We start from the raw sequence: 46,524 nt of genomic DNA, 5'->3' as shown, positions 1-46,524 counted from the left end.
GCGTTCGTTTTCGTTTACAGCCCCTCTCCCCGACCCTCTCCCCGGAGGGGAGAGGGAGGAGTAAGAAATGCGCCCTACCGAAACCCCAGAAACCCGCTCCGTCCGCCTGCTCCGCGTGGGCGAGCAAGTGCGCCACACGCTGAGCGACATCCTCGCGCGCGGCGATGTGCATGACGAGACGCTGGCCAAGCATCCGGTGACGATCACCGAAGTCCGCATGTCCCCTGATTTGCGTCATGCAACCGTGTTCATGAAGCCCTTGCTCGGCAAGGATGAGGAAGCGGTGCTGAAAGCGCTGCGCACCAACACCGCCTATCTGCAGCGCGAGGTCGCCGCCCGCGTTCAGATGAAATACGCCGCCAAGCTCAAGTTTCTAGCGGACGAGAGCTTTGACGAAGGCAGCCATATCGACAAATTGCTGCGGGATCCCAAGGTTGCGCGGGATTTGGGCGGCGAGGATTGACAGCAGCGCCGGTAAGACGCATCTTACCGCTATGAACACGCAAACCACTCTTTCGGGAAAAGGCCAAGTCGTCATCCCAAAGGACATGCGGGATGCACTCGGGCTTGTTCCTGGGCAAAAGCTTGACGTGGTGAGGGCAGGCAACGGCGTATTGCTGCGCCCGGTATTGCAGAAAAGCGGTCGCACGACGGAAGAGATTTTCGCGCATCTCCGCGAAATCGCGCCCAAATGGGAGGGGCCTCCGGTCTCGATCGAGGAGATGGACTGCGCCATCGATGCGATGTTCGCGGCACGATCCAAGGAAGACATCTGACTGTCGCGGTCGATACGAACATCGTCGTGCGTATTCTCGTCGACGACGATGCACGTCAGGTCGCGATGGCAAAGGCCGTGCTATCGCGAGATTTCGCGTTATTGCCGAGCGTATTGCTCGAAACCGAATGGGTGCTGCGGTCGAGTTACAAATGGCCGCGCGCCCGAATCGGAGAGGCGCTGGCGACGCTTATCGACCTGCCAACGTTGCGCGAGGCACCACCGGGTATCGGTTGGGTGATCGAGCGCTTCGCCAGCGGCGCAGACTTGGCCGATATGCTGCACCTCGCCGCCGCAGGCTCCGCCGAAGGCTTCGTCACGTTCGACCGCCGACTTGCCAAGGCTGCTGGCCAAGACACGCCCGTTCCCATCGAAACGCTCCCCTAATGGCCAAGCTCTATTTCTACTACGCCTCGATGAACGCGGGCAAATCGACCAACCTGTTGCAGGCCGATTTCAACTATCGCGAACGCGGCATGCGCACCGTGCTGCTCACCGCCGCGATCGATGATCGCTTTGCGGCGGGGACGATCACCTCGCGCATCGGCCTTGCCGCCGATGCCATCGCGTTCGAGCGCGATACCGATCTGGTCGCGGTCGTCACCCGCGAAGGCGAAGCGCCTCCAGCCTGCGTATTGGTGGATGAAGCGCAATTCCTGACCGCAGCCCAGGTTGACCAACTCGCCACGCTGGCGGATTTCCACGGCATTCCCGTGCTGGCTTATGGCCTGCGCACCGATTTCCTCGGCACTCTGTTCGAAGGTTCGGCGCGCCTGCTGGCGATTGCGGATTCGCTGATCGAAATCAAATCGGTCTGTGCGTGCGGGCGCAAGGCGACGATGAACTTGCGCGTCGGGGCGGATGGCCGCGCGATTGCGGCGGGCGCGCAGACCGAGATTGGCGGCAACGACCTGTACATTGCGCTGTGCCGTCGCCATTTCAGCGAAGCGCTCGCCGCCGCCTGATTTCGAACGGACCCCCATGACCGACCCCAATCTGCCCTATACCATCGCGGTGTGGCTCATTCCCCTCGTCATCGCGATCGTGTTTCACGAAGTCGCGCATGGCTATGTCGCGCGCCTGTTCGGCGATCCCACCGCCGAGCGGCTCGGCCGCCTGACGCTCAACCCGCTGCGCCATGTCGACCCGATCGGCACCGTGGTGTTGCCGATGGTGCTGGCGATCGTGCACGCGCCGATCTTCGGCTGGGCCAAGCCGGTGCCCGTAGATGCACGGAAGATGCGCAACCCGCGCCGCGACATGATGCTGGTGGCGCTGGCAGGCCCCGCGACCAATTTCGTGCTGGCGACGCTGACCGCCTTCGCACTGGCGGGGCTGTTGCTCGTGCTGCACGGCGTTCCAGCCCCGGTGCCGCCCTTCACCCTGGCGCGCTTCGCGGTCGATAATCTCGGGAATTTCCTGCAGATCAATGTGTTTCTCGGCATCTTCAACCTGATCCCGCTGCCCCCCTTTGATGGCGGGCATGTCGTCCAGGGCCTGCTGCCGCGCGCCGCCGCGATCCACTATGCCAAACTGGCGCGCTACGGTTTTCCCTTGCTGATCGTGCTGCTGTTCGTCCTGCCGATGATCAGCCCGCAGGCGGACATCGTGCGCCGCTTCGTCGCTCCCATCGCCGGGGCCGCCACCGACTTCTTCTTCGGCATCGCCAATCTGGGCGCGGCATGACTGGCGTGCATGGCTGGCTGATCCTCGACAAGCCGTTGGGGCTTGGGTCGACCCAGGGCGTATCGGCGGTGAAGCGCGCGCTGCGCGCCGCTGGCTATGATGCGAGCAAGCGCGGCATCAAGGTCGGACATGGCGGCACGCTCGATCCGCTGGCGACCGGCGTGCTGCCGATCGCTTTGGGCGAAGCGACCAAGCTCGCCGGGCGGATGCTCGACAGCGACAAGGTGTATGATTTTACGATCGGGTTTGGGGTGGAGACCGACACGCTCGATCTGGAGGGCAAGGTCATTGCCGAGAGCGCGGTGCGCCCCACCCTCGGCCAGGTCGAAACGGTGCTGCCGCGTTTCACCGGCCCGATCGAGCAGGTGCCGCCGGCTTACTCAGCGCTCAAGGTGGATGGCGAGCGCGCTTATGATCTCGCGCGGGCTGGCGAAACCGTGCTGCTGGCAAGCCGGGCTGTGACGGTGCACGCCCTTTCCTGCCGTCACCCCGGCCTTGTGCCGGGGTCCACCATGCCCCAAACCGATGCCCGAGAGGATGGGTGGACCCCGGCACAAGGCCGGGGTGACGGAGAAGGCCGGCTGGACTCCATCACCCTCACCGCCCACGTCTCCAAAGGCACCTATATCCGCAGCCTCGCGCGCGACATCGCGCTCGCGCTTGGCACGGTCGGTCATGTCACCATGCTCCGCCGCACCAAGGCCGGGCCGTTCACGCTCGACCATGCAATATCGCTGGACAAACTGGCCGATTTCGGTAATGCGCGCACCCTTGAACACAATCTCCTGCCGTTGAGGGCGGGGCTGGACGACATCCCGGCTCTATCCCTCTCCCCCGATCAGGCAGGGCTGCTCCGACAGGGGCGGGTGTTGATCGGGATCGCCGCAGATGATGGCCAATACTTCGCGACGCTGGACGAAAGTCCGGTCGCCCTGGTGGAGGTTCAGGACCGCGAGGTCCGCGTCATTCGCGGTTTCAACCTGTGACGATGTCGAAGGAAAGAATATGACGATCACTGCAGAGCGCAAGAATGCGCTCGTCAAGGAACATGGCCGCGTCGAAGGCGACACCGGCAGCCCCGAAGTCCAGATTGCGATCCTTACCGAGCGTATTCGCAACCTGACCGAGCACTTCAAGGGCCACAAGAAGGACAATCACTCGCGGCGCGGCCTGCTGATGATGGTCAACAAGCGGCGCTCGCTGCTCGACTATCTCCGCCACAAGGACGGCGCGCGATATACCGACCTCATCGCTAAGCTGGGCCTGCGCAAGTAACGCGACCAGTACGGAAACGGCGCCCTCGCGGCGCCGTTTTCATATGTCCCTCTTTCGCCATTCCGCACTCCGGCGGCATGGCAGGGGAGCCACGAAAGGCTCCAAACCGCGCGGGTCGGCTTAACCCGCACAGTGGCCCCGTCGGCATCCGGCCGGCGGCGTTGAAGGAAAAAAGATGTTCGATACCAAGACCGTGACCACCCAATGGGGTGGCAAGACGCTGACGCTGGAAACCGGCCGCGTCGCGCGCCAGGCCAATGGCGCCGTTATGGCAACGCTCGGCGAAACCGTGGTGCTCTGCGCCGTGACCGCCGCCAAGTCGGTGAAGGAAGGCCAGGATTTCTTCCCGCTGACCGTTCACTATCAAGAAAAATATTCGGCTGCCGGCCGCATCCCCGGTGGCTTCTTCAAGCGTGAGCGCGGCGCGACCGAAAAGGAAACGCTGGTCAGCCGCCTGATCGACCGCCCGATCCGCCCGTTGTTCCCCGAAGGGTTTTACAACGAGATCAACGTGATCTGCCAGGTGCTCAGCTACGATGGCGAAAACGAGCCCGACGTGCTCGCAATGGTCGCCGCCTCGGCTGCGCTGACCATCTCGGGCGTGCCCTTCATGGGCCCGATCGGCGCAGCGCGCGTCGGCTATGTCGATGGCGAATATGTGCTCAACCCGACGCTCGACCAGGTCAAGGAAGGCGATCTCGATCTCGTCGTCGCCGCGACTGGTGAAGCCGTGATGATGGTCGAATCCGAAGCCAAGGAGCTTTCGGAAGAGGTCATGCTCGGTGCCGTGCAGTTCGCGCACAAGGCGTGCCGCGAAGCCGTCAACCTCATCATCGATCTGGCCGAGCAGGCTGCCAAGGATCCGTGGGAAATGGCCGCTCAGGCCGATCTCTCGGCCGCCAAGGACAAGCTCAAGAAGCTGATCGGCAAGGACATCGCCGCCGCCTATAAGGTGACCGACAAGTCCGAGCGGTCTAACCTGCTCAACGCCGCGCGCGCCAAGGCCAAGGAAGCCTTTGCCGATGCCGCTCCGCAGGACCAGATGGCCGCGCAGAAGCTCGTCAAGAAGCTCGAAGCCGAAATCGTCCGTGGCGCGATCCTGAAGGACGGCCAGCGTATCGATGGCCGCACCACCACGCAGATCCGCCCGATCGAGGCGATCGTCCACTTCCTGCCGCGCGCGCACGGCTCGGCGCTGTTCACGCGTGGTGAGACGCAGTCGATCTGCACCACCACGCTCGGCACCAAGGACGCCGAGCAGATGATCGACGGCCTGACCGGCCTGTCCTACGAAAACTTCATGCTGCACTACAACTTCCCGCCTTACTCGGTCGGTGAAGTCGGCCGCTTCGGCGCGCCGGGCCGTCGTGAAGTCGGCCATGGCAAACTCGCCTGGCGCGCGCTGCACCCGGTGCTGCCGTCGAAGGACGAGTTCCCCTACACGATCCGCGTTCTGTCGGACATCACCGAGTCGAACGGCTCGTCGTCGATGGCGACGGTGTGCGGCGGTTCGCTGTCGATGATGGATGCCGGTGTGCCGCTGAAGCGCCCGGTTTCGGGCATCGCCATGGGCCTGATCCTGGAAGGCAAGAAGTTCGCCGTTCTCTCCGACATTCTCGGCGACGAGGATCATCTGGGCGACATGGACTTCAAGGTCGCAGGCACCGAAGCCGGCATCACCACGATGCAGATGGACATCAAGATCGCCGGCATCACCGAAGAGATCATGCGCAAGGCGCTGGAGCAAGCCAAGGAAGGCCGCGCGCATATCCTGGGTGAGATGAACAAGGCGCTGTCGTCGACCCGCACCGAGCTTTCGGCGCACGCACCGCGCATTGAGACGCTGCAGATCGACAAGAGCAAGATCCGTGAAGTGATCGGCACCGGCGGCAAGGTGATCCGCGAGATCGTCGCGCAGACCGGCGCCAAGGTCGACATCGATGATGAGGGCCTGATCAAGATCAGCTCGTCCGACACCGCGCAGATCGAAGCCGCGATCAAGTGGATCAAGGGCATCGTCGAGGAAGCCGAAGTCGGCAAGGTCTATGACGGCAAGGTCGTCAACCTGGTGGACTTCGGGGCGTTCGTGAACTTCATGGGCGGCAAGGACGGTCTCGTCCACGTCTCCGAAATCAAGAACGAGCGCGTCGAGAAGGTCGCGGACGTCCTTAAGGAAGGCCAGGACGTCAAGGTCAAGGTCCTCGAGATCGATCCGCGCGGCAAGGTCCGCCTGTCGATGCGCGTCGTCGATCAGGAAACCGGTGCCGAGATCGAAGACACCCGCCCGGCGCGTGAGCCGCGCGAAGGTGGCGATCGCGGTCCCCGTGGTCCGCGTCGTGATGGTGACGGCGGCCGTGGCCCGCGTGGCGATGGCGGTGGCCGTGGCGAAGGCCGTGGCGATCGTGGTCCACGCCGTGATGGCGACGGTGGCCGTGGCCCGCGTCGCGATGGCGGCGGCGAGCGCGCACCCCGTGCAGAGCGTTCGGGCGGCAATGACGACGGCCCCGCGCCCGAGTTCGCACCGGCCTTCCTGACCGGTGACCGCGACTAAAACCTCCGCGTCTTACGGAGAAAGAAGGGGCCCGGAGCGATCCGGGCCCCTTTTTCGTAAATTGGCAGCCCGCAAAAGGCGGTTGGTTTATTACGTACGCTGCCCTATCCCCGAACCGCGCGATGCGGCCTTTCGAGGCCCCATCGCGCATTCGCGCCGGTAACGGGAATGCAGTGCGCACGATCCGTGCAAATCTGCAGCTGTCCCTGCAACTGTAAGCGGCGAGTATGACGCGCATGTGGAACCGACGGTTCCGCGGCCACTGGGGAAGCCCGCCACCTTGGCGGACCACCTGGGAAGGCGCGCATCGTGCGATGACCCGTGAGCCAGGAGACCGACCGGCGCGGGTCGCTCTTGCCCGGCTCATGGGATTGGCCAGGCGCGAAACGATTTTCGTCTGAGCGACGAACGTGCGGCTGGGGCCGCATCGGGGGGCGGTGCCGGGCGCTTATGCGTCCGTCCGGTGGCGTGTCCCGACCGTTCGCAGCGGACGCCCCGGTCCTTGTCGCTCGACGCCCAAGGGACTCGTTTACGCCATGAAGACTCTGCTTTCCTCGGCCGCGCTTGCCGCGCTGCTGCTCCCCGCCACCGCCTTCGCTCAGGTCGCCCCCGATCCGGCACTCGCGCAAACCACCGACGACGAGTCCGCCATCGTCGTCACTGGCATCCGCTCCACCGTCACCCCGCTGCGTGCGGATCAGATTGGCGGTTCGGTCACCGTGCTCGATACCGATGCGCTCGACCAACGCCAGACCCGCACCGTTTCCGACATCCTGCGCGATGTGCCCGGCGTTGCGGTCAGCCGCATCCCCGGCCAGACGCAGATCCGCCTGCGCGGGGCCGAGGCCAACCACACGCTGGTGCTGATCGACGGGATCGAAGTGTCCGACCCCTATGCCGGCGAATTCGATTTCGGCACGCTGATCGCGGATGATGTCGCGCGCGTGGAAGTGCTGCGCGGGCAGCAAAGTTCGATCTACGGCTCCGATGCGATCGGTGGCGTGATCCAATATATCACGCTGACCGGGCGTGAGGCCCCGGGTGTCAGCGCGCGGATCGAAGGCGGTTCGTCCGGCACGGTCAACTCGGCAGCTCGGATCGCGGGCGTATCCGGCACATTCGATTATGCGCTGTCGGGCACGCTCAACACCACCGACGGCACGCCCAATGCGCGCGGAGGAACGCGCAATCTTGGCAATGACTCGGGCGCGGTGTCGTTCAAATCGACGTGGTCGCCCGCATCCAATGCGCGCCTCACCGCCGTCGCGCGCTATGCCCGCACTCAAGCCGATTTTAACGACAGCGACAGCAACCCCGCCAGCAAGACCTTTGGCTATACGATCGACACGCCAGGCGCGCATTTCATCAACGAAGCGATATACGGCCTGCTGCGTGGCGAACTCGATTTGCTCGACGGCAAATGGACGCAAGCGCTGACCGGCCAAATCGCCGACACCACGCGCAATGGCTATGGCGCGACCGCGCGCACCTATGGCGACACGGGCCAGCGGCTGAAGGGCTCGTATGAATCAACGCTCAAGCTCAACCAGGGCGCACTGCATCACCAATTGACCGTCGCGGTCGATGTCGAGCGCGAGCGCTATCGCAATACCGATCCGACCGGCTTTGCCTTCACCGGGCGGCGGCAAGTCGACAATGTCGGCATCGTCGGACAATATGACCTGACGCTCGGCGAGCATGCCGCGTTCGGCGCCTCGCTGCGGCAGGACCTCAACAACCGCTTTCAGGACACCACCACCTATCGCGTGCAAGGCAGCTATTGCTTCGACAGCGGCACGCGGGTTCGCGCAGCGGCCGGATCGGGCGTGAAGAATCCGGGCTTTTACGAACTCTATGGCTATAGCGACGGGCGCTTCATCGGCAATCCGGGTCTGAAGCCGGAGCGCTCCGAAGGATGGGAAGCCGGGATCGAGCAGAGCTTCGACCAGGGCCATGTGCTGATCGGCGCGACCTATTTCGACAGCCGTCTGTCGGATGAAATCTACACCATTTACCCCGCGCCAACGTACGTGGCGACACCCGCCAACCGCACCACCAAATCGCGCCAACACGGGGTCGAGGCGTTCCTCAACGCCCGCATCGGCACCGCGTGGCGGATAGACGCGGCCTATACCTATCTCCACGCCCGCGAGAATGGTGTGGAGGAAGTGCGCCGCCCGAGCCATATCGCCAGCGTCGCGGTCGGCTGGCGCGCGCCGCACGATCGCTTCGGCTTCACCGCCGTGGCACGCTACAATGGCGACACCAGCGACGTGGCGTTCACCGATCCGTCTTATGTCCCGGTCACCGTGCGGCTGCACGATTATGTGCTGCTCAACCTCAATGGCGACGTGAAGCTGACCAAGCATTTCACGCTGTTCGGGCGGATCGAGAATCTCAACAACGCGCATTATGAGGACGTGTTCAGCTTCACCAATCCGGGTCGCACCGTTTACGGCGGTGTTCGCGCACGCTTCTGATCACCCGCTCCGTCATCCGGGCACTGCCCCGGATGACGGAGCGCCATAGCAGCACCCTTGCAGCACTCCATAATTCCACTATAGTGGAATTATGGAAATAGAGAACGCTGTCGCCGCTTTGTCCGCGCTCGCCCATGCCGGGCGGCTCAGCGTGTTCCGCATGCTGGTCCAGGCCAGTCCCGAAGGGCTTGCGGCGGGCGAAATCGCGCGTCGGCTGGACGTTCCGGCCAACAGCTTGTCGACCAATCTCCACATCCTGTCGCACGCGCAATTGGTATCGAGTCGCCGCGATGGGCGTTCGGTCATCTATTCCGCGCGGCACGACAGCATGGCGACCTTGCTCGAATATCTCATGGAGGATTGTTGCGGGGGCAGTCCGGAGATTTGCGGGCAGTTGGCCGACACCGTGCTGCGCAGCCGTTGCACTGAGGAAGGACACGCATGACCGCCCCGATCGCCATCGATATCATCGTCTATCACAATCCGGCCTGCGGCACGTCGCGCAACACGCTGGCGATGATCCGCAACGCAGGGATCGAGCCGCATGTCGTCGAATATCTCAAGACGCCGCCATCGCGCGCGCTGCTCGAGCAGTTGATCGCGCGCGCCGGAATGCGCCCGCGCGATTTGCTGCGCGAAAAAGGCACGCCCTATGCCGAGCTTGGCCTGGACGATGAGAGCCTGAGTGACGCCGCGCTGGTCGATGCGATGATGGCGCATCCGATCCTGATCAACCGCCCGCTGGTGGTGTCGCCGCTCGGCGTGACGCTTTGCCGCCCGTCCGAACGGGTGCTGGACTTGCTGCCGACACCGCAACACGGTGCGTTCACCAAGGAAGATGGCGAGCAAGTGATCGACGCGCACGGCCAGCGCGTCGGCTGATGCTTATCGCCGTTCTGATCTTTCTCGCGACGATTACCCTCGTCATCTGGCAACCCCGCGGACTCGGCATTGGCTGGAGCGCGACGGCGGGCGCGGTCGTCGCGCTTGCGACCGGAACCATCGGTCTCGCCGACATTCCGGTGGTGTGGAACATCGTATGGAATGCGACGGGCGCGTTTGTCGCGATCATCCTGATCAGCTTGATCCTCGATGCGGCGGGTTTCTTCGAATGGGCGGCGTTGCACGTCGCACGCTGGGGCGGTGGCAACGGCAAAAGGCTGTTCGCGCTGGTGGTGGTGTTGGGGGCGGCGGTGTCGGCGCTGTTCGCCAATGATGGGGCCGCGCTCATCCTGACCCCGATCGTCCTCGCGATGCTGCGGGCGCTGGGTTATGGCGTCAAGGCGGCGCTGGCGTTCGTGATGGCGGCGGGCTTCATCGCTGATACCGCCAGCGTGCCGCTCGTGGTGTCCAATCTCGTCAACATCGTCTCGGCCGATGTCTTCAAGCTGGGCTTTGCCGATTATGCGTGGGTGATGGTGCCGGTCGATCTGGCCGCGATCGCGGCGACGCTCGCGGTACTCCTGCTGTTCTTTCGGCGCGACATACCGTCCGATTACGATGTCGCGCTGCTCCGCACACCCGGCGAGGCGATCAGCGACCGCGCGACCTTTCGCGCCGGGTGGGGCGTGTTGGCGCTGCTACTGGTCGGGTTCTTCCTGCTGGAACCGCTCGGCGTTCCCGTCAGCGCGACAGCTGCCGTTGGCGCGGTGGTGTTGATCGGTATCGCGGCGCGGGGTGGCACCATTGACACCCGCCAGTTGATCCGTACCGCGCCGTGGCAAATCGTGGTCTTCTCGCTCGGCATGTATCTGGTCGTTTATGGGCTGAAAAACGCCGGGCTGACCAATGGGCTCGCGCTGCTGCTGGATCGCACGGCGCAGAGCGGGCTTTGGGGGGCCACCTTCGCCACCGGCATCCTTGCCGCGCTGCTCTCTTCGGTGATGAACAATTTGCCGACGGTGCTGATCGGTGCCCTGTCGATCGACGCCACGCACGCGACCGGCGCGGTCCGGCAAGCGATGATCTATGCCAACGTCATCGGCTGCGATCTGGGGCCCAAGATTACCCCGATCGGTTCTCTCGCCACCCTGTTGTGGCTGCACGTGCTTGGGCAGAAAGACGTGCGGATCGGCTGGGGCTATTATTTTCGGGTAGGCATCACGCTCACCACGCCGATCCTGCTGGTGACGCTTGCGGCGCTGGCGATACGGTTGGGGTGATCGATCGAAAGGGCGGAGGGAGCACCGCAGTGCTCCCTCCAAGGATCGTTCAGAAGTTCGCCGTGAAACCAACTGCGAGGTTGCGACCCAGGCTGTCATAGCGTGCCGGGATCGTGTTGTTGCGCGCCAGGCTGATATTGTACGAATTCGCCAGGATCGGCGGGGCCTTGTCGAGCAGGTTGTTCGCGATCAGGCGCAGGCTGTAGCGCTTGGCAATGTTGAACGTCAGCGCGAGATCGAAGTAGCTGACCGGGGCGATATAGCCGAAGGTCTTCTGCACCCGATCAGGCGTGCCGCCGATCGCCGGATCGCCCGAATTGTTGGCGCTGGTGAGCGACCCGACATAGCGCCAGTTGAACGAGGCGTTGAAGCCATCATCCGGCGTAACATAGGTCGCGCGCAGCCCATGGCTCCACTTCGGCAGCAATTGGCCACAGCCATTGCCGTAATAACCGGCGCAATTGCGCTCGGGCTGCAGCGGCGAATCCTGGCCACCGGCGAAGGTGGTCAGCGAGCCGTTGAAGCTCAGATCCATCCGGCCAACCTTGCCCAGACCCAGCGCATATTGCGACTGGAAGTCCCAACCGCGCGCGATCGAGAAATAATAGTTGGTCGTACCGGCGCGGATGAAGCCGCTGGTCGGGTTGGTGCCGGCCGCCGCATAGAGCGTGCCATTGGCGGCGCGCACGATGCCCGAGCAGAAGAACGGATCCCCGTTCGAACGCAGGCAGCCATCGGTATAATAGCTGTCGTCATTATAGCCGAGCGAGTTGTTGATCTTGATCCGATAGCGATCGACCGAGAACACCAACCCTTTGACGAAGCGCGGCTTCAGGATGATGCCATAGGTCTGGGTATAGGCCGTTTCCGGCGCAGCGGTGAAACCGCCCGAACGGACGGTGCACTGGTCGTTCGGGCACAGCAGCGTCGCGCTGCCATAGAGCGAATCGGACAGGCCGGTTGCGCGGCACACTTCCTTCGACGCGAGCGGCGCGGTGGTGGTGATGGTCTTGCCCGGATTGGCAGGGTCAGCAATCTGACGCGGCACGGGAGCGCAGAAGTCGTTCTGCGACCCGCCCTGACGCGAATAGCTGATGTTGCTGGCCTGATACGCTTCGACCACGGTCGGCGCGCGCTGCGCCTTGTTGAAGGAGGCGCGGAACACGATGTCGCGAACCGGCGCGTACAACCCTTCCAGCTTCCACGTCGTGAATTTGTCGGGGTTGGAGCTGTATTTGGACAGACGCCCGCCGGCATTCACCTGAAGCTCTTCGATAAAGGGCTTGTGCTGAACCAAAGGTGCCTGAAGCTCGATATTGCCTTCCCAGACATGCTGGCGGAGGTCGGCATCCGATCCGCCATTGTCGGCCCGGAATGCCGCATTCGCGGTCGAGAACTGACGATCCTCGCGATATTCCACACCCGCCGCAAAGGCGAGCCCCTGATCGGCAAAGGGTGACTTGATGCCATATTTGCCGAGGTCGCCGGTCACGTTGGCGAGCACATCGTACAGGATGCCAACGGTGGTCTGCTTCTCGGCCGCGAGACCACTATACAGATAGTTGACCAGCGCCTGGTTGCTGTTCCCCGCCTTGAACGCATCGAACGGGACGCAATTCTTGTCGGTCCCATCGACGACCGAGGCGCAGGTCGGCGTGCCATTGACGTTGACCACGTTGAGCGAGCGGTTGACGTTGGCAAATTGCGGCAGCGAGGCGGGCATATAGTCCTGCTGGTTGCGCGCATAGACGCCGCCAACGTCATAGGTCCATGCATCGCCGATCTTGCCGCGAACACCGCCCGTCGCGCGAATGGCGCTATTGACATAGGTATCGGTCAGATACGGCACATTGAAGCGATAGCGCACATCGAGCGGCGCGAGCGTCGCGGTTCCGGCCGCAGCCCCGCAAATCGCGGATGCTTGCGACGCCGACAGGAACGGATTGTTGCAGTTCACCTGATACGGGTCGGACCCATAATTGGCGGCAGCAAACACCCGGGTCGGGAAGCGGTTGGTCGACTTATCCCGGAACCAGATGCCCGACCCGTAGATTTCCGCCGCCGGCGAGAGCTTCAGCGTTGCGAAGCCCCCGGCGTTCACGCGGGTGAAGGCGCGCTGGTACGAATAGCCGTCATAGGGGTTGGCCGCATTGCCCGCACCCGCGCCATAGGGAACGAAGCTGCGCGTGCCGTCCGGATTGTTGACATAGGCCGTCCCGTTGTTGGCCCCCGAACGGGGCGAGATGTAACCGCTGACCGAATAGGACGACAACGAGCAGCTGAGCGGGCCATCGGTACCGGTCTGCACCAATTGGCAGGCCGAGGTCGATCGCGCGTCGTACGGCACCAGATCCTGGTGCTTATAATTGACGAAGCCGGACACTTTCAGCTTGTCGTCAAACAGCGAGGTCCCGGCGGTCAACGTCACATCGGCACGGCCACCGTCATTGACCATCCCGGTATTGGTCGGGAAGCTCGATGCCTGCGCCTGCTGGGTGACGATGTTCGCGCGGTTCTGGTGGTTGTAGAAATTGTAATTGCCGTCGATCCGGATGCCCTTGAAATCGGGCTTGAGGACGAAGTTGACGACGCCTGCAACCGCGTCCGAGCCATAGACCGACGAGGCACCGCCGGTCAGCACGTCGACGCGATCGATCAGCGAGACCGGAATGATCCCCGCATCCTCACCGTTTTGCGTGCCCAGGCGCTTGCCGTCGATCAGCACCAGCGTGCGTTCAAAACCCAGGCTGCGCAGCTTGATGCGCTGGCGACCGTCCGAATCCTGGTAATTTTGCTGGCTGTCGGGCGCGATCTGCGGGAGGCGGTTCAATACCTCTTCGATATTGGTCGGCGACTGCGCCCGGATGTCCTGCGCGGTCACCGTGGTGATCGGCGCGGCCGACGCGATGTTCGGACGCAAAATGCGCGTCCCGGTTACCAGAATATCGCCGTCTGCCGGTGTGGCATCGGCTGCATCCGGTTTCGAGACGTGATCGTCGGCGGCGGCCTGCTGCGCCATCGCAGGCGCGGCGAAAGCCAGCGCCGCGCCCAGCGCAGCAAAGGATACAGAGTGACGGAGCATCATGAAAATTTCCCCTAATTACACATGCCGCCCGCGTTTTGCGTTACGGCACCGTGACAAGAGGTTCTATTCAAATTGGCAAACCGTCAATACCTAATTGATACCACGCCAAACCGATTTTGACATTTTATGCGTCCATGTCATGATCGTACATAAAGAATGAACCGGGGTGACCATGACCAGTAGAAGATCCTTGCTCGCCATGATGGGCGTTGCCGCCGGCGCATTGCCCGCGGCCAAGGCCTTGGCCGACGTAACGTCCGGGCCTGCCGCGCAAATTGTCTCGACCTGGGACTTTGGCGCGGCCGCAAACGACGCTGCCTATGCGAAGCTGGTCAGCGGCGGATCGTTGCTCGATGCGGTCGAAGCAGGGGCGATGGTGCCTGAAGCGGACCCGAACAACCACTCGGTTGGCTATAGCGGCTATCCCGACCGCGACGGTCACGTCACGCTCGACGCCGTCATCATGGATGATGCCGGCCGGGTCGGCGCGGTCGCCGCGCTCGAAGATTCCATGCACGCCATTTCGGTCGCGCGCCGCGTGATGGAAAAGACCCCGCACACGCTGCTGGTCGGCGAAGGCGCGACGCGCTTCGCCAAGGATCAGGGCTTCCCTTATTGCAAATTGCTGACGCCCGACTCGGAAAAGGCGTGGCGCGAATGGCTCAAGACCGCAAATTATCGACCCGAAGCCAATAGCGAGAACCGCATCACCCGCACGCCCGGCGGCGCGCTCGACCATGATACGATCGGCCTGCTCGCGCGCGATGCCAGCGGACGGCTGGCGGGTGCGTGCACTACCTCCGGCATGGCGTTCAAGATGCGCGGCCGCGTCGGCGATTCGCCGCAGGTCGGCAGCGGGCTGTTCGTCGAAGCGGGCGTTGGCGGCGCAACCTCGACCGGACTGGGCGAGGAAGTGACACGCATTGCGGGCACCGCGCGCGTGATCGCGTCGATGCGCGCCGGACGTTCCCCGCAGGAGGCGTGCGAGGAAGTGGTGAAGCACATTGCCAAGCTGCGCGGTGACGCCATTCGTGGAGTCCAGGTCGGTTTTCTGGCGCTCGATCCGCATGGCAATGTCGGAGCGTTCTGCCTGTTGCCGGGCTTCACCTATGCCGTCACCGACATGGCCGGCCGCACCGTGGTGCATAAAGGAACGTCGCTATTCCAGGCGTGACACCCAAACGCGGCATGCTCGAAGTCTGCGTCGAAACGGTCGCGGGGCTGGAGGCGGCACTTCGTGGCGGGGCCGACCGGATCGAATTGTGCGCCGCCTTGTCGGTCGGTGGACTGACCCCGCCGGGCTCGCTGATCCGCGCGACCGCGTCCGGCCCCCTGCCGGTCCATTTGCTGGCCCGCCCCCGCGCGGGCGGGTTTAGGTATAACACGGCAGAACAGGCGCTGATCGCCGACGACATTCGCGCCGCCGCCGACGCCGGGCTCGCCGGTGTCGTGATCGGGGCCAGTGCCGCCGACCGACAGCTCGATACCGCTGTGCTCGCACGCTGGGTGGATCACGCACGCACACTAGGGCAGCAGCGCGGTGCCGCGCTGTCGTTGACCCTGCACCGTGCCTTCGATCTGGTGCCCGATCCGCTTGCAGCGCTCGAGCAGGCAGTGGCCTTGGGGTTCGATCGTATCCTGACCTCGGGCGGAGAGCCGCGTGCGATCGACGGCGTGACAACGCTCGCTGCGTTGCATCGGCAGGCGGCGGGGCGGATCATCATCCTCGCGGGAAGCGGGATAAGCGTCGAAACCGCGCCCGCGCTGTTGGCGACGGGCATCACCGAACTCCACGCATCGTGCCGCAGCACCCGCGAGATCGCCCCGGACGCCCCCGAACGCCGCTTCGGCTTCGTTGCGGCGCAGGACGGCGATACCGATGTCGATCGCGTCGCAGCGCTTGCGCAGCTGGTGCATTTTGCGGCTTGAGTAATACCAATATAAAACCTATCCCGGCTGAGATAGCAATCGGACCAGCCATGCACGATACCATATCCATGACCGCTTCGCCCGTTTTGGGCCCAACGCTGATGTTTCAGGAAGCGGCGGAGGCCGGTGCCGCCGTCGCCCGCATGCTCGCCGCCAATGGACCGGCCTTCGCCGCGCTCGGCGCGAAGCTGCGCGCCGCCCCGCCCGCCGTTATCGTAACCTGCGCACGCGGATCGTCCGATCATGCCGCCACCTATGGCAAATATCTGATCGAGACGCGCACCGGCATTCCGGTGGCATCGGCCGCACCGTCGGTCGCCTCGGTCTATGCCGCGCCCGCCGTACAGGGCCATGCGCTGTGCATTGCCATCTCGCAAAGCGGGCGCAGCCCGGACTTGCTCGCCACCGTGGCCGCGCAAAAGGCGGCGGGCGCGCATGTCGTCGCGTTGGTCAACGATGCCACCTCCCCGCTCGCCGACACCGCCGATACGGTGATCGCGCTGTCGGCCGGGGTCGAACGGTCGGTCGCTGCGACCAAATCCTACATTGCATCGCTGGCAGCACTTGCTGCCTTGGTGGCGGAGTGGGCCGAGGACGACACATTGCGCCGCGCCGTCGCGGGCTTGCCCGATGCGCTCGCGCGGTCCTGGGCGCTGGACTGGGGCAGCGTTGGCGCGAGCCTGCAGAACGCGACCAACCTGTTCGTCATTGGGCGCGGGCTTGGCCTTGCGGTCGCGCAGGAAGCGGCGTTGAAGCTGAAGGAAACCTGCGGGCTTCACGCCGAAGCCTTCAGTTCGGCCGAGGTGCGCCACGGCCCGATGGCGATCGTTGGCAGCGGCTTTCCAATCATCGCCTTCGCCACCTCCGACGTGATTGGCGACGACGTCCGCGCGGTTGCGGCGGACTTTGCCGCGCGCGGTGCGCGTGTCAGCCTGGCCGACGCACGCACCGATGGGGCGGGTGACCCGCCCGCGCTTACCGCCGACCCCGCAATCGAGCCGATCCTGATGATCCAGAGCTTCTATCGCATGGCCGATGCGCTTTCGCGCGCGCGCGGGTACAATCCCGATGCGCCGAGCCATCTCAGCAAGGTTACCCGCACGCTATGACGTCTTATGCTTTCGTAAACGGCAATATCGTCACGCCGCGCGGAATCCTGTCCGCTGCGACGATCGACGTCGAGGGCGGCGTCATCGTCGCGATCATGGAGCGCGCCGGTGCCGGAGCGATCGATCTTGACGGTGGATGGCTGATGCCCGGCTTCATCGACACCCAGGTCAATGGCGGCGGCGGCGTGCTGTTCAACGACGAACCGACCGTCGACGGGATTGCCGCGATCGGTGCGGCGCACCGGCCTTATGGCACCACCGCCTTCCTGCCGACGCTGATCAGCGATTCGGCAACGGTCATCGGCCAGGCGCTGGAGGCAACCGATGCGGCGATTGCGGCCGGTGTTCCGGGCGTGGTCGGCGTGCATATCGAGGGGCCAGTCATCAACGTTGCGCGCAAGGGCATTCACGATGCCGCGCGCTTCGTCACGCTCGACGATACGCTGATGGCGTTGCTGATGCGGCCGCGCCGTGGTCGCGTGATGGTCACGATCGCGCCCGAATTGGTGCCGCTCGATCGCATTGCCGCGCTCGCGCGCGCCGACGTGCTGGTCAGCCTTGGCCATAGCAATGCGACCTATGCCGAAGCGACGGCAGGGTTCGCCGCCGGCGTGACGGGGGTCACCCATCTGTTCAACGCAATGTCGCCGCTCATTCAGCGCGCGCCCGGCGCGGTTGGTGCCGCGCTGGACAACCAGTCGGTCTATTGCGGGCTGATCGTCGATGGCTTCCATGTCGACGATGCCGCGCTGCGCATCGCGCTGCGCGCGCGCCCGGCGGATCGCATGATGCTGGTCACCGACGCGATGCCGTGCGTCAACACCGCCGAGACCACCTTCCTGCTGCAAGGCCGCCCGATCCATGTCGAGGGTGGCCGCTGCATCGGGGCGGACGGTACGCTCGCCGGGTCGGATCTCGACATGGCACGCGCGGTGCGCAACACCATTACCCGGCTCGGCATCGCGCCCGAGCGCGCGGCGGCGATGGCGGCAACTCATCCGGCCGCCTTCCTCGGCCTGTCGCGGGATCGCGGTGCGATCACGCCGGGCAAGCGCGCGGACTGGGTGCAGCTCGACGCCGCATTCCACCCAATCGCGACCATCATTGGCGGAGACGTTGCGGCGACGGCCCGGTCCGAACCCGTCCCTGCCTGACCCTTCGCGCTTTGCGCGTCCTGCCCCGTTTGAGGAGAAACCATGGCGTCGATCGTGCTGTCCGCACCGTTACAAGGCTGGGTCACTGCGCTGGACGATGTTCCCGACGCCGTGTTCGCCGGGCGGATGCTGGGCGACGGGCTGGCGATCGATCCCACCGGCACTTGCCTGTACGCGCCCTGCGACGGGCGCATCGTCAGCGTGCAATCGACCGGCCATGCGCTGACGATCGAAGCCGATAACGGTGCGCAAATCCTGATCCACCTCGGCATCGACACGGTCGGGCTGGGCGGGCGCGGCTTCACCCCGCATGTGCGCGCCGGGGACCGAGTCGCTACGGGCGACGCCCTGATCGACTTCGATCTCGATCTGCTGGTGCGCGAAGCCCCGGCCGTGATCACGCCGATTCTTCTGGTGGAAGGCGAAGGCTATGCGCTGAGCGATCGCGCGGCGATCGGGCCAATCGCGGTCGGTGCGCCGCTGATGACGGTGCGGGCGATCGCCCCGTCGGCGACCGAGCACACCGACCGCAGCGATATGCCGCGCGAAGAGCGCACGCTGCGCATCGATCTGGCTCACGGCATCCACGCCCGCCCGGCCGCCCGCATTGCCGCCTGCGCACGCGCCTTCCGCGCGACGATCACGCTCGGCAAGGGCGCGCGCACTGCCTCAGCGCTCAGCCCGACCGGGCTGCTCGCGCTGGGCATCGGGCATGGCGATACGATCACGCTGGCCGCGCAGGGCAGCGACGGCACCGCCGCGCTCGATGCGCTGGTCGCGCTGATCTCCGGCGGCATGGACGAAGCGCCCGCGCCTGCCACGCCGCCGCCCGCCACCATGCGCCGCGCTGATGTGCCCGAGGGCGCGCTTGCGGGCGTGACCGCAGCGCCGGGGCTCGCGATCGGGCCGGTACGGCATCACCGCGCCATTGACCCAGAGGTTCCGTTGCTGGGGCGCGGCATTGCCGCCGAGCAGGCCGCCTTCACCACCGCCCATGCCGCGCTCATCGCCGACATGACCCGGCAGGCCGCCGCCGCCCACGGGCCGGCACGCGCCATTCTGGAGGCGCACGCCGCGTTGCTGGCAGATCCGGCGCTGATCGAGACGACCCACACCGGCATCGCCCGCGGCGAAAGCGCCGCTTATGCGTGGCGCGCCGCGATCCGCCCGCAAGCCGATGCGCTGCGCGCCGGTGGCGACCCGCATCTCGCCGAACGCGCCGACGATCTGCGCGACCTGGAACGCCAGTTGCTCGCCCGGCTGTTGGGCGGGGCCGAAGCCGCGCAGATCTATCCCGCCGGCACGATCCTGATCGCCGAGGATCTGATGCCGTCCGATCTGATCGGCTCGGCCGAGGGCCTGGCCGGTCTGTGCATCGCCAAAGGCGGCCCGACCTCGCATGTCGCGATCCTCGCCGCCTCGATGGGCTTGCCCGCATTGGTCGCGATCGGCCCCGACGTGCTGGATATCGCTGACGACACCCGCGTCATTCTCGATGCGAGCAACGGCCTGCTCCACACCGCTCCCTCCGCCACGCAGCTGGCCGAAGCCGAAGCCGCGCAAGCCAAGGCCGCCGCGCGCCGCGCAAGCGCGCTCGCGCGGGCGGGCACACCCTGCCACACAGCCGACGGCACCCGCATCGAAGTCGTCGCCAATCTCGGTTCCGCCGCCGAAGCGGCCCCCGCTATCGCCAATGGTGCCGAAGGCTGTGGCCTGCTGCGCACCGAATTCCTGTTCCTCGAACGCGACACCGCGCCCTCGGTCGCCGAACAGGCCGCCGAATATCAGGCAATCGCCGATGCGCTCGAGGGTCGCCCGCTGATCGTGCGCCTGCTCGACATTGGCGGCGACAAGCCCGCCCCCTATCTGCCGATCGCGGGCGAGGAAAATCCGGCGCTGGGCTTACGCGGTATCCGCGTCGGCCTGGCCCACCCCGCCTTGCTCGAAGAGCAGCTGCGCGCGATCCTCGCGGTACAGCCGACCGGCCAATGCAAGATCATGCTGCCGATGGTCGCCCAGATCGAGGAACTGCGCCGCGTCCGCGCGCTGCTCGACCGTCTGTGCGCGGAACTCGGCATCGCCACGCCGGTGCAGCTCGGCATCATGGTCGAAACCCCCGCCGCCGCCGTCACCGCCGATCTGCTGGCGCGCGAGGCCGATTTCCTGTCGATCGGCACCAATGACCTGACGCAATATACGCTGGCGATGGACCGCGCCAATCCGGCAGTCGCAAGCGCGCTCGACGGCCTGCACCCCGCCGTATTGCGCCTGATCGGCGAGACCTGTCGCGGCGGTGCCGCGCACGGCCGCTGGACCGGCGTGTGCGGCGGTCTCGCCTCCGATCCGCTCGCCGTGCCGATCCTGCTCGGGCTCGGCGTCACCGAATTGTCGACCGCGCCGGTAATGGTGCCGACGATCAAGGCGCTGGTGTCGGACGTCACGCTCGCGGCCTGTCGCGATCATGCCGCCGCCGCGCTTGCCTGCGCCTCCGCCGCCGAGGTGCGCGCCCTCGCCCGAAGCTTCGCGACCAAGGAGATGTCGGCATGAAATCGATCCTGGGGGCGCTCCAGCCGCTTGGCCGCGCGCTGATGCTGCCGATCGCGGTGCTGCCGATCGCCGGCCTGCTGATGCGGCTCGGCCAGCCCGATCTCATCCCCGGCGGCCTGCCCTTTATCGGCGCGGCGGGGCAGGCGATCTTCGACCATCTCGGCCTGCTGTTCGCGATCGGTGTCGCGACCGGCTTTGCGCGCGATGGCAATGGCGCTGCGTGCCTCGCGGGTGTCACCTGCTTCCTGGTGACGACCGAGGCAGGCAAGACGCTGCTGACGGTTCCCCCCGAAGCCGTTGCAGGCTTCACCGGTCCATCAATCGACCTCGCCACGGCGGCATGGAAAGCCAAGGTCATGGCGCGGCTCGACGTGCCGATCGGGATCCTGTCGGGGCTGGTCGGCGGCCTGTTCTACAATCGCTTCTCGGCGATCAAACTGCCCGAATATCTCGCCTTCTTCGGCGGCCGCCGCTTCGTGCCGATCGTCAGCGGACTGGCCGGGCTCGCGCTCGCGCTCGTCGTCGGACTCGGCTTCCAGTCGATCAGCAACGGCATCGACGCGCTCAGCACCGCGGCGACCAGCGCGGGCGCGCCGGGGCTGTTCGTGTTCGGCTTGCTCAACCGGCTGCTGCTGGTGACGGGGCTGCACCATATCCTCAACAACGTCGCCTGGTTCGTGGTCGGCGACTGGCACGGCACCACCGGCGATCTGCGCCGCTTCTTCGCGGGCGACCCGAGCGCCGGAAGCTTCATGGCCGGGTTCTTCCCGGTGATGATGTTCGGTCTGCCTGCCGCCTGCCTCGCCATGTACCACGCCGCCGCGCCCGATCGGCGCAAGGCGGTCGGCGGCATGCTGTTCAGCCTCGCGCTCACCTCCGCGCTGACCGGGGTGACCGAGCCGATCGAATTCAGCTTCATGTTCCTGGCCCCCGTTCTGTTCGCCATCCATGCCGTGCTGACCGGCCTGTCGATGGCGCTGATGGACCTGCTCGGCGTCAAGCTCGGCTTCGGCTTCTCGGCCGGGCTGTTCGATTACGTGCTGAACTACGGCAAGGCGACGCGCCCGCTGCTGCTGCTGCCGGTCGGCGCGGTCTATTTCCTGCTCTATTACGGCATCTTCCGTTTCTTCATCAAACGGATGGACTTGCCGACCCCCGGCCGCGAGCCGCTCAGCGATACCCCTGCGACATCCTCCCCAGTCGTCGCAGGCGGGCGCGGTGCGGCCTTTGCGCAGGCGCTTGGCGGCGGGGGCAATCTCACCACCGTCGGCGCCTGTACGACGCGGCTGCGGCTGGTGGTACGCGATCAGGCGCTGGTCGATGACGCCGCGCTCAAGGCGCTCGGCGCACGCGGCATCATCCGTCCCTCGGCGACCGCGCTGCAAGTGGTGCTCGGGCCGATCGCCGATGTCGTCTCGGTCGAAATCCGCGATGCGCTCGCGCTCGGCGGCGGCATTGTCGCGCCACCGGCCGCCGCCGCGCCGACCGCGGAGCCCAAGCTGACGCTCGCCGCACCCTTGCTCGCGGCGCTGGGCGGCGCGGACAATATCGCCGACAGCGCACGCTATTTCGGGCGGCTGCGGGTCATGCTGCGCGATGCGGCCAAGGCCGACCAGGCGGCGCTCGACACGCTCAACCTGCACGCAGTCGCACGCCCCGCGCCGGGGCTGCTGCATCTGCTCGGTGACGAAGCCACGCTCGGGCGGCTGATCGCCGCCTGAGCCTCTGGGGGCAAGCCTCTCCCCCCCAACCCGTTCGTTTCGAGCGTAGTCGAGAAACAGCCACAAGCGCGGTGCCAGGTTTCTCGACGATGCTCGAAACGAACGGGGGGAAGGGAACCCTACACCGCCGCCAGCGTAACCGGCCCCAAAATCCCCGACTCACCCCCCGCATCCGCCTCGATCACCAGCACGATCCGCCGCGCACCCGCCCCGGCGGGCACACGCGCACTCAACGGCCCTGCCGCGCCATCGGCCTTGTCCGCGAGGCGCTTGCCATCGACCCACAGTTCCGCACGCCCGCCGATCGCGGCGAAGCGCAGCATCCCGCCGCCTGCCGCCACCGCGCGCCACGGCGTGATCGCGGCGCGATAGACGCGCCAGCGCCCGCCCGTTTCGACCGGCGTCGGCGTGCCGCTGCGCACGAACGCCCAGCTATTGTTATCGCCATCGCTCGGCGCGAGATCGGGCGAAGGCCGCGCGTCGAACGCCGCCGAGCGCCGCCACTGCGCGATGCGCTGCTGCGGCGCGATCGCGGGAACCTGGCCGGGCGGATCGATCGCCAGCCGGTCGATCATCAACCGCGCCGGGGCAAGACCGTCCGCCTGCGCCGTCATCACGATCCGCCCACGCCCGACCTCGGCGCGCACGATCACTTGTGCGAGACCGTTGAATAACGAGCGCGCGCCATGGTCGGGCGGCGATTGTTCGGGCTCATGGCTGTTTGGGTCACCATTGCCGAGCCCGATGATCGCCGCGCCAGCGACCGTGAAGCGCGCCGGTAGATTGGCGGTCGGCACGTGCCGCCCCTTTGCATCGATCGCATCGACCGTCACCGGCTGCACATCCTCGCCATCGCCCGCCATCACGCCGCGGGCAGGCGTCAGGCGCAACGCAACCGGTCGCCCCGCCGTCTCCTGCGCCGCGCGCGCGACGATCCGACCACCGCGCCGTGCGACCACCTCGATCCGGCCCGGCGCATAGGGCACTTTCCAATGGTTCCCCAGGAACCGGTCGACCGCCTGCGTGCCCAGCTCGCGCCCGTTCAGGCTGACCGTCACCTGTTCGGCATTGCTCATCACCACGACATCGATGCTGTGCCCCTCGCGCCCCGGCCACGTCCAATGCGGCGCGAGGCTCAGGACCGGCGCATCGTCGATCCATTGCGCGCTGCGCAGGCCAAAGGCGGTCTTCGGGAAACCGCACAAGTCGAGAATGCCGAAGAAGCTCGAGATCGTCGGCCACTCATAAGGCGTCGGCTCGCCATGATAATCGAAGCCCGTCCACACGAACCCGCCAGCCACGAACGGCCGATCGGCGATCATCTTCCAGCTCGGCCCATGCGGTGCCCCCCAGCCGGCCGCTTCGCGATCATAAGACGTCGCAATATGCGCCTTCGGGTCGCTCTCGAACGCGCCGCGCGTCTGATACGCGCTGGTGTCCTCGGTGCTGATGATCGGCTTGGTCGGGACCAGCCGATGATAGACGTCATATTGGTCCTGATAATAATTGAACCCGGTGACATCGACTTCGGTCGAGGTGTTGACCGGATCGTTGAACGCGCCATTCATCGCCACGGTCACGGGCCGCGCATCGTCCAGCCGCTTCAGCGCCGCCACCATCCGCCGCGTCATTTCGACACCCTGCGGCGTCGATTTCAGCGGTTCCTCATTCCACAGCGTCCAGATGATCACGCTGGGGTGGTTGCGGTCGCGCCGCACCAGCCATTCCAGTTGGGCCAGATAGTCGGGCGACGGGTTGAAACGGCGATTCTCGTCCATCACCAGCAAGCCCATCCGGTCGCAATAGTCGAGCAGTTCGGCGGTCGGCGCGTTGGAGGACATGCGCACCGCGTTGCAGCCCATCGCCTTCAGACGTTGCAGCCGCCAAGAGAGCAAAGCGTCGGGCATGGCGGTGCCGACCCCGGCGTGATCCTGATGGAGACACACGCCTTTGATCTTCACCGGCCGCTCATTGAGGAAAAACCCGCGCTCGGCGTCGAAGCGGATCGTGCGGAAGCCGATCGGGATCTGCCGCACATCCACCACGCCCCCGTCGCGCAGCACGTGTACGCGCAGCGTGTAGAGCGTCGGCGTTTCCACCGACCACAACCGCGCATCGCCAACGTCGAGCGTCAACGTGGCATCGGCCTGCTCCAGCACCGGCACCGTCGCCGCGACGCTCGCGCGCTGGACCGCGTGGCCGTCCGGATCGAACAGCGTCGCCTCGACCGTCACCGTCGCTGCGGCGCGCCCGCTATTGGCAAGCGTCGCCACGACGGGCACCTGCCAGCGGCCCGCCGCATCGCGGCGCGGGTCACAATAGACGCCGTCGCTGATGATCGCGACGGGCGCGCGGCAGACCAGCCAGGCGTGGCGATACAGCCCCGCCCCTTCATACCACCAGCCCTCCCACGCACTCGCATCGACCCGGATCGCGATCACGTTCGGCTCGTCGCCAAAGGTCGCGAACGGCGTGATGTCGGCATAGACGCTAGCATAACCCGACCAGCTATGCGCGACGACGCTGCCATTCACCCAGATCGTCGCATTGGTGGCGATGCCGTCGAAATGCAGCTCGATCGTCTTGCCGCGATCGGCGGGATCGAGCAGCAGTGTGCGACGATACCAGCCAATCCCGCGCGGCCGATACCCTTGCGAGATGTTCGCGCTCTCGACGAACGGCTGCGCCGCCGCCCAATCATGCGGCACGCGCACTGCCGCCCAGTCGCTATCGTCATACAGCACGGCGGCGGCACCAATCGCATTCCCCGCCATGGCGGAAAGATAGGTCTCGGCGTGGCCCGCCGGTGCGGGTGCTGCGATATCGCCTTCATGAAAGCGCCAGCCAAGCTCGAGCAGCGTCCGCGCCGGGTCCTGCCGGACGGGCCTTGGCGGCAGGCTGTTTTCGGGGCGCGGCATCGGAAAGCCATCGACCGTTGGCGGCGCGGCGACGGCGGCGGCGGCTGGAACGGCGCGCAGGGCACCAGCCCCCGCGCTGGCGAGCAGAAGCTGGCGACGGTTCATGACAACACTCCGGGGAGGAAAGGTCGGCGCGCGAACGCGGCTACAGGTCGGACAGTTCGGCGACGAAGTCGTAGGCGTCACCGCGATAATAAGACCGGGTGAATTCCGCCGCGCGACCATCCTTCAGGAAACCGCGCCGCTCGATCAGCAAACCGGGATGCCCGGCACTGACCCCCAGCATCTTGGCATGTTCCGGCCCGAACGGCACCGCGCGCAGCCGCTGCAATGCCCGCACCGGGCGGCTGCCGGCCTTGTCGAGCGCGGTATAGAGCGAATCCTCGACCGCGCTGATCCCCGGCAGGCAGTAACCGGCGATGGTCGAAAATTCGAGCGCCATCGGCTGATCGTCGGCATAGCGGATGCGGTGAAAGCGATAGACCGGCGTCCCCGGTGACAGCCCCAGCGACATCGCTTCATCGGGGTCGACCGTCCCCGCCGCCCGGCTGATCCAACTGCTCGACGCGGTCTTGCCGCGCGCCGCCATGTCTTCGGAAAAGGACGACAGTTTCGAAAAGCTCTTTTCGACGCGCCCGGTAACGAAGGTGCCCGCACCGCGCCGCCGCGTCAGCAGTCCTTCCTCGACCAGCCCACCAATCGCCTTGCGCACGGTGATGCGCGAAATATCATATTCGACGGCAAGGTCGCGCTCGGCGGGAATGGCATCGTCTTGCGCCAGCACATCGTGCGCGATAGCCTCGCGAATGAGGTGCTGGAGCTGAAGGTAGAGCGGTGCCGGATTGCCTTCGCGAAACTGTCCGATCTGTTGCGAAAACGCCAATGCCCATCCCTTTCGCCGCGCCGTAGAACGCCCCCGTCCCGTACGTGCGTCGCTGTGTGAGCAGCCAGCCTAATCAAAGCGTGGCAGGTGAGCAATCGGGATTGTTGCGATTTCATATTGGTATGCTCTGCACGCATGCCGCACCGGTCGATACTGCCGTTTTATATCAAAAACCGTTATCCCGTCCGCTTGCAAGTGGACTTATATTGGTTACACTTCGAGCCAAAGATACGCCAGAGCGGCGGCAGGGAGATTTTATGATGCAAAGCAAGCAGCGCGGCACTGCGGAGCGCAATTTTCGGCGGTGCGGTGCTACGCTCGGAATGCTGTCCTCGCTGCTGATCACCGCATCGGCGACGGCGCAAGCCGCGCCAGCCCCCCTCCCCTTGCTCCCGCTTCCCGCCACGATCACGCGCACCGCCGACAGCATCACCATCGCCAATGGCGCGGGCGTCGCCGTGCCCAGCGGCGACGCCGAAGCCGAAGCCGCCGCGCGCCTGCTGATCGCGCAAGTCGCCACCACGCGCGGGCTAACGCTGCGCACCACCAGCACCGGAGCGGTAATCCGCTTCGTGCGCGACCCCGCGATTGTCGGCGCGGAGGCGTATCGCCTGACCGCCGATGCCAGCGGCATCCGGATCGCGGCTTCGGCGCGTGGCGGTTTCGTCTATGGCGCGATGACGCTGGCGCAATTGCTCAGCCCCGATCAGGCGTTCGGCAAACCCGTCACCGTCCCCGGCGTCGATATCCGTGACGCGCCGCGCTTTGCCTGGCGCGGCGTGATGGTCGATGTTGCGCGGCATTTTCAGCCATTGCCCTCGCTCTACCAAATCGTCGACCAGATGGTCGCGGTGAAGCTCAACGTGCTGCATCTCCATTTGACCGACGATCAGGGCTGGCGCTTCGAAGTGAAACGCTATCCCAAGCTGACCGAATTGGGTGCGTTCCGCGCGCCGCCAAGCACCGGCGGCCCCGCCCCGGCGACGCGCGTCGGCGGTTTCTACACCCAGGCCGAACTGCGGGATCTGGTCCGCTATGCCGCCGAGCGCGGCATCACCATCGTCCCCGAAATCGATTTGCCCGGCCACGCCCAGGCGTTGGTCGCGGCCTATCCCGAGATCGGCGTGTTCGGCGATCGTCCGGTGGTGTCGCACGATTGGGGGGTCAATCCCTATCTGCTCAACCCCGGCCCGAAGGGCGTCACCTTTGTCGAGAATGTGCTCGATGAAGTGATGGCGGTATTCCCCGGCAGCTTCATCCATCTCGGTGGCGACGAAGCGGTCAAGGATCAGTGGGAACGCTCGCCCGAAGTCCAGGCGCAGATGGCCAAGCTCGGCCTCAAGACCGAAAATGCGCTGCAAAGCTGGCTGATCGACGAGTTCGGCCGCTATCTCGCCAGCAAGGGCCGCCGCCTGATCGGCTGGGACGAAATTCTTGAAGGCGGGCTCCCGCCTTCGGCTTCGGTCATGTCGTGGCGTGGCGAAAAGGGCGCGGTCGATGCCGCCAATGCGGGACACGATGTCGTGCTGACCCCGGCCCCGACGCTGTACGTCGACAGCCTGCAAAGCGACCAGCGCGACGAGCCGCCGGGCCGCTTGTCGATCCAGACGCTGGCCGATGTCTATGCCTATGATCCGCTGCCCAAGGGCATCGATGGGACCCGCGCGAAACATGTGCTGGGCGCGCAGGTCAATGCGTGGAGCGAATATCTCGTCACGCCCTATCAAATCCAGCACGCACTCTTCCCGCGCGCGGCGGCGCTCGCCGAGAACACCTGGTCGAACGCGCCGCGCGATTTCACGAGCTTCGCCACACGGCTGGCCCCGCAGGCGGCACGCTGGCGGCGCGGTGGGATTGAGGTGGCCGACAGCGCCTTTGCGGTAACCTATGCCCTGCAAGGCGCACGCGGCGATGCGCTGCTGGCAAATAAGGTGACGGTTGCGCTCGCCACGCAAGTCCCGGTTGGTACGATCCGCTATACGCTGGACGGCACCGCGCCGACGGCACGCTCGCCCGTTTATGCAGCCCCCCTCAGCCTTGTCCCGGGCGCGACGATCAAGGCCGCCGCCTTTGACACAGACGGCATCGCCACGGCGCGCATCCGCGATTTCGCGACGAGCCGCAGCGCGCTGTTGTATCGCAACGCCTCCGATCTCGTCTCCTGCCCGCGCGGCGCGCTGGGGCTGCGCGTGCCGCTGACTGCGGATGCCGAAAGCAACGGCCCCGCTTTCAACGTCAACCTGTTCGATACGTGCAGCGCCTATCCGGCGGCCCCGCTGGACGTGGCCGGGGGTTTCACGATCGAGGTCGCGCGCCTGGCGCGCCATTACGGCCTGGCGCATGAGGCATCGGCCGTGCGCGAGCCCTATAGCGTCACCGCGCATGGCGAACTGGTCGTGCTCGCCGGATGCCAGGCAGGCCGCAAGGGCGCGCCCAACAAGGATGCCCCCAAACCCGTCGTGGTCGCGACCTTCCCGCTCCCCGATCCCGCCGCATCGCCGACCAAGATGACGTTCAAGGGCACCTTGCCGCAGCTGACCGGGGACCGTGACTTGTGCTTCCAGTTCACCTCGCCCGTCGCCGAGCCTTATTATGCCGTGGCGTCGGTCCAACTGACCGAGCGCCGGTAATGCGTAGGACGCTGCGCCGCGCGATCCTCGCCGCCCTGCTCGTGGGCGCGGCAGCGCCGCTTGCCGCCGCACCGCGCACCACGGTCAGCCTCGACGATGGCTGGCAGGCGCGGATCGCGCCGTCGGACAGCGCTGCCACCCTCGCGCATAAGGAACAGACGCGCTGGTTCCCGGCGCATGTCCCGGGCAGCATCCAGCAGGATCTGATCGCGCGCCACCGCGTGCCCGATCCGTTCCTTGCCACCAACGAAGCCGCGATCCAGTGGGTCGGGCGCACCGACTGGCACTATCGCCGCACTTTGCAGGTGACCCCGGCGATGCTCGCGCGCGATCATCTCGATCTGGTGTTCGACGGGCTCGACACCTTCGCCACCGTGACGATCAACGGGCAGCTCGCGCTTACCGCCGACAATGCCCACCGCCGCTGGCGGATCGCGGCCAAGCCGCTGCTCAAAGCGGGCGCGAACGAGATCCTCATCACCTTCGCCGCGCCGATCAAAACGCTGCAACCGATGGTGCTGGCACAAAAGGCGTCGCTGCCCGGTGAATATGATTCCGCTTATGGCGACGAACCCAAGGGCCGCCAGACCTCGCCTTATATCCGCAAGCCCAAATACCATTATGGCTGGGATTGGGGTCCGCGTATCCTCAACGTCGGTCCGTGGCGTCCGGTGCGGCTGGAGGCGTGGGACAGTGCGCGGATCGACACGCTGCGCATCGATCAGGATGCGCTCAACGATCGCGAGGCGCGCCTGTCGGCCAAGGCCGTCATCCAGGCCGATCGCGAGACTGTCGCCAACGTCCGCCTCACGCTGACCGCGCCCGACGGATCGCAGCAGCAGGTCGTGCAGCAGGTGACACTCGCCGCCGGCACCAACGCCGTGTCTGTGCCGATCACCGTCGCCAACCCGCAGCGCTGGCAGCCAGTCGGCTATGGCACGCAGCCGCTCTATCGCGTCACGGCGACGCTCAATCAGAATGGCGAAGCGACCGACACTGCCGAGCGCCGCATCGGCCTGCGCACGGTCGAACTGATCCGTGGCGGCGGCGCGATCGGCTTTCGCGTCAACGGCATCCCGATCTTCGCCAAGGGCGCGAACGTCATCCCGTTCGACAGCTTCCCGGCGCGCGTCACCCCAGCATCGCTGCGCCCGCTGCTCACCGCCGCGCGCGACGCCAATATGAACATGCTGCGTATCTGGGGCGGCGGCTATTATCTCGACGATGCTTTTTACGATCAAGCCGACGAAATGGGCCTGATGGTGTGGCAGGACTTTATGTTCGGCGGCGCGGTCACCCCGCCCGATGCCGCCTATCGCGAGAATGTGCGGATCGAGGCGGAGGAACAGGTCGAGCGGCTCGGCAACCATCCCTCGATCGTTCTGTGGTCGGGCGGCAATGAAGTGCTGTCGGGCTGGGAGAATTGGGGTGACCGCAAGGCCTTCAAAAAGGCGGTCGGTGCCGATGAGCAGGAACGCATCGGCGCTGGCATGGCGGTGCTGTTCGATCGCGTGCTGCGCGATGCGGTGCTGACGCGCTCGCCCGGTACGCCCTATTGGCCGGGCTCGCCCTCGACCGATTATGAAGGCCCGGTCGATACCGATGCGGCGGGCGACCGCCATTTCTGGGATGTGTGGTCGGGCTCCAAGCCGGTCGAGCGCTATCTCGATGCATGCCCGCGCTTCATGTCCGAATATGGCTTTCAGGCGATGCCCGCCATGGCAACGGTGCGCGCCTTTGCCGGTAACGGCCCGCTCACGCCCGACAGCGCGGTGCTGAAGGCGCATCAGAAGTTCCTTGCCGGGGAAGGCAATGAACGCCTGTTGATGTATATTCGCGACCGGCTGGGCGAGCCCAAGGACATTGCCGACTTCGTCTATCTCAGCCAGGTCAACCAGGCCGAGGCGATCAGCCTCGCCGCCCTCCACCACCGTTCGTGCCGCCCGGTGACGATGGGGTCGCTCTATTGGCAGTTGAACGACGTATGGCCGTCCATCTCCTGGTCCAGCATCGATTATGACGGCCGCTGGAAGCTGCTGCATTATGCCGCGCGCCGTTTCTTCGCACCGCAAGTGATCGTCGCCGAACATAAGGACGCGGCAACGCGCATCGTGCTGGTGTCGGATGCAACCACGCCGATCGCAGCGCGCTGGCGCGTCCGCGCCTTCGACATGGCGGGCAAGCCGCTTGGCGAACAGGGCGCGGCGGCAAGCATGCCCGCTTTGTCCGCCACGGATGTCGCCAAGCTCGACGATGCGACGCTGTTCGGCGGGACAGACCCGGCGTCCAGCTACGCTGTCGCCGAATTGCTGGTCGGCGATGCCGTGGTCAGCCGCGCCATCATCGAGCGCGGCGTGCCCAAGACGATGCACTATCCCGATCCCGGCCTGACCGCGACGTGGAGTGGCAAGAGCGTCACCATCCACAGCACGGCGCTCGCCCGCGCGGTGATGCTCGATTTCGGCCAGATCGGCGCGCATCCCTCCGATGACGGCTTCGATCTGTTGCCGGGCGAAAGCCGCACCATCACCGTGACGTCCACGGCGTCGCCCACGGCGCTCGCCGCCGCCCTCACCCTCCGTTCGCTGGGATCCCGTCGATGATCTGGATGTTGCTCGCCGCCGAGGCCGCGCAAGTCGCTCCCGCCCCCGAAACGCTGACCACTGCGCAAAAGGCGGCCCAGCTGCAAAGCAGCGCGCCCGCCGATCCCGCCGCCGGGCTGCCGGCGTATGACTGGTGGAATGAAGGTCTGCACGGTCTCGCGCGCAACGGCTATGCCACCGTGTTCCCGCAGGCGATCGGCATGGCCGCGACGTGGGACGCGCCGTTGCTCAACCGCATCGGCGAGGTCGTCGCAACCGAAGCGCGCGCCAAGTTCAACGCGCAACCGGTCGCGGCCGATCGCAAGATCTATCAAGGGCTGACGATCTGGTCGCCCAACATCAACATCTTCCGTGATCCGCGCTGGGGCCGCGGGCAAGAGACCTATGGCGAGGATCCCTATCTCACCGGCCATCTCGGTGTCGCCTTCATCACCGGCCTGCAGGGGCCAGACCCGAAGCACCCCAAGGTCATCGCCACGCCCAAGCATTTCGTGGTGCATAGCGGCCCCGAAGCGGGACGCGACGGCTTCGATGTCGACCCCTCGCCGCAGGATCTGGAAGCGACCTACCTCCCCGCCTTCCGTCTGGCGGTGACCGAGGGCAAGGCGCAGTCGCTAATGTGCGCCTATAACGCCATCCACGGCGTCCCCGCCTGCGCCAATGCGCCGTTGATGGTCGATCGGCTGCGCCACGACTGGGGCTTTACCGGTTTCACCGTCTCCGATTGCGACGCCGTCGCCAATGTCCATTTGTTCCACCATTACCGGCTGGATGCTGCGGGGGCGGCGGCGGCCTCGCTCAAGGGCGGGACCGATCTCAATTGCGGCACCACCTATGCGGCGCTGCCCGAAGCGCTCCAGCGCGGCCTGGTCACCAGTCAGGACATCGACACCGCGTTCGGCCGCGCAATGGCCGCGCGCAAGGCACTCGGCATCGCTTATGGTGCGACCAGCCCCTGGGCTCGCATTTCGCCCAGGGACATCGGCACGCCCGAACACCACGCCGTCGCGCTGGAGGCGGCGCGCAAGGCCATCGTGCTGCTCAAGAATGAGGGCGACCGGCTGCCGCTGAAGACCGGCACGCGCATCGCACTGATCGGCGCCGATGCCGATGATATCGGCGTATTGCAGGGCAATTATCACGGCACCGCCATCGCGCCGGTGACTCCGCTCGAGGGCCTGCGCCAGCAATTCGGGGCGGAAAACGTCCTTTATGCGCAAGGCTCGCTGCTCGCCGATGGTGCGGCGGTGCTTGTTCCCGAAACCGCCTTGCGCTGGAACGGCGCGCCCGGCCTCCAGGCCGAATATTTCGCAGCACCCCGCCTCGGAGGGGAACCCGTCATCACCCGGCGCGAGCGCCATATCGACCATGACCTCAACCGCGCCGTCCCCGCCCCCGGCCTCGGCCCGCAGTGGAGCGCACGTTGGACCGGCGAGCTGGTCCCGCCCGGCCCCGGTGCCTACCGCCTCGTCATCGACGCACCCGCTTGCTGGAAATATTGCAAGACGCACGATGCCGCGCGGCTGTGGATCGACGGCAAGCAAGTCGCGACCGGCGAAATCCAGAAGGGCCGGATCGAGGTCGCGTTCGACAGCGACGGCCGCGCCGTGCCGTTCAAGCTGGAACTCGACCATGTCAGCGACGATGAAGGCGTGCGGCTGTTGTGGCTGCCCCCGCCGAGCCGCTGATCGCCGAGGCCGTGGCCGCCGCCAAGGCCGCCGACGTGGTGGTCGTCTCGGTCGGCCTCTCGCCCGATCTGGAGGGTGAAGCGCTGTCGGTCAGCGTGCCCGGCTTCGTCGGCGGTGACCGCACCGACATCGCGCTGCCGCACGCCCAGCAACGCCTGATCGCCGCGCTCAAGGCGACCGGCAAGCCGCTGGTGCTGGTGCTGACCAGCGGCAGCGCCGTCGCGCTAGATCCGAACGATGCCGACGCGATCCTCGCTGCCTGGTATCCCGGCGAATCCGGCGGCACTGCGATCGCCGAGACGCTGGCCGGGCGCAACAACCCCTCGGGCCGCTTGCCCGTCACCTTCTACGCCCACACCACCGACCTACCCGCCTTTGTAGATTACGGCATGAAGGAGCGCACCTATCGCTACTTCACCGGCACGCCCGTGTGGGGTTTCGGCCATGGCCTCAGCTACACGCGCTTCGCTTATACCGCCCCGACCAGCGCGATCAGCGTCGCCGCCGGGCAAAGCGCAACGGTGCGCGTGCGCGTCGCCAATGTCGGCGCGCGCGACGGCGAAGAGGTGGTGCAGGCCTATCTCGTCCCGCCGGCCACCAAGGGGGCCGGCTTCACCACCCCGGTGCTCCAGCGCCAGTTGGTCGGCTTCAAACGGCTGGCGATTGCGCGCGGCAAGGCGGGCGATGCCACCTTCACGCTCGATCCGCGCAGCCTCAGCCTGGTCGCGCGCGACGGTACGCGCGCGGTCGAGCCCGGCGCTTACCGCCTGTTCGTAGGTGGCGGCCAGCCGGGCAGCGCGCCCGGTAGCTGGATCGACCTGACGATTACCGGTAGCCGCCAGGAATTGCCCAAATGATCCTGACCAGGCGTGAAACCCTCCTCGGCGGTGCGGCGGGGGCCGCGCTCGTCGCCTCCCCCGCACTCGCCGCCGCACCGCTCGCCAGCAAGCGCCCGCCCGTCACGGAGCGGCTATTCACCAGTCGCGCGGTCGAGCGCGAAATCGTGCACGTCTCGGCCAAGATCGGCGACCCCAAGCTGCGCTGGATGTTCGCCAATTGCTATCCCAACACGCTCGACACCACGGTCAGGATGAGCACGGTCGATGGCGCACCCGATGCGTTCGTCATCACCGGCGACATCCCCTGCCTGTGGCTGCGTGATTCCTCGGCGCAGCTCGCACCCTATCTCCATCTCGTGCGCGACGATCCCGCGTTGCGCACGCTGTTCCACGGGTTGATCGCGCGGCAGGCGCGCTCGATCCTGATCGACCCTTATGCCAACGCCTTCATGCAAGATCCGTCGGCCCGGACCAATCTCGGCTGGGCGAAGGACGACAAGACCGAGATGAAACCCGGCGTCGCCGAACGCAAATGGGAGATCGACTCGCTCTGCTATCCGATGCGGCTCGCGCACGATTATTGGCAGACGACGCGCGACCCCGCCCCCTTCGACGCGCGCTGGGCGGCGGCGGCGCGGCTCAGCATCGCCACCTTCCGCGAACAGCAGCGCAAGGACGGACCCGGCCCTTACCGCTTCCTGCGCGAATCCGATCGCAATACCGAAACCCAGCCGCTCGACGGCTATGGCAATCCGTCGCGTCCCGTCGGGCTGATCCATTGCGGCTTCCGCCCCTCGGACGATGCCTGCCTCTATCCGTACCTCATCCCCGCCAACCTGTTCGCGGTCAGCGCTTTGCGCGAGCTGGCGGTGGTGGCGCAAGGGGCGCGCGGCGACGCAGCCTTGGCGCAGGACGCCACCGCGCTCGCCGCCGAGGTCGAGCAAGCGCTGCTCGAGCATGGCCGGATGCGGCTGCGCGATGGGCGCGAGGTCTGGGCCTATGAGGTCGACGGCTTCGGCAATGCGATTTTCATGGACGATGCCAACGTCCCCTCGCTCTCCGGCCTCGCCTATCTCGGCTGCGTCGCCCAGAGCGATCCGCTGTGGCAACGCACCCAGGCCGCCGCCTGGGGGCCGGACAACCCCTATTTCTTCAAGGGAAAAGCCGGCGAAGGCATTGGCGGCCCGCATGCCGGATTGCGCCAGATCTGGCCGATGTCGCTGATCGTGCGCGCGTTGTCGAGCGACGACCCCGCCGTGATCCGCGCCTGTCTCAAGACGCTGCGCGAGACCGATGCCGATACCGGCTTCATCCACGAAACCTTCGATCAGGACGACGCCCGTAAATTCACCCGCCCTTGGTTCGCCTGGGCCAACGGCCTGTTCGGCGAACTGATCGTCCGCCTCGCCAATACCCGCCCCGCTTTGCTGGAAGGTACCCTGTGACCATCGACCGCCGTACCCTGCTCAGCAGCTCCACCCTCGCATTGTTCGCCAGCGCGCTGCCATGGCGGCTCGACGCCCGCGCCCCTGCGGCCGCCCCCAATCTGTTCGTCGGCACCGGTGGCGACGGCCATACCTATCCGGGGCCATCGCTTCCCTTCGGCATGGTCCAGCTCGGTCCCGATACCGATGTCGAGCGCTGGGCGACCTGTTCGGGCTATCACCATGGCGACGGCTCGATCATGGGCTTCAGCCACACGCATCTGTCGGGCACCGGGATCGGCGACATGCTCGACGTGCTGGTCGTGCCGACCACCGGGCCGGTCACGCTGACACCGGGGCCGCTCGACAATCCCGATGCCGGCTATCGCCAGCGCTATTCCAACGAGATCGCCGAGCCCGGCTCCTACCGCGTCACGCTCGAATCGGGCGTGCACGCCGAACTGACCACGACCGATCGCACCGGCTGGCACCGCTACAGCTACCCGAAAGGGCCGGGCCATGTGCTGATCGACCTGTCGCACCTCATCCTCGACACCTCGGACCATGCTCCGCTGGTCGATGAAGCCAGCCTGGCGATCGACACTGATGGCACCATCACCGGCAGCCGCCGCGTGTTCCGCTGGGCCAAGGGGCGGCGCATCCACTTCGCGCTGCAATGCTCGCGGCGGCCCGATCGCGTCACCTTCTATGGCGATGGCGATGCCGAGCAACCCGCGGGCACCACGCACGTCTCCGGCAAGCGCCTGAAAATGGCGCTGCACTGGAACGACGCAGGTGCCGCGCCGATCCTGCTGCGCTGTGGCATCTCGGGGGTCGATGTCGCGGGCGCGCGCGCCAACCTTGCCGCAGAAGCCCCGCATTGGGATTTCGACCGCACGCTTCGCGCCGCCCGCCAGCGTTGGGCGGAGGCGCTCGGCGTGGTGCAAGTCGAAGGCGGCAGCGCCGACCAGCGCACGATCATGGCCTCGGCGCTCTATCACGCGCAGCTTGCCCCCACGCTCTTCTCGGATGTCGATGGCCGCTATGTCGGGCTGGACGGGCAAATCCACACCGTGCCGCCGGGCGGCGCCGCCTACAGCACCTATTCGCTGTGGGACACCTATCGCGCGCTGCACCCGCTGCTGACGCTGATCGCGCCTGCGCGCACCAAGAGCCTGATCGACGATCTGATCCGCCAAACCCAGCAATCGCCTTACGGTCCTTTGGTGTGGCCGCTGCAGGGCAAGGAAACCGGCACGATGATCGGCTGGCACGGCGTCGTCCCGCTGGCCGAGGCGCAAGCCAAGGGCATTCCTGCCGATTATGCCGCCGCCTGGCCCGCCATCGCCAAGCGCAGCTTCGATTTCAAGGCCCCCGAACAGGACAATAGCCTGGCCCGCGAAGCCTATGACAAGCTCGGCTATGTCCCGGCCGACCAAGTGTTCGAAAGCGTCAGCCGCACGCAGGAATATGCCTATGACGATTGGGCCTCGTCACACCTCGCCCGTGCCGCCGGGGCCAGCGCAGATGCCGACCGGCTGCTCAAGCGATCGGGCCATTGGCGCAACGTTATCGACCGCGACACCGGCTTCGCCCGCCCGCGCTTCGCCGATGGCACATGGTGGACACCCTATGATCCGGTCCAGCTCGGCCATATGCCAAAGCCGTGGTGGCGCGATTATACCGAGGCCAATGGCTGGCAGGCGACCTTCCTCAACCAGCACGACATTTATGGCCGGATCGCGCATGTCGGCGGCGATGCCGCGTTCGCGGCGAAGCTCGATGCGTTCTTCTCCGCCCCCTCGACGCTGCCCGACAACGCCCCGCCCGACATTTCCGGGCTGGTCGGCCAATATGCGCACGGCAACGAACCCGACCAGCACGCCGCCTATCTCTATGCCTATGTCGGCCAGCCGTGGAAAACGCAGGCGATGGTGCGGCGGCTGTGCACCGAAATGTACCGCAACGCGCCCGATGGCATCATCGGCAATGACGATTGCGGCCAGATGAGCGCGTGGTTCGTCTTTTCCGCGCTCGGCTTCTATCCGGTCGATCCGGTCGAGGCGGCCTATGTGTTCGGCTCGCCTTTGTTCGAACGCGCAACGGTGCGCGTCGGCACCGGCCGCACGCTGACGATCGAGGCCCCCGGCAATCGCGCCGACACGCCGTATGTCACGGCAGTTTCGTGGAACGGCCAGCCCTGGACGAAGAGCTGGATCGACCACCGCACGCTCAGCAGCGGCGGCACGCTGCGCTTTACCATGTCGGCCACGCCCAACCCCAATTTCGGTGCGGCGCGCGCCGATCGTCCCCCCTCTTTCGGCCATTCGGCCTGATTTCCCGGAGCTCCCCGATGACCCATCCTTCGCGTCGCGGCGTAATCGCCTCCGGCCTTGCGGCCACCGCTTTGCCGACGCTCGCCACGCCCGCTTTGGCCAATAAGGCACCAAGCGGCGCGCCACAGCCCTGGGGGGCCACCCCCGCGCCGCGCCAGCTCGTCTGGCACACGCGCCAGCAATATGCCTTCGTCCATTTCTCCATCAACACCTTCACCGACAAGGAATGGGGCTATGGCGATGAGGACCCGGCGCTGTTCAACCCGACCGATTTCTCCGCCGACCAGATCGTAGCGGCAGCCAAGGTCGGGGGCATGACCGGCATCATCCTCACCGCCAAGCATCATGACGGCTTCTGCCTGTGGCCGACGCTGCTGACCGAACGCTGCATCCGCAACACGCCGTATAAGAACGGCACGGGCGATATCGTCGCGGAAATGGCAGCGGCCACGCGCCGCGCCGGCCTCGCCTTCGGCCTCTATCTCTCGCCATGGGACCGGCATCATCCAGATTATGGCCGCCCGGCCTATGTCGAGTATTTCCGCAAACAGATCGTCGAACTTTGCACCCGCTATGGCGAACTGTTCGAATTCTGGTTCGACGGAGCCAATGGCGGCGACGGCTATTATGGCGGCGCACGCGAGACCCGGAAGATCGACGCCCCGGCGTATTACGACTGGCCGACCACGATCGCTTTGGTTCACAAATATCAGCCAATGGCCTGCACCTTCGATCCGCTCGGTGCCGAGATCCGCTGGGTCGGCAATGAAGATGGCGTGGCGGGCGATCCGTGCTGGCCGACCATGCCCAACCACCCGTATGTCCAGTCGGAGGGCAATAGCGGCGTGCGGGGTGCCCCCTTATGGTGGCCCGCCGAAACCGACGTGTCGATCCGCCCCGGCTGGTTCTACCACGCCGATGAGGACGCCAAGGTCAAGACGCCCGAGCGCCTGCTCAAGCTGTTCGATGAATCGGTCGGGCGTGGCACCAACCTCAACCTAAACCTGCCGCCCGACCGGCGCGGTCGGCTGGCCGACACCGATGTCGCGGTGCTGCGCTCCTTCGGCGATGCGCAAGCCGCGACCTATGCCCATGATCTCGCCAAGGGCGCGGTCGCCCATGCCAGCGCGGAGCGTACCGCCGCCTTCAGCGCCGCGCGCGTGCTCGACGGCAATCGCGAGACCTATTGGTCGACACCCGATGCCGACCACACCCCGTCGCTGACGCTCGATCTGCCGCCCGGCCGCCACTTCGATCTGATCCGTATCCGCGAATATCTGCCGCTCGGCGTGCGCGTTACGCGCTTCGCGGTCGATGCAGAGGTAGGCGGCGTATGGAAGACGCTCGCCGAGCATGAGTGTATCGGCGCACAGCGCATCATCCGCTTGCCTGCGCCCATCACTGCGCGCCGCGTGCGCCTGCGCATCCTGGAGGCTCCCGCTTGCCCGGCAATCAGCGAGATCGCCTTGTTCCGTCAGGTTCAACCCGTCGCGGTTGCACCGGCGCGGTCGAGCGACCCGACGATCCTGTCGACCAAGGGCTGGCACATCGTCGCCGCCACCACGCCAGGTGCCGAGGCCTTGCTCGATGACGATGCTGCGACGCGCTGGACCACCCCGGCCCCGACGCCGGGCGCCCCTGTCAGTGTGACGATCGACATGGGGCAAGTGGCTGCGCTGGCCGGGGTGAGCATCTCGCCGTCGCGCACGATCGCCAAGGACGTGTCCCCGCCGCGCGACTATCGCTGCGAAACCAGCCTGGATGGCACGCAGTGGGAAGCGGCGGGCAGTGGCGAGCTGGCCAATATCGCTTATGCACTCGCCACGCAGCGCCTGGCCTTCGACCACCCACGCCCGGCGCGCTTCCTGCGCCTGTCGTTCGACGCGCCCGCGCTCCCCACCAGCGCGATCGCGTTGGCCGGGGTGGGCGGCTTCACCACGCGGCGCTGACCGGCGCGGTCACGCTGCCCAGGCGGCGATATCGTCCTGCTGGCCGATCAGCGCCAGGCCGTGCGCGATCGAGGTGAGTTCACCACCGGCGGCGATGCGCTCCTCCCCAAAGCGTTCGACGAACAGCCGTCGCACGCGCGGGGTGAGCGAGGTGCCACCGGTCAGGAACACGCGGTCGATGGCGCTCGCGTCGGTTTCGGCGCGGGCCAGCGCCTGGTCGACCGCTTGCTCCATCTGCGCGATGTCGGGGGCGATCCACGCCTCGAACGCATCGCGCCGCACCTCCGCCGCGATCGACAGCCCCGCGCCGGCAAAGCGAAACTCCGCCACATCGCTCTGCGACAAGGCGCGCTTCAACGCACCGACCGCATCGTACAGTTGATAGCCCAATTCCTGATCGATGATCGCGATCATCCGCCCGATCGCCTCTGGATCGAGCGCGACGCGGCGCAATTTGTCGAGTTCGGCCATTGTCCGTCGGTTGCGCATCAGCGCGAGGCGCGACCAGTCGGCAAAATCGGTGAAATATCCGCCGGGAATATCGAGCACCTTGTCGAACGAGCGATACGACCCGCCCTTGCCCAGCAGCGGCATGACGAGATGATCGACAATGCGGAAATCGAACCGGTCGCCCGCAATGCCGACCCCGGCATGGCCAAGCGGGGTGCAGCGCCGCGCCGCGCCCGGAACATCGATCCGCACCACCGAAAAATCGCTGGTGCCGCCCCCGAAATCCGCCACCAGGATCGTCGCCGGATCGGTGATGCGCGAGGCATAGCTGAACGCCGCGCCGATCGGCTCATACACATAATGGATTTCCTCGGCGAGGTGCCCGAACATCGCATCATAACGCGTCCGCGCCAGCGCCTCGTCCGGGCGACTTCCGGCGAATTCCACCGGACGCCCGACCACCAGCCGCGACGTCTTGCCGTTCAGCGCGCCGCGCGCGCGGCCCGCCATCTTGCCGAGGAACAAACGCCCCAGATCCTCAAAGCGGAACCGCCGCTCGAACACGCTGGCATATTCGAAGCTCGCATTGGCGGCGACCGACTTGAACGATTGCAGGAAGCGGCTGCCCTGCGGAAAGGCGAGATATTCCGCAATCGCCCATGGCCCCGCTTCGCTCGCCAAACCCTGCGGCTCGCCCTCTTCCTCCCACAGGCACAAGGCCGAGCGGAACACCGCGCCGGGCGCAGCTGGCCCGTCGAACAGCAGCATGTCGGCCGCGCCCGGCTGCTGGGCGAGGGCGACCACCGAATTGGTGGTCCCAAAGTCGAGTCCGATCGCGGACGGCAAGGAAATGGTCATGGTCGGCGGGGCCTGTACGGGGAAAGCCGCGTTCACGCAAAAGCATCTGGCACAAAAAATCCCGGCCTCGCTTGCGCAAGGCCGGGATCCGAAACCGCACTACAGCGATTGATTACATCGGGCGCTTTTTCGACTTCTTCGTCGTCGGCGTCGCCGGATCGGTTGGCGCCTGCGTCGTCATCGTCGAATCCGGCGTGGTCGTAGTCGGACTGGCCATCGGGTCCGCCGGAGTGGTGGCCGGATCCGCAGCCGGGGTCGCCGGTGTGGTCGTGGTCGGCGCGGGGGTACCGGGCGTCGTCGACGGGGTCGCGGGAACCGTGCTGGTCGGCGCGCCTGGTGCGGGCGTTGTGGTTTGCGCAAACGCCGCAGTCGAAAGGGTCAAAGCCGCAATACCGGTCAAAGTTGCAATACGCATTGGTTCTGGTCCTTTAAATCAGTGACCACCAAATGGGTCGAACCTAACAACGCATCGCCGTACGATCGGTCGCTCCTTTTATCGCGCAGAGACCACGACTGGCCTGCTTTAGCCGCATTGTCCGCGATGCATCAGCTTATGGTCGGCCAATACTAACGCAACCATCGCCTCCACCACCGGCACGCCGCGAATACCAACGCACGGGTCATGCCGTCCTTTGGTCATGATCTCGGTGGCGGTCCCATTGCGATCGATGGTCTCGACGGGCGTTAGGATCGAACTTGTCGGCTTAAACGCGACGCGCAGCGTGATCGGCTGCCCCGTCGCAATCCCCCCGGCAATGCCCCCGGCATGGTTGGCGAGGAACTGCGGGCCATCGGTGCCGGGGCGCATCGCATCGGCATTATCCTCACCGCGCAAGCGCGCCGCGGCAAAGCCATCGCCAATCTCGACGCCTTTGACGGCATTGATGCCCATGCACGCCGCCGCCAGTTCGGCATCGAGCTTGGCATAAAGCGGCGCGCCCCAGCCAGCGGGCACGCCGGTCGCCGCACACGCCACCACCGCGCCGAGCGAGGAGCCCGCCTTGCGCGCCGCATCGACCAGCCCCTCCCAGCGCGCTGCGGCTTCCGGGTCAGGGCAGAAGAACGGGTTGCGGCCAATCTCGGCGGCATCGAAATTGGCGGGGTCGATCGCGTCGCCGCCAATCGCCTCGACCCAGGCGATGATGCTGACCTCGGGGATCACCAGCCGCGCCACCGCACCCGCCGCCACGCGCGACGCGGTTTCGCGCGCCGAGGACCGCCCACCGCCGCGATAATCGCGGAAACCATATTTGGCGTCATAGGCATAATCGGCATGGCCGGGGCGATAGGCCTTGGCGACCTCCGAATAGTCCTTGGAGCGTTGGTCGACATTCTCGATCATCAGGCTGATCGGCGTGCCGGTCGTGCGCCCCTCGAACACACCCGACAGGATGCGGACCTGGTCGGGCTCCTGCCGCTGCGTGGTGAAGCGCGACGTGCCGGGACGGCGCTGGTCGAGCCACGGCTGCACATCGGCCTCGGACAAAGCGATCCCCGGCGGGCACCCATCGACCACCGCGCCGATCGCGGGTCCGTGCGATTCGCCCCAGGTGGTGAAGCGGAAGAGATGGCCGAAAGTGTTGAAGCTCACTTTCCCTCTCCCAACGGGAGAGGGAGGGGCCCATGCGCAGCATGGGAGGGTGAGGGTGATACACCCACGCCTGCTAGATCAATCATGGCTGTCGCCCTCACCCTTCCCACGCCTGCGGCGCGGGCCCCTTCCCTCTCCCAAAGGGAGAGGGAGCTTTACGCCAGCGCGATGTCCGGCGCGTCTTCTGCCTTCATGCCGATCACATGATAGCCCGCATCGACATGGTGCGTCTCGCCAGTCACGCCGCTCGACAGGTCGCTCAGCAGATACAGGCCGGCCCCGCCGACATCCTCGATCGTCACGTTGCGCTTGAGTGGCGAGTTCAACTCGTTCCACTTCAGGATCAGGCGGAAATCGCCAATCCCCGAGGCCGCCAGCGTCTTGATCGGCCCGGCCGAGATCGCGTTGACGCGGATATTGTCGCGCCCGAGATCGACCGCGAGATATTGCACACTGGTCTCAAGCGCCGCCTTGGCCACGCCCATGACGTTGTAATGCGGGATGACCTTTTCCGCGCCGTAATAGCTGAGCGTCAGCAGCGCGCCGCCATTCGGCATCATCTTCGACGCCCGCTGTGCGACCGCGACGAACGAATAGACCGAGATGTTCATCGTCATCAGGAAATTGTCGAGCGTGGTGTCGACATAGCCACCGCGCAGCTCATTCTTGTCCGAAAAGCCGATCGCGTGGACGACGAAGTCGATCGTCGGCCATTCCTTCGCCAGTTCGGCAAAGGTCGCATCCAGCGCGGCCATGTCCGACACGTCGCAATCGAACAAGCGCGCCACGCCAAGCTGCTCGGCCAGCGGCCGCACGCGCTTCTCCATCGCCTCGCCCTGATAGCTGAAGGCAAGCTCTGCCCCCGCTTCGCTGAGCTTCTTGGCAATGCCCCAGGCGAGCGAGCGATCGTTGGCGAGGCCCATGATCAGCCCGCGTTTGCCTGCCATCAATTCCATCACGCCGGTATAAACTCCTTGATTCCGTGAGCGCTCTCTACTCCCGGTTCGGGGGGTTCCGCCAGTGCCGCATTCAAATGCGCCCCGACGACGATGCCAAGCCCCACCAGAAAGAAGAACAACAGCGCGACGATCACCCCCGCCAGGCTGCCATAGGTCAGGCTGTAGCTGCTGAGGCGCGACAGGATCACCGGCAGCAAGGCCGTGATCGTCACCCACCACGCGCTGGTGAACAGCGCGCCCGGCCATTTCGGGCATTTGCTCAGACGATATTTGGCCGGGGTTACCGAAAAGAACAGCATGTAGAGCGCGATGAACATCACCACCCCCGGCACCGCGCGCGACAAGCCGACCCATCCCGCCACATCGCGCGCGACCGGAAGCACGTCGTAAATGAAGCGCTCTGCCGCCGTCAGCACGCCCTGCACCAGGAAGGACAGCAAGGCGACGACCACCGACACGATAATGACCAGCATCGAACTCAGCCGGTAATGCCAGAACGGTCGGCTCATCTTCACGCCATAAGCGCGGCGGAAAATGTCACGGATCGTCTCGACGAAACTGCCGACCGACCATAGCCCGACAATCGCGCCCAGCCACAGAAGCGAGCCCGTCCGCGCGACCAGCACATCGGCGATCGGCTTGGCGAGCAACTCGCTGACATTGGGCGGCAGGACGTGAAGGAAGGAGGCGACCGCGCGCTGCGTCTCGGCACTCTGCCCGATCAGCGAGGCGATCGCCGCCGCCAGGATGAAGAACGGGAACACCGTCAGCAGCGCCAGATAGGCCAGGTTCCCGGCGTGAATGAAGCCGTCGGAAAACACCCCGATCAACACCCGCTGCAACACTTGCCAGGCCCGCCTGGCCAGCCGCTCCAGGTACGTCCGGCCGACCGGCACAGCATTGCCCCCCGCCGCTCGGTGCGCTTCGCGCTCTTCTGGGGATACGGGGGAAATATGGCTCACGCGGTCGCTCTCCTGGAACGGGTCAGACGCCCATTCCGCCGCGCGGGTTCCGCAAGTCCTTGTCTTTCCAGCCCTCGACGAACTCGATCAGCGCATCGTCATCGACCGGCAGATCGACCATCAGCGTCACCAACTGATCGCCGCGCGTGCCGTCCTTGCGGTGGAACCCGCGCCCGCGCAGCCGCAGCACTTTGCCCGAATTCGATCCCTTGGGGATGGTGAGCATCACCGCGCCCTCGGCGGTCGGCACGCGCACGCTCGCGCCCAGCACCGCTTCCGACAGGCTGATCGGCAAATCGAGCCGGACATCGTCGCCGACGCGTTCGAAGAAGCGATGCGGCAGCACGGTGATGGTGACGATGCCGTCGCCATTGCCGCCCGGTCCAACCTGCCCTTTGCCGGCCAGCCGCATTTGCGCGCCGCTCTCAAGACCCGCAGGCAATTTCAGGTCGATCGTCTTATTGTCGGCGAGCGTAATGCGCTGCGGCTTGGCCGCCACCGCGTCGACGAACGGCACGTCGAGCTTGTACAACACGTTTGCGCCCTTGGGCTGTTCGCGCCGCCCAAAACCGCCAAAGCCACCGGCAAAGCCGCCGCGCCCGCTGCTGCCTGCGAACATGTTCTCGAAAATGTCGCTCAGATCGGGGCCGTCGGCCTGGAAGCCGGCACCACCCGGACCGGGACGGAACCCGCCGGTATTGCCGCCGCCCGCACCAAACCCAAAGGGCGATGCCGGATTGCCGTCGCCGTCTATCTCGCCGCGATCGAAGCGCGCGCGCTTGTCCTTGTCGAGCAACAGATCATAGGCCTGCGTCACCTGGCCGAAGCGATCGGTCGCTTTCGGGTTGTCCTTGTTGCGATCAGGATGCAGCTCTTTCGCAAGCTTGCGATATGCTTTCTTGATCTCCGCATCGGTCGCAGTGCGCGCGACGCCCAGCGTTGCATATGGATCGGCCACGAATGTCCCCGGTGTGCTGATATGGTCTTAGGTGCGATCTATTTGGGGTATCGCGGGAGCGAGTGCAAACGCAGTCGCCTAGATTAGCGGTGCCACATCGACGCTAACGTCCATTTTCTGCGCGCTGGAGCCGAGCACAACCCCGTCGATCGGCGCGATCTCGCCATAATCGCGGCCAATCGCCATCACGATATGGTCACCCGCCATCCAGATGCCGTTGGTCGGATCGACGCCGACCCAGCCCAGTTCGGCCCCGCACCACAAAAGCACCCAGGCGTGCGTCGCATCCGCCCCCACCAGCCGCGCCTGCCCCGGTGGCGGGATCGTGCGGATATAGCCCGAGGCATAAGCGGCAGGCAGCCCGGCAGCGCGCAGGCCGGTAATCATGATCTGCGCGAAATCCTGGCACACGCCGCCGCGCTTCATGAACGCCTCGTGCGGCGATGTGTCGACCAGCGTCGCCTGCGGATCGAACGCGAAATCATGCTGGATGCGCTGCGCAAGGCCAATGGCGGCGTCGAGCGCGGGGCGATCGGGGTGGAGATCCTGTGCGCACCAATCGGCAATGTCGCGATCCAGCGGGATCAGCGGCGAGGGGAAAATATAATTGGCCGGGCCGGCGGGCGACGGATCGCGGCTGGCGCGCGCGGCGGCGGCGATCTCCCGCAAGGGTGGCGATCCGTTGGACGGCATCGGCACCGGGCGATCCACCTTGATCCGCGACACGCTTTCGATCGTCAGATGCCGCACCGGCGCATCGACCACCATCCGCATCACATTGGCGAGCCCTGCCTCGGCCCGCGCGGGCGAAACGCGCCCCGACGGCGAAATGGTGAGTCGATAATCGAGCAGATCCTGCCCAGACCAATGGATCGGCTTCAGCCGCAAATTGCAGCGCGCGAATTTCACGTTTGCCCCATAATCGAAGCGCGTGATGTGGCGGATGTCGTAGATCATTTGGCGTCTCCCCTCCCTGGAAGGGAGGGGTTGGGGGTGGGTCGG

The 46,524-nt window shown here is 66.0% G+C and carries 35 protein-coding genes and 1 riboswitch; of the genes, 26 read left to right on the top strand and 9 right to left on the bottom strand.

Annotated elements, in window-relative coordinates:
• Positions 1–67: 67 nt before the first annotated feature.
• The 12 genes from rbfA (at position 68) to ON00_RS14165 (ending at position 10,929) form a co-directional block, all read left to right on the top strand.
• A complete protein-coding gene (gene rbfA, locus ON00_RS14220; RefSeq protein ID WP_010406814.1) occupies positions 68–463 on the top strand; it encodes a 30S ribosome-binding factor RbfA in 396 nt (131 codons plus the stop codon).
• A gap of 31 nt (positions 464–494) precedes the next feature.
• Complete coding sequence (locus ON00_RS14215; protein ID WP_029622917.1) at positions 495–776, top strand: AbrB/MazE/SpoVT family DNA-binding domain-containing protein; 282 nt, start codon at positions 495–497, stop codon at positions 774–776.
• On the top strand, positions 728–1,162 hold the full coding sequence (locus ON00_RS14210) for a type II toxin-antitoxin system VapC family toxin (RefSeq protein ID WP_342626518.1): 435 nt from the start codon (positions 728–730) through the stop codon (positions 1,160–1,162). Before ON00_RS14215 ends, ON00_RS14210 begins: the two co-directional genes overlap by 49 nt.
• Complete coding sequence (locus ON00_RS14205; protein ID WP_010406808.1) at positions 1,162–1,740, top strand: thymidine kinase; 579 nt, start codon at positions 1,162–1,164, stop codon at positions 1,738–1,740. The genes ON00_RS14210 and ON00_RS14205 overlap by 1 nt, the downstream gene beginning before the upstream one ends.
• A gap of 16 nt (positions 1,741–1,756) precedes the next feature.
• Positions 1,757–2,461 carry a site-2 protease family protein gene (locus ON00_RS14200; RefSeq protein ID WP_010406806.1) on the top strand — a complete coding sequence of 235 codons (705 nt, stop codon included), beginning with the start codon at positions 1,757–1,759 and terminating at the stop codon, positions 2,459–2,461.
• Positions 2,458–3,447: a tRNA pseudouridine(55) synthase TruB gene (gene truB, locus ON00_RS14195; RefSeq protein ID WP_010406803.1), complete on the top strand. Its 990-nt coding sequence runs from the start codon at positions 2,458–2,460 to the stop codon at positions 3,445–3,447. Before ON00_RS14200 ends, truB begins: the two co-directional genes overlap by 4 nt.
• Before the next feature lie 19 nt (positions 3,448–3,466).
• On the top strand, positions 3,467–3,736 hold the full coding sequence (rpsO, locus tag ON00_RS14190) for a 30S ribosomal protein S15 (RefSeq protein ID WP_010406799.1): 270 nt from the start codon (positions 3,467–3,469) through the stop codon (positions 3,734–3,736).
• Positions 3,737–3,911: 175 nt separating this feature from the next.
• Positions 3,912–6,287: a polyribonucleotide nucleotidyltransferase gene (gene pnp, locus ON00_RS14185; RefSeq protein WP_010406797.1), complete on the top strand. Its 2,376-nt coding sequence runs from the start codon at positions 3,912–3,914 to the stop codon at positions 6,285–6,287.
• A 140-nt stretch (positions 6,288–6,427) separates the two neighbouring features.
• Positions 6,428–6,644, top strand: a riboswitch (cobalamin riboswitch).
• Between the two features lie 179 nt (positions 6,645–6,823).
• Positions 6,824–8,767 carry a TonB-dependent receptor plug domain-containing protein gene (locus ON00_RS14180; RefSeq protein ID WP_010406794.1) on the top strand — a complete coding sequence of 648 codons (1,944 nt, stop codon included), beginning with the start codon at positions 6,824–6,826 and terminating at the stop codon, positions 8,765–8,767.
• 91 nt (positions 8,768–8,858) lie between these two features.
• On the top strand, positions 8,859–9,212 hold the full coding sequence (locus tag ON00_RS14175; RefSeq protein WP_029622915.1) for an ArsR/SmtB family transcription factor: 354 nt from the start codon (positions 8,859–8,861) through the stop codon (positions 9,210–9,212).
• Positions 9,209–9,649, top strand: coding sequence for an arsenate reductase (glutaredoxin) (arsC, locus tag ON00_RS14170; RefSeq protein ID WP_010406790.1), 441 nt, complete (start codon positions 9,209–9,211; stop codon positions 9,647–9,649). Before ON00_RS14175 ends, arsC begins: the two co-directional genes overlap by 4 nt.
• Complete coding sequence (locus tag ON00_RS14165) at positions 9,649–10,929, top strand: arsenic transporter (RefSeq protein ID WP_010406788.1); 1,281 nt, start codon at positions 9,649–9,651, stop codon at positions 10,927–10,929. The genes arsC and ON00_RS14165 overlap by 1 nt, the downstream gene beginning before the upstream one ends.
• 49 nt (positions 10,930–10,978) lie before the next feature.
• Here ON00_RS14165 and ON00_RS14160 read toward each other — a convergent pair whose 3' ends face one another.
• Positions 10,979–14,014 carry a TonB-dependent receptor domain-containing protein gene (locus ON00_RS14160; RefSeq protein ID WP_010406785.1) on the bottom strand — a complete coding sequence of 1,012 codons (3,036 nt, stop codon included), beginning with the start codon at positions 14,012–14,014 and terminating at the stop codon, positions 10,979–10,981.
• A 172-nt stretch (positions 14,015–14,186) separates the two neighbouring features.
• On the opposite strand from ON00_RS14160, the gene ON00_RS14155 reads away from it, so the two are divergent.
• The 6 genes from ON00_RS14155 (at position 14,187) to nagE (ending at position 22,474) form a co-directional block, all read left to right on the top strand.
• Positions 14,187–15,188 (top strand): glycosylasparaginase, encoded by a 1,002-nt coding sequence (locus ON00_RS14155; protein WP_029622913.1) that lies wholly within the window; start codon positions 14,187–14,189, stop codon positions 15,186–15,188.
• Positions 15,185–15,943, top strand: a complete 759-nt coding sequence (locus tag ON00_RS14150; RefSeq protein ID WP_010406783.1) for a copper homeostasis protein CutC — start codon at positions 15,185–15,187, stop codon at positions 15,941–15,943. The genes ON00_RS14155 and ON00_RS14150 overlap by 4 nt, the downstream gene beginning before the upstream one ends.
• 68 nt (positions 15,944–16,011) lie before the next feature.
• Entirely contained in the window at positions 16,012–17,052 is a 1,041-nt protein-coding gene (locus tag ON00_RS14145; protein WP_010406781.1) for an SIS domain-containing protein, read from the top strand.
• Positions 17,049–18,206: an N-acetylglucosamine-6-phosphate deacetylase gene (gene nagA, locus ON00_RS14140; RefSeq protein ID WP_010406779.1), complete on the top strand. Its 1,158-nt coding sequence runs from the start codon at positions 17,049–17,051 to the stop codon at positions 18,204–18,206. Before ON00_RS14145 ends, nagA begins: the two co-directional genes overlap by 4 nt.
• A gap of 42 nt (positions 18,207–18,248) precedes the next feature.
• Positions 18,249–20,753, top strand: a complete 2,505-nt coding sequence (ptsP, locus tag ON00_RS14135) for a phosphoenolpyruvate--protein phosphotransferase (protein WP_010406777.1) — start codon at positions 18,249–18,251, stop codon at positions 20,751–20,753.
• On the top strand, positions 20,750–22,474 hold the full coding sequence (gene nagE / locus ON00_RS14130; protein WP_010406776.1) for an N-acetylglucosamine-specific PTS transporter subunit IIBC: 1,725 nt from the start codon (positions 20,750–20,752) through the stop codon (positions 22,472–22,474). The genes ptsP and nagE overlap by 4 nt, the downstream gene beginning before the upstream one ends.
• A 119-nt stretch (positions 22,475–22,593) precedes the next feature.
• On the opposite strand, the gene galA is transcribed toward nagE, so the two are convergent.
• A complete protein-coding gene (galA, locus tag ON00_RS14125; RefSeq protein ID WP_010406774.1) occupies positions 22,594–25,497 on the bottom strand; it encodes a beta-galactosidase GalA in 2,904 nt (967 codons plus the stop codon).
• A 40-nt stretch (positions 25,498–25,537) separates the two neighbouring features.
• On the bottom strand, positions 25,538–26,275 hold the full coding sequence (locus tag ON00_RS14120) for a GntR family transcriptional regulator (protein ID WP_010406773.1): 738 nt from the start codon (positions 26,273–26,275) through the stop codon (positions 25,538–25,540).
• 257 nt (positions 26,276–26,532) lie between these two features.
• Between ON00_RS14120 and ON00_RS14115 the strand changes: the two genes are divergently transcribed.
• From ON00_RS14115 to ON00_RS14090, 7 genes are read left to right on the top strand one after another with little or no spacing between them, the layout of a single operon-like run.
• Positions 26,533–28,905: a beta-N-acetylhexosaminidase gene (locus tag ON00_RS14115; protein ID WP_245535579.1), complete on the top strand. Its 2,373-nt coding sequence runs from the start codon at positions 26,533–26,535 to the stop codon at positions 28,903–28,905.
• Positions 28,905–31,508 (top strand): beta-mannosidase, encoded by a 2,604-nt coding sequence (locus ON00_RS14110; RefSeq protein ID WP_010406771.1) that lies wholly within the window; start codon positions 28,905–28,907, stop codon positions 31,506–31,508. Before ON00_RS14115 ends, ON00_RS14110 begins: the two co-directional genes overlap by 1 nt.
• On the top strand, positions 31,505–33,196 hold the full coding sequence (locus ON00_RS14105) for a glycoside hydrolase family 3 N-terminal domain-containing protein (protein ID WP_010406769.1): 1,692 nt from the start codon (positions 31,505–31,507) through the stop codon (positions 33,194–33,196). The genes ON00_RS14110 and ON00_RS14105 overlap by 4 nt, the downstream gene beginning before the upstream one ends.
• The gene (locus ON00_RS21230) at positions 33,172–34,053 is read left to right on the top strand and encodes a glycoside hydrolase family 3 C-terminal domain-containing protein (RefSeq protein WP_010406767.1); all 882 of its coding nucleotides are present in this window, start codon (positions 33,172–33,174) and stop codon (positions 34,051–34,053) included. Before ON00_RS14105 ends, ON00_RS21230 begins: the two co-directional genes overlap by 25 nt.
• Positions 34,050–35,480 (top strand): glycoside hydrolase family 125 protein, encoded by a 1,431-nt coding sequence (locus ON00_RS14100; protein ID WP_010406765.1) that lies wholly within the window; start codon positions 34,050–34,052, stop codon positions 35,478–35,480. Before ON00_RS21230 ends, ON00_RS14100 begins: the two co-directional genes overlap by 4 nt.
• Positions 35,477–37,795 (top strand): GH92 family glycosyl hydrolase, encoded by a 2,319-nt coding sequence (locus ON00_RS14095; RefSeq protein ID WP_010406763.1) that lies wholly within the window; start codon positions 35,477–35,479, stop codon positions 37,793–37,795. Before ON00_RS14100 ends, ON00_RS14095 begins: the two co-directional genes overlap by 4 nt.
• Before the next feature lie 17 nt (positions 37,796–37,812).
• Positions 37,813–39,744 (top strand): alpha-L-fucosidase, encoded by a 1,932-nt coding sequence (locus ON00_RS14090; protein ID WP_010406762.1) that lies wholly within the window; start codon positions 37,813–37,815, stop codon positions 39,742–39,744.
• Between the two features lie 9 nt (positions 39,745–39,753).
• On the opposite strand, the gene ON00_RS14085 is transcribed toward ON00_RS14090, so the two are convergent.
• Positions 39,754–41,052 (bottom strand): Hsp70 family protein, encoded by a 1,299-nt coding sequence (locus ON00_RS14085; RefSeq protein ID WP_029622910.1) that lies wholly within the window; start codon positions 41,050–41,052, stop codon positions 39,754–39,756.
• Between the two features lie 71 nt (positions 41,053–41,123).
• Here ON00_RS14085 and ON00_RS20620 point away from each other — a divergent pair, with 71 nt between their 5' ends.
• Complete coding sequence (locus ON00_RS20620) at positions 41,124–41,492, top strand: hypothetical protein (protein ID WP_154651334.1); 369 nt, start codon at positions 41,124–41,126, stop codon at positions 41,490–41,492.
• 83 nt (positions 41,493–41,575) lie between these two features.
• Here ON00_RS20620 and aroC read toward each other — a convergent pair whose 3' ends face one another.
• From aroC to ON00_RS14055, 5 genes are all read right to left on the bottom strand, one after another.
• Positions 41,576–42,643: a chorismate synthase gene (aroC, locus tag ON00_RS14075; protein WP_010406758.1), complete on the bottom strand. Its 1,068-nt coding sequence runs from the start codon at positions 42,641–42,643 to the stop codon at positions 41,576–41,578.
• Positions 42,644–42,798: 155 nt separating this feature from the next.
• Complete coding sequence (fabI, locus tag ON00_RS14070; RefSeq protein WP_086010572.1) at positions 42,799–43,602, bottom strand: enoyl-ACP reductase FabI; 804 nt, start codon at positions 43,600–43,602, stop codon at positions 42,799–42,801.
• Entirely contained in the window at positions 43,599–44,564 is a 966-nt protein-coding gene (locus ON00_RS14065) for a YihY/virulence factor BrkB family protein (protein WP_029622907.1), read from the bottom strand. Before ON00_RS14065 ends, fabI begins: the two co-directional genes overlap by 4 nt.
• Before the next feature lie 22 nt (positions 44,565–44,586).
• Positions 44,587–45,522 carry a DnaJ C-terminal domain-containing protein gene (locus tag ON00_RS14060; RefSeq protein WP_010406752.1) on the bottom strand — a complete coding sequence of 312 codons (936 nt, stop codon included), beginning with the start codon at positions 45,520–45,522 and terminating at the stop codon, positions 44,587–44,589.
• 78 nt (positions 45,523–45,600) lie between these two features.
• Positions 45,601–46,479: a transglutaminase family protein gene (locus tag ON00_RS14055; protein ID WP_010406751.1), complete on the bottom strand. Its 879-nt coding sequence runs from the start codon at positions 46,477–46,479 to the stop codon at positions 45,601–45,603.
• Positions 46,480–46,524 lie beyond the last annotated feature (45 nt).

It is taken from the genome of Sphingomonas echinoides ATCC 14820 (assembly GCF_000241465.1).
GTDB lineage: Bacteria > Pseudomonadota > Alphaproteobacteria > Sphingomonadales > Sphingomonadaceae > Sphingomonas > Sphingomonas echinoides.
The sequence above is the reverse complement of the archived record's forward strand: the minus strand, read 5'-3'. Positions and strand labels throughout refer to the sequence as shown.

Bases quoted from the DNA above. Each gene is read 5' to 3' on its own strand.
- galA (WP_010406774.1), bottom strand. From the start codon at position 25,497: ATGAACCGTCGCCAGCTTCTGCTCGCCAGCGCGGGGGCTGGTGCCCTG.
- ON00_RS14085 (WP_029622910.1), bottom strand. From the start codon at position 41,052: ATGACCATTTCCTTGCCGTCCGCGATCGGACTCGACTTTGGGACCACC.
- ON00_RS14090 (WP_010406762.1), top strand. From the start codon at position 37,813: ATGACCCATCCTTCGCGTCGCGGCGTAATCGCCTCCGGCCTTGCGGCC.
- ON00_RS14200 (WP_010406806.1), top strand. From the start codon at position 1,757: ATGACCGACCCCAATCTGCCCTATACCATCGCGGTGTGGCTCATTCCC.
- ON00_RS14055 (WP_010406751.1), bottom strand. From the start codon at position 46,479: ATGATCTACGACATCCGCCACATCACGCGCTTCGATTATGGGGCAAAC.
- ON00_RS14145 (WP_010406781.1), top strand. From the start codon at position 16,012: ATGACCGCTTCGCCCGTTTTGGGCCCAACGCTGATGTTTCAGGAAGCG.
- pnp (WP_010406797.1), top strand. From the start codon at position 3,912: ATGTTCGATACCAAGACCGTGACCACCCAATGGGGTGGCAAGACGCTG.
- ptsP (WP_010406777.1), top strand. From the start codon at position 18,249: ATGGCGTCGATCGTGCTGTCCGCACCGTTACAAGGCTGGGTCACTGCG.
- ON00_RS14180 (WP_010406794.1), top strand. From the start codon at position 6,824: ATGAAGACTCTGCTTTCCTCGGCCGCGCTTGCCGCGCTGCTGCTCCCC.
- rbfA (WP_010406814.1), top strand. From the start codon at position 68: ATGCGCCCTACCGAAACCCCAGAAACCCGCTCCGTCCGCCTGCTCCGC.
- ON00_RS14105 (WP_010406769.1), top strand. From the start codon at position 31,505: ATGATCTGGATGTTGCTCGCCGCCGAGGCCGCGCAAGTCGCTCCCGCC.
- ON00_RS14160 (WP_010406785.1), bottom strand. From the start codon at position 14,014: ATGATGCTCCGTCACTCTGTATCCTTTGCTGCGCTGGGCGCGGCGCTG.
- nagA (WP_010406779.1), top strand. From the start codon at position 17,049: ATGACGTCTTATGCTTTCGTAAACGGCAATATCGTCACGCCGCGCGGA.
- ON00_RS14205 (WP_010406808.1), top strand. From the start codon at position 1,162: ATGGCCAAGCTCTATTTCTACTACGCCTCGATGAACGCGGGCAAATCG.
- ON00_RS14165 (WP_010406788.1), top strand. From the start codon at position 9,649: ATGCTTATCGCCGTTCTGATCTTTCTCGCGACGATTACCCTCGTCATC.
- ON00_RS14100 (WP_010406765.1), top strand. From the start codon at position 34,050: ATGATCCTGACCAGGCGTGAAACCCTCCTCGGCGGTGCGGCGGGGGCC.
- ON00_RS14175 (WP_029622915.1), top strand. From the start codon at position 8,859: ATGGAAATAGAGAACGCTGTCGCCGCTTTGTCCGCGCTCGCCCATGCC.
- truB (WP_010406803.1), top strand. From the start codon at position 2,458: ATGACTGGCGTGCATGGCTGGCTGATCCTCGACAAGCCGTTGGGGCTT.
- ON00_RS14115 (WP_245535579.1), top strand. From the start codon at position 26,533: ATGATGCAAAGCAAGCAGCGCGGCACTGCGGAGCGCAATTTTCGGCGG.
- ON00_RS14215 (WP_029622917.1), top strand. From the start codon at position 495: ATGAACACGCAAACCACTCTTTCGGGAAAAGGCCAAGTCGTCATCCCA.
- rpsO (WP_010406799.1), top strand. From the start codon at position 3,467: ATGACGATCACTGCAGAGCGCAAGAATGCGCTCGTCAAGGAACATGGC.
- ON00_RS14110 (WP_010406771.1), top strand. From the start codon at position 28,905: ATGCGTAGGACGCTGCGCCGCGCGATCCTCGCCGCCCTGCTCGTGGGC.
- arsC (WP_010406790.1), top strand. From the start codon at position 9,209: ATGACCGCCCCGATCGCCATCGATATCATCGTCTATCACAATCCGGCC.
- ON00_RS14155 (WP_029622913.1), top strand. From the start codon at position 14,187: ATGACCAGTAGAAGATCCTTGCTCGCCATGATGGGCGTTGCCGCCGGC.
- nagE (WP_010406776.1), top strand. From the start codon at position 20,750: ATGAAATCGATCCTGGGGGCGCTCCAGCCGCTTGGCCGCGCGCTGATG.